This window comes from Actinoplanes sp. NPDC004185 (assembly GCF_053603475.1).
In genome coordinates this window covers 1-57,671 of sequence record NZ_JBSGFR010000040.1, presented here as the reverse complement: position 1 = coordinate 57,671, position 57,671 = coordinate 1, and the positions used below count along the sequence as shown (strand labels likewise).

General features: G+C 68.2%; 48 protein-coding genes and 2 tRNA genes. 30 read left to right on the top strand and 20 right to left on the bottom strand.

The window, feature by feature from the left end:
• Positions 1–110: 110 nt before the first annotated feature.
• Positions 111–353: a hypothetical protein gene (locus ACWEOZ_RS32925; RefSeq protein ID WP_451914572.1), complete on the top strand. Its 243-nt coding sequence runs from the start codon at positions 111–113 to the stop codon at positions 351–353.
• Between the two features lie 6 nt (positions 354–359).
• Here the strand turns inward: ACWEOZ_RS32925 and ACWEOZ_RS32920 are convergent, their stop codons facing one another.
• The 3 genes from ACWEOZ_RS32920 to ACWEOZ_RS32910 all read right to left on the bottom strand — a co-directional run bounded on the left by ACWEOZ_RS32920 (position 360) and on the right by ACWEOZ_RS32910 (position 4,880).
• Complete coding sequence (locus ACWEOZ_RS32920) at positions 360–2,396, bottom strand: ABC transporter permease subunit (RefSeq protein ID WP_451914571.1); 2,037 nt, start codon at positions 2,394–2,396, stop codon at positions 360–362.
• Positions 2,393–3,820 carry an extracellular solute-binding protein gene (locus ACWEOZ_RS32915; protein ID WP_451914570.1) on the bottom strand — a complete coding sequence of 476 codons (1,428 nt, stop codon included), beginning with the start codon at positions 3,818–3,820 and terminating at the stop codon, positions 2,393–2,395. Before ACWEOZ_RS32915 ends, ACWEOZ_RS32920 begins: the two co-directional genes overlap by 4 nt.
• Positions 3,821–4,109: 289 nt before the next feature.
• The gene (locus ACWEOZ_RS32910; protein ID WP_451914569.1) at positions 4,110–4,880 is read right to left on the bottom strand and encodes an IclR family transcriptional regulator; all 771 of its coding nucleotides are present in this window, start codon (positions 4,878–4,880) and stop codon (positions 4,110–4,112) included.
• Positions 4,881–4,967: 87 nt separating this feature from the next.
• On the opposite strand from ACWEOZ_RS32910, the gene ACWEOZ_RS32905 reads away from it, so the two are divergent.
• Both ACWEOZ_RS32905 and ACWEOZ_RS32900 read left to right on the top strand, forming a co-directional pair.
• Positions 4,968–5,855: a fumarylacetoacetate hydrolase family protein gene (locus ACWEOZ_RS32905; RefSeq protein ID WP_451914568.1), complete on the top strand. Its 888-nt coding sequence runs from the start codon at positions 4,968–4,970 to the stop codon at positions 5,853–5,855.
• Positions 5,852–7,222: an aldehyde dehydrogenase family protein gene (locus ACWEOZ_RS32900; protein ID WP_451914567.1), complete on the top strand. Its 1,371-nt coding sequence runs from the start codon at positions 5,852–5,854 to the stop codon at positions 7,220–7,222. Before ACWEOZ_RS32905 ends, ACWEOZ_RS32900 begins: the two co-directional genes overlap by 4 nt.
• Positions 7,223–7,280: 58 nt before the next feature.
• On the opposite strand, the gene ACWEOZ_RS32895 is transcribed toward ACWEOZ_RS32900, so the two are convergent.
• Entirely contained in the window at positions 7,281–12,074 is a 4,794-nt protein-coding gene (locus ACWEOZ_RS32895) for a multicopper oxidase domain-containing protein (protein ID WP_451914566.1), read from the bottom strand.
• A 215-nt stretch (positions 12,075–12,289) separates the two neighbouring features.
• Here ACWEOZ_RS32895 and ACWEOZ_RS32890 point away from each other — a divergent pair, with 215 nt between their 5' ends.
• The 5 genes from ACWEOZ_RS32890 to ACWEOZ_RS32870 all read left to right on the top strand — a co-directional run bounded on the left by ACWEOZ_RS32890 (position 12,290) and on the right by ACWEOZ_RS32870 (position 17,931).
• On the top strand, positions 12,290–14,401 hold the full coding sequence (locus ACWEOZ_RS32890) for a PKD domain-containing protein (RefSeq protein ID WP_451914565.1): 2,112 nt from the start codon (positions 12,290–12,292) through the stop codon (positions 14,399–14,401).
• An 89-nt stretch (positions 14,402–14,490) separates the two neighbouring features.
• On the top strand, positions 14,491–14,895 hold the full coding sequence (locus ACWEOZ_RS32885; protein WP_451914564.1) for a hypothetical protein: 405 nt from the start codon (positions 14,491–14,493) through the stop codon (positions 14,893–14,895).
• Between the two features lie 245 nt (positions 14,896–15,140).
• Positions 15,141–15,626, top strand: coding sequence for a hypothetical protein (locus ACWEOZ_RS32880; RefSeq protein ID WP_451914563.1), 486 nt, complete (start codon positions 15,141–15,143; stop codon positions 15,624–15,626).
• A gap of 77 nt (positions 15,627–15,703) precedes the next feature.
• Complete coding sequence (locus ACWEOZ_RS32875; protein ID WP_451914562.1) at positions 15,704–16,072, top strand: hypothetical protein; 369 nt, start codon at positions 15,704–15,706, stop codon at positions 16,070–16,072.
• Positions 16,073–16,269: 197 nt separating this feature from the next.
• Positions 16,270–17,931: a hypothetical protein gene (locus ACWEOZ_RS32870; RefSeq protein WP_451914561.1), complete on the top strand. Its 1,662-nt coding sequence runs from the start codon at positions 16,270–16,272 to the stop codon at positions 17,929–17,931.
• 38 nt (positions 17,932–17,969) lie between these two features.
• Here ACWEOZ_RS32870 and ACWEOZ_RS32865 read toward each other — a convergent pair whose 3' ends face one another.
• Both ACWEOZ_RS32865 and ACWEOZ_RS32860 read right to left on the bottom strand, forming a co-directional pair.
• On the bottom strand, positions 17,970–18,458 hold the full coding sequence (locus ACWEOZ_RS32865) for a hypothetical protein (protein WP_451914560.1): 489 nt from the start codon (positions 18,456–18,458) through the stop codon (positions 17,970–17,972).
• Positions 18,459–18,474: 16 nt separating this feature from the next.
• The gene (locus ACWEOZ_RS32860) at positions 18,475–19,539 is read right to left on the bottom strand and encodes a hypothetical protein (RefSeq protein WP_451914559.1); all 1,065 of its coding nucleotides are present in this window, start codon (positions 19,537–19,539) and stop codon (positions 18,475–18,477) included.
• 767 nt (positions 19,540–20,306) lie between these two features.
• Here ACWEOZ_RS32860 and ACWEOZ_RS32855 point away from each other — a divergent pair.
• Both ACWEOZ_RS32855 and ACWEOZ_RS32850 read left to right on the top strand, forming a co-directional pair.
• Positions 20,307–20,639 (top strand): hypothetical protein, encoded by a 333-nt coding sequence (locus ACWEOZ_RS32855; RefSeq protein ID WP_451914558.1) that lies wholly within the window; start codon positions 20,307–20,309, stop codon positions 20,637–20,639.
• Positions 20,636–24,514, top strand: coding sequence for a tetratricopeptide repeat protein (locus tag ACWEOZ_RS32850; RefSeq protein ID WP_451914557.1), 3,879 nt, complete (start codon positions 20,636–20,638; stop codon positions 24,512–24,514). Before ACWEOZ_RS32855 ends, ACWEOZ_RS32850 begins: the two co-directional genes overlap by 4 nt.
• 398 nt (positions 24,515–24,912) lie before the next feature.
• On the opposite strand, the gene ACWEOZ_RS32845 is transcribed toward ACWEOZ_RS32850, so the two are convergent.
• Together ACWEOZ_RS32845 and ACWEOZ_RS32840 are read right to left on the bottom strand one after the other, a co-directional pair.
• Positions 24,913–28,401, bottom strand: coding sequence for a tetratricopeptide repeat protein (locus ACWEOZ_RS32845; protein ID WP_451914556.1), 3,489 nt, complete (start codon positions 28,399–28,401; stop codon positions 24,913–24,915).
• Between the two features lie 56 nt (positions 28,402–28,457).
• Positions 28,458–28,889 carry a hypothetical protein gene (locus ACWEOZ_RS32840; RefSeq protein ID WP_451914555.1) on the bottom strand — a complete coding sequence of 144 codons (432 nt, stop codon included), beginning with the start codon at positions 28,887–28,889 and terminating at the stop codon, positions 28,458–28,460.
• Between the two features lie 291 nt (positions 28,890–29,180).
• Here ACWEOZ_RS32840 and ACWEOZ_RS32835 point away from each other — a divergent pair, with 291 nt between their 5' ends.
• The 5 genes from ACWEOZ_RS32835 to ACWEOZ_RS32815 all read left to right on the top strand — a co-directional run bounded on the left by ACWEOZ_RS32835 (position 29,181) and on the right by ACWEOZ_RS32815 (position 32,106).
• Positions 29,181–29,951 (top strand): hypothetical protein, encoded by a 771-nt coding sequence (locus ACWEOZ_RS32835; protein WP_451914554.1) that lies wholly within the window; start codon positions 29,181–29,183, stop codon positions 29,949–29,951.
• A 2-nt stretch (positions 29,952–29,953) separates the two neighbouring features.
• Positions 29,954–30,274 carry a hypothetical protein gene (locus tag ACWEOZ_RS32830; protein ID WP_451914553.1) on the top strand — a complete coding sequence of 107 codons (321 nt, stop codon included), beginning with the start codon at positions 29,954–29,956 and terminating at the stop codon, positions 30,272–30,274.
• 24 nt (positions 30,275–30,298) lie between these two features.
• Complete coding sequence (locus tag ACWEOZ_RS32825; RefSeq protein ID WP_451914552.1) at positions 30,299–31,090, top strand: hypothetical protein; 792 nt, start codon at positions 30,299–30,301, stop codon at positions 31,088–31,090.
• 25 nt (positions 31,091–31,115) lie between these two features.
• Positions 31,116–31,583, top strand: a complete 468-nt coding sequence (locus ACWEOZ_RS32820) for a hypothetical protein (protein WP_451914551.1) — start codon at positions 31,116–31,118, stop codon at positions 31,581–31,583.
• 325 nt (positions 31,584–31,908) lie between these two features.
• Complete coding sequence (locus ACWEOZ_RS32815; protein ID WP_451914550.1) at positions 31,909–32,106, top strand: helix-turn-helix transcriptional regulator; 198 nt, start codon at positions 31,909–31,911, stop codon at positions 32,104–32,106.
• 179 nt (positions 32,107–32,285) lie between these two features.
• Here ACWEOZ_RS32815 and ACWEOZ_RS32810 read toward each other — a convergent pair whose 3' ends face one another.
• Positions 32,286–32,456: a hypothetical protein gene (locus ACWEOZ_RS32810; protein ID WP_451914549.1), complete on the bottom strand. Its 171-nt coding sequence runs from the start codon at positions 32,454–32,456 to the stop codon at positions 32,286–32,288.
• Positions 32,457–32,550: 94 nt separating this feature from the next.
• Between ACWEOZ_RS32810 and ACWEOZ_RS32805 the strand changes: the two genes are divergently transcribed.
• A complete protein-coding gene (locus ACWEOZ_RS32805) occupies positions 32,551–33,219 on the top strand; it encodes a hypothetical protein (RefSeq protein ID WP_451914548.1) in 669 nt (222 codons plus the stop codon).
• Positions 33,220–34,061: 842 nt separating this feature from the next.
• Complete coding sequence (locus ACWEOZ_RS32800; RefSeq protein WP_451914547.1) at positions 34,062–34,886, top strand: hypothetical protein; 825 nt, start codon at positions 34,062–34,064, stop codon at positions 34,884–34,886.
• 111 nt (positions 34,887–34,997) lie between these two features.
• Here the strand turns inward: ACWEOZ_RS32800 and ACWEOZ_RS32795 are convergent, their stop codons facing one another.
• Together ACWEOZ_RS32795 and ACWEOZ_RS32790 are read right to left on the bottom strand one after the other, a co-directional pair.
• A complete protein-coding gene (locus ACWEOZ_RS32795; RefSeq protein WP_451914546.1) occupies positions 34,998–35,609 on the bottom strand; it encodes a hypothetical protein in 612 nt (203 codons plus the stop codon).
• 289 nt (positions 35,610–35,898) lie between these two features.
• Positions 35,899–36,372 carry a PASTA domain-containing protein gene (locus ACWEOZ_RS32790; RefSeq protein WP_451914545.1) on the bottom strand — a complete coding sequence of 158 codons (474 nt, stop codon included), beginning with the start codon at positions 36,370–36,372 and terminating at the stop codon, positions 35,899–35,901.
• Positions 36,373–36,394: 22 nt separating this feature from the next.
• On the opposite strand from ACWEOZ_RS32790, the gene ACWEOZ_RS32785 reads away from it, so the two are divergent.
• On the top strand, positions 36,395–37,456 hold the full coding sequence (locus tag ACWEOZ_RS32785) for a DUF4145 domain-containing protein (RefSeq protein WP_451914544.1): 1,062 nt from the start codon (positions 36,395–36,397) through the stop codon (positions 37,454–37,456).
• A 144-nt stretch (positions 37,457–37,600) separates the two neighbouring features.
• On the opposite strand, the gene ACWEOZ_RS32780 is transcribed toward ACWEOZ_RS32785, so the two are convergent.
• Positions 37,601–38,146, bottom strand: coding sequence for a hypothetical protein (locus tag ACWEOZ_RS32780; RefSeq protein WP_451914543.1), 546 nt, complete (start codon positions 38,144–38,146; stop codon positions 37,601–37,603).
• A gap of 871 nt (positions 38,147–39,017) precedes the next feature.
• Here ACWEOZ_RS32780 and ACWEOZ_RS32775 point away from each other — a divergent pair.
• Positions 39,018–39,929 (top strand): phosphotransferase family protein, encoded by a 912-nt coding sequence (locus ACWEOZ_RS32775; RefSeq protein ID WP_451914542.1) that lies wholly within the window; start codon positions 39,018–39,020, stop codon positions 39,927–39,929.
• On the opposite strand, the gene ACWEOZ_RS32770 is transcribed toward ACWEOZ_RS32775, so the two are convergent.
• Positions 39,926–41,320, bottom strand: a complete 1,395-nt coding sequence (locus ACWEOZ_RS32770; RefSeq protein WP_451914541.1) for a hypothetical protein — start codon at positions 41,318–41,320, stop codon at positions 39,926–39,928. The two genes, ACWEOZ_RS32775 and ACWEOZ_RS32770, sit on opposite strands and share 4 nt — an antisense overlap.
• 752 nt (positions 41,321–42,072) lie before the next feature.
• On the opposite strand from ACWEOZ_RS32770, the gene ACWEOZ_RS32765 reads away from it, so the two are divergent.
• The 9 genes from ACWEOZ_RS32765 (at position 42,073) to ACWEOZ_RS32725 (ending at position 49,597) form a co-directional block, all read left to right on the top strand.
• On the top strand, positions 42,073–42,582 hold the full coding sequence (locus ACWEOZ_RS32765; protein ID WP_451914540.1) for a hypothetical protein: 510 nt from the start codon (positions 42,073–42,075) through the stop codon (positions 42,580–42,582).
• Between the two features lie 217 nt (positions 42,583–42,799).
• A complete protein-coding gene (locus tag ACWEOZ_RS32760; protein WP_451914539.1) occupies positions 42,800–43,528 on the top strand; it encodes a GntR family transcriptional regulator in 729 nt (242 codons plus the stop codon).
• A 97-nt stretch (positions 43,529–43,625) separates the two neighbouring features.
• A complete protein-coding gene (locus ACWEOZ_RS32755; protein WP_451914538.1) occupies positions 43,626–44,060 on the top strand; it encodes a hypothetical protein in 435 nt (144 codons plus the stop codon).
• Positions 44,061–44,154: 94 nt separating this feature from the next.
• Positions 44,155–44,484, top strand: coding sequence for a hypothetical protein (locus tag ACWEOZ_RS32750; RefSeq protein ID WP_451914537.1), 330 nt, complete (start codon positions 44,155–44,157; stop codon positions 44,482–44,484).
• On the top strand, positions 44,475–45,908 hold the full coding sequence (locus ACWEOZ_RS32745) for an FtsK/SpoIIIE domain-containing protein (protein WP_451914536.1): 1,434 nt from the start codon (positions 44,475–44,477) through the stop codon (positions 45,906–45,908). Before ACWEOZ_RS32750 ends, ACWEOZ_RS32745 begins: the two co-directional genes overlap by 10 nt.
• Positions 45,905–46,459: a DUF2637 domain-containing protein gene (locus tag ACWEOZ_RS32740; RefSeq protein ID WP_451914535.1), complete on the top strand. Its 555-nt coding sequence runs from the start codon at positions 45,905–45,907 to the stop codon at positions 46,457–46,459. The genes ACWEOZ_RS32745 and ACWEOZ_RS32740 overlap by 4 nt, the downstream gene beginning before the upstream one ends.
• On the top strand, positions 46,456–48,264 hold the full coding sequence (locus ACWEOZ_RS32735) for a replication initiator (protein ID WP_451914534.1): 1,809 nt from the start codon (positions 46,456–46,458) through the stop codon (positions 48,262–48,264). The genes ACWEOZ_RS32740 and ACWEOZ_RS32735 overlap by 4 nt, the downstream gene beginning before the upstream one ends.
• On the top strand, positions 48,261–48,461 hold the full coding sequence (locus ACWEOZ_RS32730) for a helix-turn-helix transcriptional regulator (protein ID WP_451914533.1): 201 nt from the start codon (positions 48,261–48,263) through the stop codon (positions 48,459–48,461). Before ACWEOZ_RS32735 ends, ACWEOZ_RS32730 begins: the two co-directional genes overlap by 4 nt.
• A gap of 2 nt (positions 48,462–48,463) precedes the next feature.
• Entirely contained in the window at positions 48,464–49,597 is a 1,134-nt protein-coding gene (locus ACWEOZ_RS32725) for a tyrosine-type recombinase/integrase (protein WP_451914532.1), read from the top strand.
• Positions 49,598–49,614: 17 nt separating this feature from the next.
• On the opposite strand, the gene ACWEOZ_RS32720 is transcribed toward ACWEOZ_RS32725, so the two are convergent.
• Positions 49,615–49,688: transfer RNA gene (locus tag ACWEOZ_RS32720), tRNA-Ile, on the bottom strand.
• A 71-nt stretch (positions 49,689–49,759) separates the two neighbouring features.
• Positions 49,760–49,903 carry a hypothetical protein gene (locus tag ACWEOZ_RS32715; RefSeq protein ID WP_451914531.1) on the bottom strand — a complete coding sequence of 48 codons (144 nt, stop codon included), beginning with the start codon at positions 49,901–49,903 and terminating at the stop codon, positions 49,760–49,762.
• Positions 49,904–49,963: 60 nt separating this feature from the next.
• On the opposite strand from ACWEOZ_RS32715, the gene ACWEOZ_RS32710 reads away from it, so the two are divergent.
• Positions 49,964–50,836, top strand: coding sequence for an SMP-30/gluconolactonase/LRE family protein (locus ACWEOZ_RS32710; RefSeq protein WP_451914530.1), 873 nt, complete (start codon positions 49,964–49,966; stop codon positions 50,834–50,836).
• Here ACWEOZ_RS32710 and ACWEOZ_RS32705 read toward each other — a convergent pair.
• From ACWEOZ_RS32705 to ACWEOZ_RS32695, 3 genes are all read right to left on the bottom strand, one after another.
• Positions 50,817–52,088, bottom strand: a complete 1,272-nt coding sequence (locus ACWEOZ_RS32705) for an NAD(P)/FAD-dependent oxidoreductase (RefSeq protein ID WP_451914529.1) — start codon at positions 52,086–52,088, stop codon at positions 50,817–50,819. The genes ACWEOZ_RS32710 and ACWEOZ_RS32705 overlap by 20 nt on opposite strands.
• A gap of 84 nt (positions 52,089–52,172) precedes the next feature.
• A complete protein-coding gene (locus ACWEOZ_RS32700; RefSeq protein ID WP_451914528.1) occupies positions 52,173–54,128 on the bottom strand; it encodes a GTP-binding protein in 1,956 nt (651 codons plus the stop codon).
• A gap of 308 nt (positions 54,129–54,436) precedes the next feature.
• Positions 54,437–54,509: transfer RNA gene (locus tag ACWEOZ_RS32695), tRNA-Asn, on the bottom strand.
• A 207-nt stretch (positions 54,510–54,716) separates the two neighbouring features.
• On the opposite strand from ACWEOZ_RS32695, the gene ACWEOZ_RS32690 reads away from it, so the two are divergent.
• Complete coding sequence (locus ACWEOZ_RS32690; protein ID WP_451914527.1) at positions 54,717–55,037, top strand: hypothetical protein; 321 nt, start codon at positions 54,717–54,719, stop codon at positions 55,035–55,037.
• 72 nt (positions 55,038–55,109) lie between these two features.
• Here the strand turns inward: ACWEOZ_RS32690 and ACWEOZ_RS32685 are convergent, their stop codons facing one another.
• Entirely contained in the window at positions 55,110–56,117 is a 1,008-nt protein-coding gene (locus ACWEOZ_RS32685; RefSeq protein WP_451914526.1) for a sugar phosphate isomerase/epimerase family protein, read from the bottom strand.
• 189 nt (positions 56,118–56,306) lie between these two features.
• Complete coding sequence (locus ACWEOZ_RS32680) at positions 56,307–57,404, bottom strand: TIM barrel protein (RefSeq protein WP_451914525.1); 1,098 nt, start codon at positions 57,402–57,404, stop codon at positions 56,307–56,309.
• Positions 57,405–57,671: the final 267 nt, after the last annotated feature.

Genomic DNA, 57,671 nt, shown 5'->3' with positions numbered 1-57,671 from the left:
TACGTCCTGTCGATCAAGGCCGCTACCAGCTCAAACGAACTACGTCGGCGTAATTCGCCGCTCCGGGCGAAGCGGCTCTGCAGCCCTCGGCGCCGTCCTACGGTGGGACCATGGAGCAGTTCGAGGACGCCTGGAACTCCCTGGGCGAAACCGAGCGGTCCCTGCTGCTGGACGCCCGCGACAGCCGGTCGGTGCCACCGGCGGTCGCGGACGTCCTGGTCCGGGTGGCGCTGGCCGTCGAGCCCCAGCCCGGCCTGTTCCCGGCGCCGGTGCACTGGCCGATCGGCTTCCGCGACTTCCTCGACGACAAAGCCGCGCTGATCGACCTGCCGGACGACCCGGAATGCGAGTGAAGCAGGTCAGCCCTTCACCGCCCCCGCGGTGAGGCCCTCGGTCAGGAAGCGCTGCCCGAACGCGTACATGATCACCACGGGGATGCTGACCAGCAGCGACGCCGCGGCGAGCTGTCCCTGCGGAACGACGTCGCCGGCGATCATCGACTGCATCCCGACCGGGAGGGTCTTGTACTCGTCCTTGGTGATGAACACGAAGGCGAACAGGAACTCGTTCCACGCGTTGGTCAGGGTGAACAGCGCGACCGCCAGCAGTCCCGGCTTGGCCAGCGGCAGCACGACCCGGCCGAACGCCTGCAGGCGGGTGCAGCCGTCGACCAGCGCGGCCTCCTCCAGCTCCACCGGTATCGACGAGAAGTACCCCACCAGCAGCCAGGTGGCGAACGGGAGCGTGAACGTCGGGTACGTGACCACCAGCGACCACAACGAGTCGGTGAGCCGTACGCCGATGAGCATCTGGTAGAGCGGGATGAACAGCAGCGCACCCGGCATCACGTACGTGAGCAGCACCGTGACGGTGAAGCCCTGCGCCCCGCGGAACCGCAGCCGGGCCAGCGCGTAGCCCGCCAGGGCGGCGCAGATCAGGGCGACCGTGGTGGAGGCCGCGGACACCAGCAGCGTGTTGAGATACCAGCGGCCGAACGGCTGGTTGGTGAACAGGGCACCGAACTGGTCCAGGGTCCACGGCGTCGGCCACAGGTCGTGCTCGCGGGTGACGACCTGGCCCTCGGACTTGAACGCCGTGACGGCGATCCAGTACAGCGGTCCGAGCACGAAGGCCAGCAGCCCGGCGATCGCGACAGCGGACCCCGCGCCGGACACCAGTGCCGACGACCGGCTGCCGCCTCGTGAGCGCAGGGTCGTGACCACCCGGCCGACGGCCGCCGCGATCAGCAGGAACAGCCCGAGGATCACCGCCGCCTTCCAGAAGATGTGGGGTGACGCCCAGGCCAGCAGCCCGGTGACGACCGCCGTGACGACCCACGGCAGTGCTTTGCGGGCCGGGCCGGCCCACCGGGCCGCGGCGAGCCACCGCGTCGTGCGGGTACGCGGCGGCAGGGGGCTGCCGCTGTCCTGGCGCAGCAGCCGGACCAGGACGAACACCAGTGCGCCGATGACCGGCAGCATCACCAGCGTGACCGCCGCCCCGGCGCCGTACTGCAACTGCAGGATCGCCTTGGAGTACGCGACGAGCACGTACGGCGCGGTCACGTCCCCCGGCCCGCCCTGGGTCAGCAACCAGATGAGGTCGAAGTTGTTGAAGGTCCAGATCGACGACAGGGTCACTGTCACGGTGATCACGTGGCGCAGCCCGGGCAGCGTCACGTTGACGAACCGCTGCCACGTCGAGGCGCCGTCGATGGTCGCCGCCTCGTACAGCTCCGCCGGGATGGCCTTCAGTCCCGCGAGGAAGCAGACGGTGAAGAACGGCACGCCCTTCCAGACGTTGACCAGGATCACCGACGGCATGGCCAGCGACGGGTCGGACAGCCAGCCGGCGGGCCAGCTGTCGACCAGGTGCAGGTCGGCCAGCAGCGGCCCGATCCCGGAGGACGTCAGCAGGGTGTTGACGCTGCCGAAGATCGGGTCGAGCAGCGCGCGCCAGCTGAACGCCGTCACCACGGTCGGCACCACCCACGGCACCAGGAGCAGCCCGGCCAGCACGGCCCGGCCGCGCCGCCGCTGGTGCAGCAGCAGGGCCGCGGCCAGCCCGAGCACCACCTTGAAGATCTCGGCGTACGCGGTGAAGACGAACGAGTTGACCACGCCGGTGTGGAACTGCTGGTCGCCGATGAGGGCGGAGTAGTTGCCCAGGCCGACGAAGACGCTGTCCTGGCCGTGCCGTTCCGTGGTGCTCGTGATGACCGACCGGGCGATCGGCACGAGCACGAGACCGCCGACGAGCAGGGCCGTGGGCGCCAGGAACAGCGCCGCGAGCCGCCAGTCGCGTCCCAGCCGCCGCTGGATCGTGGTCAGGGAGCCGGGCCCCGGCGGCGAGGGTGCTCGCTTGGCCGGGGCCGGCGCGGAACGGACCGAGCTCACTGCGGCAGCCCCTGCTGGGTGAAGATCTGCACCATCTTCGCGTGCGCGGCCTTCACGGCCTGCGCGGGCGCCGTCCCCTGAACAACCTGCTGCATCATGTCGGTCAGGACGTAGGCCCCGCCGACGGCCTGCTGGCCCGCGCTGGCCTTCTGCGGGAAGGTGAGCCCGTTCTTGGTCTTCAGGGGCAGCGACAGCTCAGTGATCTTGCGGAGCATCGGGAACGCCGGGTCGCCGCTGGTGAAGAACGGGTCGGCGTCCCAGACCTTCTGCCAGGCGGGCATGACCAGGCCGGGCGCTTCCTTGGCCACCCCGGCGAGCGCGGGCGCGCTGACCAGGTACTGCGCCAGCAGCTTGGCCAGCCCGGGGTTCTTGGCGCCCTTGAAGACGACGAAGCCCTGGGACTGGCCGAGCAGCAGCGGCTGGTCGGTCGCCGGCCCGGTGCAGTCGGAGAAGACGTACGTGTTCTCGTGGACGGGGTTCTTCTTGGTCCGGGAGTCGGCGTAGACGCTGAACTGGTTGCGGGTGTAGCCGAGGATCCCGGCCAGCCAGTTCTCGTTGTTGCTGGTGTCGGTCCAGCTGGCCACGCCCGGCGGCAGCATCGGCTTGAACTTGGGATTGGTGTAGATGTCACCCAGGAACGTCACCGCCTGCACCGTCTCCGGGGTGTCGAAGGTGACCTTCCTGCCGTCGTTGGAGGCGATCGCCCCGCCGTACGAGTTGATCAGGGCCTCGATCATGCCGTTGGCGTCGCCGGACCGGTTCACGGTCATGCCCCAGCCGTACCGGCGCTTGGCCGGGTCGGAGATCGCCAGGCACAGGTCCCGCAGTTCCTCCCAGCTGTAGCCCTCCTTGGGAGTGATGCCCTTGTCCTGCATCCAGTCCTTGCGCAGGAACGACCCGATCCCGATGAAGTGGTACGGGATCGCGAACCACTTGCCGTCGAAGACGCAGAAGTTCTTGGCCTCCGCGCAGGGCTCGCCGTACTGGGCCGTCAGCGCCTTGACGACGTCCGTCACGTCCTCCAGGTCGCCCAGCGCCTGGAACTGCGCCACGAACCGCGAGTCGGTCATGAACGCCAGGTCGCGCGCCACGCCGCCCTTGACCTCGGCGTCGATCTTGGCCACCACGTCACCGGCGTCCGCCTGGACCAGGCTGTTCTCGATCTTCGTACCGGTGGCGCTGGCGAACTTGGCGATCGAGCTGTCGAGCGCCTCGTTCGCCGCCGTCGAGTAGAGCTTCTGCGACAGCACCCCCATCGAGGAGCCCTTCATCGACGCCGCGGCGTCGATCAGCCCCTGCGGAACCTCCGGCTGCACCTTGGCGGGTGTGTCGGAGGTGTCCCCGCACGCCGCCAGACCGGCTGCGCCGAGCACCCCCACCCCCATCCCCAGAAAGCCGCGCCGGGACCAGGCCGGTTTGTCCATGGACATTCGCCTCCTCCGTCTCCTCGCACCGCCGCCGCCGAAGGCGTGGCTCCCGCTGTGTCTTGATGCCGGTGGCCGAGGACCTCGCGGACGGCGAGCGGCGACCGGGTCGGGGCGGCGCTGACGTCGAGATCCAGTAAAGTCACGGGCACCGCCGTTCGAGATTTCGAACTCAGTTCGAGATATCGTATCGAGTGGACGCGACGCTAGAGGACCACCGCGAGAGGTGTCAATGTTTCGATGCGATTTCGGAGCGGAACGGGCAAGCCGGTCGGTACCGGCGGGCCGGTCAGTGCGAGCGGGCCCGGTATCCCATCCGGACGGACAGCGTGGCCGCGCCCTCGCGCACCAGCTCGGTCCACTCCACCTGCGTCTGCGGGGTCCAGCGGATGATCGGTGCGGAGATGCTCATCCCGGCGACGACGGCGCCGGAATGGTCGCGGATCGCCGCGCCGACGCAGCGCATGGCACTGTCGGACTCGCCGATGTCGACCGCGATGCCCTCGGCCCGTACGCGTTCGAGATGGGCCCGCAGGCGGTCCGGGTCGGTGATGCTGTCCGGCGTCATGCCGGACAGGGTGCCCTTGGTCAGCACGGCGTCCAGGGCGGCCTGATCGAGGTCGGCCAGCAGGATCTTGCCGACCGCCGTGCAGTGGGCCGGCAACCGCCGCCCGACCGCCGAGACCATCCGGACCGGGTGCGTGCTGTCGACCTTGACCAGATAGATGACATCGGGGCCGTCGAGCACAGCCACGTGGACGGCCTCGTTGCAGGCGGCGCCGACGTCCCGCGCGACGCTCTGCGCCTCGCGGACCAGGTCGAGCCGGCCGGCGAAGGCCGCGCCGAGCTGGAACAAAGGCATGCCGAGCCGGTACTGCACCGGCTGCCCGGGTACGGAGATCAGGTACGAGCGGGCCTCGAGCGTGACGAGCAGCTCGTGAACGGTGGTGCGGGGCAGGTCGAGCCGCTCCATCACCTCGCGCGCCGACAGCTGGGGGCGGTCCAGGAAGAGTTCGAGGATGTCGAGTGCGCGGATGACCGCCGGTACCACACGGGGCATGTCGATAGTCCCTTCGAAATGCCGGACCGGCACCTGCAGAGGGTAACCGCACATTTTTCCCGCATTACTACACACCGAGGATAGCCAATGCCGATCTCCATTCACCACCTGCGCGACGGCGACACCTCGCGCTGGGCGGTGTGCCAGGACGGCGGGTGGGGCGAGCTCGACGGTACGCTCGCCGGCCTGCTCGCCGTACCGCTCGACCAGGCCCGCGCCGTGGTCGAGGCCGCCGCCCGCGACACCCACGGCGTCATGCCCGGGCAGAAAGTGCTGCCCCCCGTCGACGAGCAGGAGGTGTGGGCGGCCGGGGTCACGTACCTGCGCAGCCGCGACGGCCGTAAGGAGGAGTCCGGGCACGGCTCCCTCTACGACCAGGTCTACGACAGCGACCGCCCCGAGCTCTTCCTGAAGTCCAGCCCGTGGCGGGTCGTCGGCGACGGCGACGCCGTCGGGATCCGCGCCGACTCCGGCTGGGACGTCCCCGAGGCCGAGGTCGGCCTGGTCCTCAACGCGGCCGGCGAGGTGTTCGGCTACACCCTGGGCAACGACATGAGCAGCCGGTCGATCGAGGGCGAGAACCCGCTCTACCTCCCGCAGGCGAAGATCTACGACCGCTGCTGCGCGGTGGGCCCGGCGATCGTGCCGAGCTGGGCGGCCGGTCCGGGCCCGTTCCAGATCGGGCTGCGGGTGCTGCGGGACGGCAAGGAGGTCTACACCGGTACGACGTCGACGGCGGAGATGGCCCGCGGCTTCACGGACCTGGCCGGCTGGCTGTTCCGGGCGCTGACCTTCCCGGCGGGTGTGGTGCTGCTGACCGGCACCGGGGTGGTGCCGGACGCCGACTTCACCACGCACCCCGGAGACACGATCGAGATAACGTCGGCGGAACTCGGGACACTGACCAACTCCGTCGTCGCGGTCGGCTCCGTCGTCGCGGCCGGCGAGGCCACCACGGGAAAGGGACAAGCGTGACCACGATCGAGAGCGTCTCCCCGCAAGCGCCGTCGGACGTGGTTGTGCGCGTACCCGACACACAGCCGGACACGGTGGCCGCAGCGGCCGACGTAGCCCGGGACGCGGCGACCGGTTGGGCACGCCAGCCGGCGCACGCCCGGGCGGCCGCTCTGCACGCCTGCGCCGAGGCGGTGGTGGCCGCGACCGCCGAACTGACCGACCTGGTGGTCCGTGAGGTCGGCAAGCCCCGCGGCGAGGCGGGCGCCGAGATCGGCCGCGGCGTGGCCATCCTGCGCTACTTCGCCCAGCAGTCCCTGCACCCCGAGGGCGAGGTGTATCCCCCGGCCGACGGCGTGTCGCTGCTGCACACCCGCCGCCGCCCGCACGGGGTCGTCGGCCTGATCACCCCCTGGAACTTCCCGGTGGCGATCCCCCTCTGGAAGGCCGCACCGGCTCTGGCGTTCGGCAACACGGTGCTCCTCAAGCCCGCCCCGCAGTCCTCCGCAGTGGCGCTGCGCCTGGCCGAGTTGTTCGCCGGAGCGCTCCCGCCCGGCGTGCTGACGGTCCTGACCGGCCTCGGCGGCACGGGCGAGGCGATCGTCGACACGGCGGATGCGGTCTCGTTCACCGGTTCGGTTGCGGCCGGGCAGGCGGTCGCGCGGCGGGCGGTCACCCGCGGCATCCCGGTGCAATGCGAGATGGGCGGCCAGAACGCCGCCATCGTCCTACCGGACGCGGACCAGGAAGCGGCGGCAACGGCGATCGCGGCCGCGGCGATGGGGTACGCCGGACAGAAATGCACCGCGACCAGCCGAGTGATCGTGGTCGGCGATCCCGCGCCGTTCGCGGAGCGACTGGCCGCGGCCGTCGAGGCGCTGACCGTGGGCGACCCGGCGGATCCGTCGACGGTGGTGGGCCCGCTGATCGAGTCCCGGCCCCGCGAGGCCATCCGGACGGCGGTGCAGCGTGCGGAAGCCGGGGGTGCCAAGGTGCTGACGGGTGCCCGGCAGCCTTCCGGCGACGGCTGGTTCCAGGCGCCGACGGTGCTGGCAGATGTGCCGGCCGGCGATGACCTGCTGACCGAGGAGTACTTCGGGCCGGTGTGCGTGGTGCTGTCCGCGGAGTCAGCGGAGGCGGCGGCGCAGACGGCCAACAACGTGCGGCACGGACTGGTCGCGGCTGTGTACACGCAGAATCTGGGGGCGGCGCTGACGCTGACGGACCGGCTGGACGTGGGGATGGTGAAGGTCAACGCGCCGACCACGGGGGTGGACTTCCACGCGCCGTTCGGCGGGGAGAAGGAGTCGAGCTACGGGCCACGCGAGCAGGGCACCGCGGCTCGCGACTTCTACACCCGGACGGTCACGGTGACGCTCACGCCGTAGGTCACAAGCGGGGAGCGCTGCCGTGGCAGCACTCCCCGCTTGCGATATGTGGCGCCGGTCAGCGCAGTGGCAGCAGGTCCGGCTGCGTACTGCTGTGCACCCGCAGCAGACCCCACAACCCGGCGTTGGTCTGGTTCACCTGATTGCCGTCGCGGAACAGGAAGTCCCCCGTCGCGGCCCGCGGACCGCCCGCGCCGCCGACCAGGTCGAGTGACGCCGCCTGGCTGGCCAGCAGCAGCCCTCTCGTGCTGACCACAGTGGACGCCGGATCGGCCGCCTGGTAGTTCCAGCCGTGGCCGCTCAGCATGAAGCTGTGCGCCCGCCCGCGGTCGCTGCCGATCAGCAGCCGCAGCTTGACCGGGTCTCCGGGGTACGCCCGCAGCACCGGAGTGGCCGGGTCGCCGTGGACGGCCGAGCTCAGGACGTTGGACTGGGCCGGGTCCCGGGCCAGCCGGGGTGCGAACCGTTCGGTCCGGTAGTTGACGCCACGGTTGCCCAGCTCGTACGGGTCCTCCGGATCACCGGCGGGCGGGATCGCCGCCCCGGACGGTGTTCGCAGGTTGAGGCCGTCCTGCCAGTGCAGGGCGTACTCCCGGAAGGCCCGGGCCGTGCCGCTCGCGTCGGTCCACTTGATGACCGCCCGGTCACCGGTGACCACGGCCGCGCCGGTGGCCGGGTCGGTCCAGGTGGAGCCCTTGGGCTCGATCAGCAGGCCGCCGAACAGGCCGTGGTGGCGGTGGCCTCGGCGGTCGCCGAAGTCGGCGAGCATGGTGGTGCTGCCGGCCAGTTCCTCGGGGACGTACCAGTATGCGGTGATGCTCTGGCCCGGCCCGACGGTCTGGTCGTAGTTGTACCCGACGGTCGCCCCGTCGGCGCTGGTCGCCAGGTATTCGACCAGGCCGGCGTGCAGGGAGACGCGTTTCCCGGCGGGGAACGGCGCGTCGGCCGGCAGCGGCACGTCTCCGGTGTGGGCCGGCAGGCCCCCGGAGGGCAGCTTGTTGGTCAGTGTCACCTCGAGGCAGTCGCCCGCGTTGGCCCGCAGGTTCAGCGGTTCGGCCGGCCGGGTGCCGGCCCGGACCGCCGCCTCATGCTCGGCCAGCACGTACAGCGCACCGGCGGGGTCGTGGTCGCCCGCGGCCGGGTTGTAGACGATGTCCCGGGTCATGGCCACGACGTCGTACTTGCGGGCAGTCGACTGCGCCGGGCAGGTCTTGACGACCTTGGGCGGGGTGGTGTTGAGCGGATCGCCGGGCTTCAGTGCCGGCCACACCGTGCCGTTGCCGCCGGGGGCCTTCTGGTCGGGCAGCTGCTGCAGGTCGGCGGTCTTGCCGCCGGGCACCCGGAAGATGCCCCACATGCCCAGCCACTGGTCGTCCAGCGGGGTGGAGCCGTAGAGATAGTCGCCGGGAGGTCCGGCGCCGTTGGCCAGGATGCTGGGTGCGCCGTTCGCGGACTCGTTCCTGGCGTGCTTGGCGGTTTCCGGTGTGGACCGCGGCTTCTTCTTCACCGTGGAGCCGCTCACCTCGTAGTTGTAGTACTCGGCCAGCGCCAGGCTCTGGGTGTCGACGATGGTCGAGGAGGCGTTGTCCGGTTCGTTCAGCCACCGGTGGCCGTGGATGTTGAAGGTGTGCACCTCCTCGTGCGCGCCGTCGACGTTGCGCACGATCACCGGATCCTTGGAGTACGCCTGGAACACCGGCGTCGAGGGGTCGCCGTGCACCGCGGAGGAGTACACGTACGCCGGGTCGCCCTTGGCACCGCTCGCGCCGGGAGCGGTCCGGATCTGGAACGGCTCGTTGCGGTAGTTGAGGGCGTACCCGCCCTGGTCGGCGCCGTAGTCGTCGACCTCGGGCGGCGCGTTCACCGGGGCGCCGCTGCCGTTGTTCTTCCACATCGGGATGCGGTCCTGGTGGAACACGCTGATCTCGCGGAAGTCGGGCCCGCTCTCGGACCGGATGTCGGCGACGGTGCCGGTGCCGTCGGTGGCCACGCCGGTCTTGGGGTCGTGCCAGGTCGCGTCCGGCGGCTCCACGTGCATCGCTGCGAAGAGCCCCTTCTGCTGATGCAGGTTGGCGTACTGATGGTCGTGGAAGAAGGCCGTCCGCAGCGGCTGGTCGATGAACCAGCGGTAGCCGTACGTCTGCCCGGGCATCGCGCTGGAGGTGTAGTTCCAGCCGACGCTGGTGCCGTCGGAGGCGAGCTCGTCGAACTTCACCAGGTGCACGTGGGTGGAGACCTCGGAGGTCTCCTCGCCGGTCATGAAGTCGCCGTCGAGGCGGTTGACGTGGTCCAGCGGCACGTTCGGGTCCTCGTCGAGGTGCAGGTCGTTGGTGGTGTAGATCTGCACGCACTCGCCCAGGCGGGCCCGGATGGTGAACGGATCGGGCGGCCTGGTGCCGGCCCGGACCGCCGCGGCCTGGGACTCCTCGGCGTACACCCGGCCCTGCCGGTCCTTCCAGCCGGCGCTGTTGTAGGTGATCGGCACGTCGATCACGTGGGGCCGGTAGGTGCGGGTCGGTGCGCCGGACGGGCACGGGTCGATGTATCCGTTGCCGGGCTTGGCGGCGTTCAGCGCCGGCAGGCCGGCGGCTTCCAGCGTGGTGGGCGTGCGGGGTGCGTCGCCCGGGCGGCGGAGGGCCGCGAAGGTGTCCTTGACCACCGCGTACGGCGCCCGGTAGGCCCGCTGCCCGAAGTCGCCCTTGACGAACAGCGGGTAGCCGGGCTGGGTGGCGGTCGGCGCGGCGGCCTGACCGGTACGGGTGGGCAGTTCGCGCAGCCCGGTGATCGGCGTACCGTCCTGGTAGCGCTGCGAACCGTCCCGGAGCCGGTCGAAGATCCGCAGGTTGCCCCACATGCCCTGGGCGAAGTGCGGGTAGAGGTGGCAGTGGAAGATCGAGTCACCGGCGGTGCGCTGCAGGCCGCCGGCACCGCCCTCGAGCTCCATCCGATAGCCCTCGCCCGGGCCGATGGACTGCACGTCGTTGCGGGGCGAGTCAGGGTTGTTCGGGTCCTTGAACCAGCGCTGGGTGTGCTGATGCCACGGGTGGGTCTCCTTGGCGCCGGGGTGCACGACGTGGAACTGCACCGGGTCACCGACGTACGCCTTGGGGATGAGGTTGTCCGAGTCGACGGTCACCGACCCGTCGGCCTGGGCCCGGGTGAGCTTGCCCTCGTCGCCGAAGACCCAGGACTGCAGGTGTGACTCCTCGCCCAGGCACTTGGCGCCCGGGTCGGCCACCACCTTGCCCAGTTCCGGCACGTAGCCGTCGCAGAAGTGGTCGCCCGGCGCGAACGTCTTGCCGTTGGGCAGCTTGATGGTCTTGCCGGCGCGATGCTCCAGGATGGCCCGCAGCCGGTTGCGCAGCGGCTCGGAGCGGTAGTTGATGCCGAACGTGGAGTCGGCCAGCCCGGTGGACGGGAACGTCGGCGCCCTGCCGTCCCGGTCGAGGACGTCCTCGTTCTCGTCCATCAGCACCATCGCGTACGAGCGCAGCGCCCCCGACGGGGTGGCGATGTCGGCGAACAGCCGGGTCTCCAGCACGCGGCCGGTGGCCGGGTCGAGCAGGTTGGCGCCGGTGGTCGGGTTGGTCCAGGTCGAGCCGCGCGGGTGGACGACGAGCGCGCCGTACAGGCCGTCCTGCGTCGAGGTGTGCGCGGCGTCGGCGGCGTCGATGTTGGCGATGTCGGTGAGCGGGGCCTCGCCCTGCCTGTCGGCGTACCAGGTGTAGGTGGCCGATCCGGTGGGCGCCACGGTGGTGTCCGGGTTGCGGCCGACCCGGGCGCCGTCGGAGGCCTCCGGGTCGAACTGCACCAGGCCGTCGGGGTGCAGGCCGACCCGGTGGTCCAGGTCGTTGCGCATGGTGACCTTGATGCAGTCGCCCACGTTGGCCCGGACCACCAGCGGCTCGCTCAGCGCCGGGTTCGCGGTGAGCTGGGCCTTGCCGACCCGGGCGTCGGCGTTCTTCAGGGCGTACACGGCGCCGTCGGCCAGCTTGTCCCCCCACCCGTTGAGCGGGATGGCCAGCGAGAAGGCGGCAATGTCGTAGGTGATCACCCGCGCGTCGGACGGGCAGACCCCGCCCGCGGACCCGGCCTGGGCCGCACTCGGTGAGACGAACACCGGCGTGGCCGCCACCACGAGGGTGACCGCACCGGCGAGTGCGGCCCGCAGCGGCCGACGTGGACCGCGACCTGCTCGCAGCTCGGCGCGGACCGCGTGGGTGGCCCGGACGGCGCCCGTGAAAGCGAGCGCGGCGGCCACGGTCACCGGCAGGCAGGCCAGCAGCACCTGCAGGCCGTGCTGGTCGGCACCGGCCCATGAGCCGGTGAACAAGGCGCCGTGGCCGGGGGCGGCGACCGCGAGTGCGATGGCGGCGACGGCACCACGGCTGAGCGCCGAGGTGAGGGGCCGCCGTGGCCGTGCCGGTGCCGGCGTCCGCGAGGCGTCCTCCGCTTCGAGCCGCCAGGCGCGGCGCCGGCGGCCGGCCGCGAGCCCGCTCAGCATCTCGGTCACCAGCAGGGTGCCGGCCAGCAGCGGGACCGTCAGCAGAACATCGCGTCCGGAGATTTCGGTGAGCCGGTCAGCGAGGGAGCTCCGGTCCGATGCGCTGCGGTTGGTCGGTACCGACGGGCCGTCCGTCTGTCCGGACTGGATCGCCATCGCGGTGTGGTCGACGTGTCCACCGCTGTCGACCGGGGCGAGCTGGAGGTTGCCGGCGACGGAGCCGGCCCCGGCGTGCTGTTGTCCGCCGGCCGCGTGCTCGTGGGCCGGGGCGGCGGTGTGGTGGGTCCCGGCGTGGCCGGCGGCCGGCCGGTGCAGGGTGTGCAGCACACCGGCGGCGAGAGGGGCCATCAGAAAGCTGAGCCACTGGTCGGTGGAACGGCAGAGCGGTGTGCCGACGTGACCGAGGGTGAGGACCCGGGTACTCGCATAGATTGACCCGCATCAGTGCGAGCCGCCGCGCCCCGAAGCCGGTCGCCGCCCTTCCACCCTGACGCACCCTCGCCGGGCCACCCGGTGGATGTCGTCGTGCGCGCCCGCCGAGCGGCGCAAACCGAGGAGAATCGATGAGAAGAACGGCCATGCGTGTGCTGGTCGCGGTCGGCTCCGCGACCGTCGCCGCCACCACCCTGGCGGTCATGGCCTCGGCGGTGCCGGTCGCCCCGGCCGGCCCCCGGCAGGGCACCCTGACCCAGGTCGGCCCGCTCGCCGAGCACGGCTTCCCGGCCTGGTACGGCGACACCACCGGGCTCCGACTGGAGGCGTGCACGACCCTCGACGATCCGCTGTGCCCGGTCCTGGCCGACGAGGTGCCCAACCCGGACCAGCCGGTGTCCTATCCGGACAACTTCCCCGGCGAGTTCTTCTACCAGCTGGCCGGGGCGTCGCTCACGCTGACCGGCGGAGCCCGGGCGACGGTCGGACTCGACCTGGAGGGGGCGTGGGCCACCGACGCGGTCAAGGAGGGCGACCAGATGGTGTTCGGCCGGGTGCGGATCCGGTTCGCCGCGCCGACCGGTGAGCGGTACCGGATCACCCACCCGTACGGCATCGACGAGCTGGTCTCGGCCAACGGCGCGGTCAACTCCACGGAGGATGTCGGCACCGTCCCGGGCGCCTTCGGCGGTGCCCTGAACAGCCGGATCGGCCCGTTCCTGAAGTGGGACCCGGCGGTGGCCCCGGCCGCCCCGGCCGGGTACACCGGCAACCCGGCGGTCGAGCACCGCGTCGTGGGCAGCCCGTACGGCACGAACTTCGTCAAGATCGAGCGCCTGGACGCGGCCGGCGCGGTGGTCGCCGAGGTGGGCCGCACCGACCTGTTCAGCGTGCAGGGCCGGGTCGCCGGCACCTCGGGCCTGACCGTCTCGCAGGCCACCTACACCGTCGGCGCCGACGGCAAGGGCGTGATCGAGGTGTACGCCACCTCGGACGCGGGCCAGGCGCTCGCCGTCACCGGGGACAGCGCGGCCGGCTTCCGTACCACCCGGATGCGGGGTCAGGACGGCCGGTACTACGCCCGGCTGCCGGCGACCGGCGTGGTTCCGGCCGGTGTCGAGGTCGCCAACCTGAGCGACAGCCCGGCCACCCGCCGTACCCGCACGCTGACCGACGTGGTCACCGTCTCGAAGGCCGCGTACGACGCCACCCTGCACACCTTGACCGTGACCGCCGAGTCCAGCGACCGCGACGCCACCCCCGGCGTCCTGACCGTCACCGGGTTCGGCGCGCCGGGGGCCTCGCCGTTCACCGACCTGATGGCGCCGCCGGCCACCGTCACGGTGACCTCGTCCAAGGGCGGCTCGACCACCGTGCCGGTCACCGGTGCCGGTCCGGCCATGACCGCGGACGCTCCGGTCGCCGTGGCGACCGCGCCGGCCACGGCCACCGCCGGCCAGACCGTGACCCTGGACGGCAGCGGCTCACTCGGCGTGGTCGACTCCTGGGCCTGGAAGCAGACGGCCGGGCCCGCGGTGACCCTGACCGGGGCCACCACCGCCAAGCCCACCTTCGTCGCCGCGACCGCCGGCACGTACACGTTCCAGCTGGTGGCGACCGGTCCGGGTGGCGTCTCGAGCCCGGCGACGGCAACCATCGTGGTGGGCGCCGCGACCGGCACGCAGGCGGCGGCCGGCCCGGACCAGACGGTCCTGCGCGGGCGGACCGTCACCCTGGACGGCTCCGCGTCCCTCGGAGCGAACACCCTGGCCTGGCGGCAGCTCTCCGGGCCAGCCGTCACGCTGACCGGCGCGGGTACGGCCAAGCCGACCTTCACCCTGCCGTTGCTCACCCTGCCCGCCTCACCCGGCCCGAACGCGGCGTACACGGTGAACGCCGCCCCGCTGACCTTCGAACTCACCGCGACCGGCCCCTCCGGCACCAGCACCGACCAGGTCGTCGTCACCGCCCAGGCGGAGACCCTGTCAACGGTGGCCGCCCGCTACCGCACCCGCGGCGAATGGCGGATCAGCGGCACCAGCGACGTGCTGGCCGGCCAGGCGGTGGTGGCGGTGCTCGGCAGCGACCTCAAGGGCGTGGTGGTCGGCCGGGGCACGGTCGACGCGACCGGCGCGTTCGACCTGCGCCCGACCACCCCGGCACCGGGGACCGCGACCACGGTCAGCATCATCACCGCCACCGGCGGCCAGGCAACGGCGGTACCGATCACGATCACCAGCTGATCCGGAGTCCCCGCCGCGCCACCGCGCGGCGGGGGCAGGCTCCGGATTCACACCGCTCCGACCTGACCGTCGACGGCCATGATGGAGGCATGCGAATGCGGGTGCCGACCGGGCTGGCAGTGGTGCTTCTGATACTGGTCGGAGCGGGCACATTCTGGGCCGGCCGGGTGACGGACGGCGGGCCGGGACGGGCGCCCGACCGAGGGTACGACGCCGGGCACGCCGACGGCCTGCGCGAGGGCCGCGCGGAGCAAGCCACAGTGAACCTGCCGGCGACCGACAAGGCGATCTTCGACTCCGGCTACACGGCCGGGGCAACTGACGTCTTCAACGGCTACGACGGTGGCTGGGACTACAACGCCCCGTACGTCATCGTGCTGGCACCGGCCAGCCCGGCTGTCACCTACCGCATCGAATCGCGGACGCGCCTGGAGCCGGGCGTGGACTACTACCTCTGCCCCGACGGCCACGAGCTGTGCCAGCAGCCGCACTGACCCAGACGCCGGCGAGGCCGTGAACAACGCTGATGGTCCGCGCCGCCTGTCGGGGCGCGCCCACCGCACCGCGGGGTGTCCAGAGGTCGCCCCCGGAATCAACGAGCTCTAACAGCGACGCCCCGTTTCGCAGGCTGCCGCTCCTTCGCCGGATTGCTGGGCATCGTCGACAAAGGCGCGATTCGGGTGTGGCGTCTTCGAGTTAGTCTGCGATCCGTGAGCAGGCCGATGCAATGAGCCGGAGAATGTTGCGAGTAGTCGGCCACTGGGACGACCCGTCCGCGCCGGATGGTTGGCCAGATGTCCGTGACTTCATCCGTGACGACTTGCCGGCCGACGAGCGCGACGTGGTGGTCGATTTTCTGCGTTCGGGGACAGTGTTCGTAGCTTCCGCTGGATTTTCGGCTTGCCGCGTGTGCGGCATCCACAACGGCAGCACGGAGCTGACCGACGGGGAGCACTTCACCTGGCCGGAAGGCCTGGACCACTACGTGGAATCTCACGATGTCCGGCTCCCGGACGAGGTTGTGGAAGTCGCTCGCCGAGGCCCCGCTCGGCCCGTCGATCCGTACGCGATCGAGCGGGCACTGTTCGAGACGCGCCAGTTGACGATCGACGAGCAATGGTGGCGAAGTCTGCCAGCGATCATGAGCCGCCGGGACAAGCCGTCGGCCGATGAGCGGCAGCAGCGGCACCCGCAGGCGCGGATCGCGGCAGATCCGTACAGCTGACCATGAATGGTCCTGCGGAACCTTTGAGGCTTGCCGACGGGCGCCAGGCTCTCGGGCTACAGCCCTATCATCCCGTGGTGGCTTCCAAGACCTTGCTGGCACGCGGCGGGCTTACCTATGTCGATCGTCGTGACTTCACCCACGGCGACTCACTGCGCGTCGTCAGGCGGATGCGGTGGCCGTCGGTATGCCTCTGGGTCGAGGACAGCGAGTTGACTCTTTCGTCGCGGGCCGGCACCGACGTGCTGCAACACGCTGAGGTGACCGCATTGCCACACGGACCGATCTTGGCCAGGCATTGGGCCGTTGCACTCGCGGTGTCCTTCGACACCGCGGAACGTGACCAGGTTCTGCTTTTCTGGACTCCTCGTGCACGAGGAGTCCTTCGGGAACTGGCTCGGCGTGGTTGGGATGCCGATCCCCGCGCAGACGACTTCGTAACATAGTCCAAGACCTCCGAGTGCGCAGCTTCCAGCGCATCCTGCACCGCGATGATGGTGGGATGTGCCTCCATCCGGACCGTTCTGTCCGCGCGCCGGGCGATCGACCGCCAGGGGCGGCGACCGGCCCGCGTCGCAGAGCCGACAACAACCACCGGAAGGTGCCATTGTGGACGATCACCGCACGGTGGGAGGGTGCTCCGATGAGGCTTCGCGCACTGGCTGCAGCCGTCCTGGCCGCAGTGCTCGTCGTGGTCGTCCCGGCACCGGCGCGAGCCGACGACGTGCACGTGCTCCCGTTCGATCCGGTCGCCGTCGACGATCCGGAGGCGCTGCTGGAGCTCTACCGGGAGCCCACCGGGGCGCAGCGCGCCCTGCCGGTGCCGCCGCGCTGCGGGGCGGGCGCCGCCGACCCGGTGCCGGACGGGCAGCCGATCCGGGTCAGTCTGCCGCCCGGCCCGACGTTCACCGTCGGCAGCATCCCGGCCTCGTGGTGGCGCCAACCGCCGTCCGCCGACCCGCTGTGGCGGCTGCGCTTCCTGGGGATGATGTGGGTGCGCCCGCTCGCGGTCCGGGCCGCCCGCGATGATCAGCCCAAGTCGCTCGCCGTGCTCGCCGAGCAGATCGCGGCGTTCCACCGGCAGAATCCCGACCCGAAGACCTCGGCGTACGGCTGGGACGAGGGTACGGCGCTGCGCCGGCTGGAGTCGGAGAACTGCCTGTACGCGATGACCCGCTCGGCGTCGCTGAAGCAAGGCATGAACGCCGACGTGGCGGTGCTGCTCAGCTCGCGCTACTACGGCCCGCCGTACCGGCCGGTGCACAACCACGGGCTGATGGCGAACCTGCAGCTGTTCCGGGCCGGGGTGCTGCTCAACAAGACGGCCTGGCAGTCGATCGCCGTGCAGCGGCTGACCAGCGAGGCCCCGCAGGCGTTCTCCCGGCGCGGCACGACCTGGGAGCAGGCGTCGGCGTACCAGGGCACCATCGCGGGCCTGTGGGAGCAGGCAGCGGTGGTCCTCGAGGAGCGGCCGGGCTCGGAGGCGGCCGCGGCGTCGATCCGGCGTACGGTCGCCGCCGCCCGCATCGTCGCCCAGTGGATGACCGAACCGGACGGCAAGGTCGTCCAGGTCGGCGACTCCGACCTGATCGCCGGCACCCCGAGCACGCTCACCGAGCCCGGCGTGTTCCGCGACGACCAGGCCGGCTGGGTGATCGGGCGCTGGTCCTGGAACGACCCGGCCACCAGCCACTACACCATCCGGTACGGCCCGCCGCGGCGCGCGCACGGCCACCACGACCGGGCCGGCGGGGTCACCTGGTCCACCAAGGGCGTCCGGGTGCTGGTCGGCCCGGGCCGGTACACCTCCGATCTCAAGTCCGCCTTCTCCGCCTACCAGCTGGGCCCGCGCGGGCAGAACACGGCGGTCCCCAGCGGCCGCGCGGCCGGTAATGGAGCCGCCGCGGTCACCGCCGCGCGCCTCCGATCCGCCGCGCACAACTGGACGATCGACGACAAGGTTTACGGCATCGCCCATACCCGAGGCGTCTACGTCACCCGCGACGTCCCCAGCCTCACCGTGTCCGACGTCTTCGCCGGCAACCCCCGGTGGCGGCAGTACTGGCACCTGGAACCGGCCTGGACCCACGTGTCGGGCGGCGCGAACGGCAACCGGCTGGTGTTCGCCCACCCCAGCGGGCGGCGGCTCACCATCACCACCACCGGCCTGGTGTCCGGCGTCGTCCGCGGCGTCAAGCAGCCGGTGCAGGGCTACAACTTCCCGGACTACGGCATCCGCTACCCGGCGTACGAGATCTCGATCCGCTCGGACGGACGGGCGAGCACCACCTTCGTGGTGAGCTGAGCGCTCCCCGCCGCGACCGGGACAGCGCCACGAGCCGGCTAGAGACGGTCGGCCAGGGCGACGGTGAAAGCCTTGACCTGGTCCGGCGTGCTCGTCTGGTCGGGCTGGACCGTGATGGTGACCACCAGGTTGCTGACCCGCACATAGAAATCACGATCCCGGACGTACGCGTCGTCGCCGACACCGGCCAACGGGGTCGCGCCCGGCCGGGAGCGGATGTCGCTCATCAGCTGCTTCGCACCGGCGATGTCGCGCACCGGTTCACTGAAGCTGACGGAGATCTTCGGCGCGTCGGCGTACTGCGGGTGGTCCTCCGGCAGCCGGAGGTCACAGGTCCCCAGCTTGCCGGCCGGCCGCAGCTCGTAGGGCACGCCCAGCTCGTCGACCACCGGCCGAATCTTGATGCACGCGCGTGGGGCCGTGTCGTAGCGTCCCTCCTTCTTCGTCACCACGTACCAGACACCGACACCGGCCGCGATCAGCAGGGCGGGCGCGAGGACGAGAACGATGAAAGCACGCAGGCGCATGGCCGCCGATCCTAGGTCAGGTCGCGGTCCTGATCGGTGCCGGCATGGACGGTGAGGAACCGTCCTGCCTGTCCGTGTGGGCCCTCTCGGCTTCGGCGCACAGGATTCGCTGCGCGCCGTCGCTGAGCCAGAAGGTTGTTCCAGCATGGTCGACGATCCGCATCTTGGCTGCACCGCGAGGCAGGACGGGTTCGATGACTTCGCCTGTCCCCAGATCGAACAGGCGCTGTCTGCCTTTCCATTCGCCGGTCGCGAACACAGGTGTGAGCAACACGTAGCGGCCCGAGGAGGTCGCCTTGCCGTTGATGCCGTGCTTACCCGGCAGGCGCTTCCATCCCGATTGTTGATAGAGCGGCTCGGTCACCGTCCCGTCCGTCGTGACACGGGTGATGGTGAAGAAGTCGGCCCCGTGCTTGCGCACGCTCGACGCATCCGACCCCTCTACGCAGACCAGCACGCTGCCGCTGTGGCCGACCGCGTCACCGATGATGCAGCTGCCGACCGATATGTCGGGGCTTTGGTTCAGTTCGTCGTCGCCGAATCGGTCGACCGGAAATCCGTCCGGGCCGAGAGTCCCGATCCGCGTCCAGGATGCGCTCGTCTCGTCGATGCGCAGGAACGCGAGGTATCGCGGGTTGCCCGTCGCGATCGGCGCATCAAGCACGACCACGTGCTCGGCAGCGAACGCGCCTCGGCTCGCGTGGCCGAACACCCGCGGCCGCTGCCCGTGCTCGGCGAAGCGATGCAGCACATCGTCGCCGGCGATCGCCATCTCACGCCGCAACCGCAGATCGGTTCCGTACACCCGCAGCGTGCCGGCATCGGCGATCACACCGAACGCGCCGTCGTCGAGCAAAACCGGCGCCGGAGCGTCATAGGCGTCGAACGGGTCACCCAACTCGTCGAGCAGCAGCGTCTGAACTACCTGATCGGCGATCGACACCAACGCGTACCGGGCACCGCCGTCCCACCACACGACTGCGTAGAACACTCCGACACCGGATACCAGACACGACCCCGCCCGCATCAGACCGCCCACCTCGTCCGGCAGCGTGAACTCGGCCGTCTTGGTCAGTCGCACGGAGCACCCTCTCGATTGTCGGACTGTTCACTCCCGGATCTTGTCGATGATCTACGGTGTCGTCCACCTACCGGTCGCCTCGCCCGAACACGCCGAAGACCCGTGAAGGAGCAGACAGTAGTGACGATCCCGACTGGTTACGGGCGTCCAGCGCCTACCAGGCCGGCGCCACCGACCCCTGGCCGCGATCGCGTCACGCGCCGCGTCACAGGGGACGGCTCATGGGACGGTTCGGCCCTGTGCAGGACCGAGAGTGGGGCGGGCGGGACTCGAACCCGCGACCGAGGGATTATGAGACCAAACGGGACGGTTGATCTACCTGCACTGATTGGTCAGGAGCTGCGGAAACGCTTGTCGTTGCTTGACAGCTTTGCGCTGCTCTTGCGGACCTCTCGCGGACTGGATGGGGACAGATTGACCTTGGTCGTGCGAGCGGGCAGGGCGCGCCGCGTTCGGCAGTCGCGGCGACCGAGGTATTCGGTGGCAAGCCGCGAAGCGGCGCGGCAGCAGTTCGCCGTGGGACTCGCAGTCACGGGCAGGCAAGTCGTGGTGTTCGATTTTCCTCTTTGGGTGGTGTGAAGAATTTGGAATCTGACGGTGTGCGGCGCCCCGCCTCGGCTTCGGTCAGATTGATCTAGCGGTGAGTAGATCACCTTTGTCGGTACGGGTCATTCTTTCGGGCGGATTGGATGGCCGGGTGGGGCGTCTTTTCTGGATCTTGAATGGGTGGTTTGGCGTTGATGAAGGGGTGCTGCCACAGTGGTGCGATGAATCGGATGGTGTTGGCGGTCGACGGTTCGGTCGGGGTGAGTGCGGCGGAGTTCACGGCCGGGTGGGCGCAGGAGCCGGACGCGGCGGCGGCCGGGCCGGCGGTGGTGGAGGAGTCGCCGGCGGGCGCGTTTCTGCCGGGCGTTACGGAGCTGGTGGTACTGCCGCTGGCGGTGAATCTGGCTGCCGCGGTGGTGTATGACGTGGTCCGGCGGGTGGTGTCGCGCGCGGCCCGCCGGCCGCGGGAGGTGTCGGAGATCGAGATTGCGGAGGTCACGACCGCAGGCGGGGATCGGGTGGTCGTGGTCCGGGCAAAGCGGAGCCTGTCGTGATCGACATTGTCGTGCGGGAAACCTCGCCTGCTACGGCCGACGATGCGTTTGCGGCGCGGGTGGAATTCGGGGATCGGGGCGGCGCGGACGTCACCGTGTCAATGCCGATCGACGAGGTCGGCGAGCGGTTGTTGGCGTGGTATTTCGAGGAGCATCTGCGGTACCCGTTCCTGGACAACGATTTGGAACGCGAGGCCGTCGAGCTGGTCGGCGAGTACGGGCAGTCGTTATTTCGGCAGGTATTCGCCGGAGAGGCGGCGTACGGGTATCGGGATGCCCGCCGGGTGGGGTTCGACGGTTATCGGTTGGTGGTGCGCGGTTCGGCGGGGTTTCAGCAGTTGCATTGGGAGGCGCTGCGCGATCCGGACGGCGGTGTGCAGCTGGCGTTGCGGATGCCGGTGTTGCGTCAGGACGCGGCGGCGCCGTTGCGGTATGACCTGCCGGCTCCGGCGCCGACGGTGAACATTCTGGTGGTGACGGCGCGGCCGTTCGGGCGTCGGGATGTGGGGTATCGGACGATTTCGCAGCCGTTGCTGGACGCGATCGGGCAGACGGATGTGCCGGTAACGGTGGACCTGGTCCGGCCGGGCACGTGGGCTGCGTTGCGTGACGCGTTACGGGTGGCTGAGCGCGATCATGGGCAGGGCTGGTATCAGGTGGTGCACTTCGATGTGCACGGCGGGTTCGGCACCCCGGGCAGCATGACCACCGACACCAACGGCGCCGGTGCAGGGGGCGGCGGTGCGACTCGGTATCTGTTCGACCCCGCCCACACCCCGGAGGCGGACGTCAAGCAGGGTTTCTTGTTCTTCGAGACCGGTCAGGCGGGGACGGCGCAGCCGGTGCCGTCGGTGCAGGTGGCCGGGCTGTTGGCGGAGCATCGGGTGGCGGTGGCGGTGTTGAACGCCTGCCAGTCTGCGATGCAGACGGGTGACGAGGCCAGCCTGGCGCATGATCTGGTCGCGGCAGGGGCGCCGGTCGCGGTGGGGATGGCGTACTCGGTGACGGTCAGCGCCGCGATGCGGGCGATGCCGGTGCTGTACGGGCGGCTGGCCGCCGGCGATGACCCGGTTCGGGCGGCGTTCGAGGCCCGGCGAACGTTGCACGACGTGAAGACCCGGCGCGCGTATTTCGAGCACGAGTTGGAGTTGGAGGACTGGATTCTGCCGGTGGTCTACGCCCAGCGCGACTCCCGGCTGGCCGTGCGCCCGATGACCTCCGCCGAAGAAGAGCTGTTCTATCGGCGGCGGGATCAGGTCGCAGTGGCGCCGGTGGTGGAGTACGGGTTCGTGGGCCGCGACCTGGACCTGCATGCGCTGGAACGGCTCCTGCTCACCGACGACCAGCAGACGCAGGTGCTGGTGCGAGGGCTGGCCGGAGCAGGGAAGTCGACGTTGTTAGCGCATGCCGGCTGGTGGTGGCAGCGCACTGGTCTGATCGACCAGGTGTTCACCTTCTCCTACGAGCAGCGGGCATGGAGCGTCGATCAGATCATCCGGCACATCGCCCAGCAGCAGTTGACGCCGGTGGAACTCTCGCAGTGGGACGCGCTCGGTGACGCAGCGAAGGCCGGCCGGATCACCACTCGGCTGCGGGCGGTCCGGCATCTGATCGTGTTGGACAACGCAGAATCGATCACCGCCAGCCCGGCGGCGATCCCGCACGCCCTGTCGGAGGCCGACCGGGAGCGGCTGGCCCGCTGGTTGGGTGGTCTGCGTGGAGGGCGAACGTTGCTGCTGGTAGGTTCGCGCGAGGCCGAAGCGTGGCTGGCCGGGGTCACGTTCACCGACCGCGCGTACGAGCTGCCCGGGTTGGATCCGCAGGCCGCGTCCGACCTGCTCGACCGGATCCTGCGCAGGCACGGCGCCAGCCGGTGGCTGTCGGACAACGTCGACGAGAGTGAACGGCACGCAGTGCAGGAGCTGATGCGTGTCCTGGACGGCTACCCGCTGCCGATGACCGTCGTGCTGCCCAACCTGGCCACCACCGCACCCAGCCAGGTCCTGGCCGAGTTCCACCGTGGCGATACCAACGCCGACCCGACCACGGCCGCGCGGAAGGCCATCGAGTACAGCCACGGTAAACTCGACCCCGCCCTGCAACAGTCGCTGCTGTTGCTCGCCCCCTTCACCACCAGCATCCCCACGCCTGCTCTGGGTGCCTACGCAGAAGCGCTACGCCTCGAGCTGGGACCCGACAGCCTCGACGGCGTCAACCTGGAGGCGGCGGTGGCGGAGTTGCAGCGCGTCGGGCTCGCCACCGACCACCCGGCGTTCCGCGGGTTTGTGCAGGTTGTTCCAGTGTTGCCGTTCTTCCTTCGCAACCGGATTCACGACCAACCCGACCTCGCTCGCGCTACCGGGCAGGCGCACTACCAGCTTTACACCGACCTCGCTTCGATGCTGCACAGCATGCTCCTGAGCCACGAGCCGCAGCAGCGGGCGGCCGGGCAGGCGGGCGTGGCCGCGGAATACGCCAACCTCACCGCCGCGCTCAGCCACGCCCAACGCAACACCCAACCGACAACACCCCTCATCGGTCCACTTGAGGAGTTCCTCGACCAAACCCAGCAACATTACGCCCGACGACAACTGCTCGATGACGCCATCGCCCGCCATCCCGCCACCGACGATCCCGACCAGCAATACGAACTCGCCACGCTGCACAACCTCGCAGGGAATGCGGCTGTGGCGCAGCGGCGTCTCGACGACGCCTATCGCCACCACCAAACCGAACTCGCCATCAGCGAGACCTTGAACAAGCGACAGGGGCAAGGCGTCACCTACCACCAGCTCGGCAGGGTTGCGCAGGAGCAGCGGCGGTTCGAGCAGGCCGAGCAGCACTACCGGCAAGCCCTCGATATCAAGCTGGAGTTCGGCGACCGGCACACCGCCGCCCGCACCTACCACGCGCTCGGCGTGGTTGCGCAGGAGCAGCGGCGGTTCGAGCAGTCCGAGCAGCACTACCGGCAAGCCCTCGACATCTTCCTGGAGTTCGGCGACCGGCACAGCGCCGCCGGCATTTACCACCAGCTCGGCAGGGTTGCGCAGGAGCAGCGGCGGTTCGAGCAGTCCGAGCAGCACTACCGGCAAGCCCTCGACATCTTCCTGGAGTTCGGCGACCGGCACACCGCCGCCCGCACCTACCACCAGCTCGGCGTGGTTGCGCAGGAGCAGCGGCGGCTCGAGCAGTCCGAGCAGCACTACCGGCAAGCCCTCGACATCTTCCTGGAGTTCGGCGACCGGCACAGCGCCGCCGGCATCTACCACCAGCTCGGCATGAGCGCGCAGGAGCAGCGGCGGCTCGAGCAGGCCGAGCAGCACTACCGGCAAGCCCTCGACATCTTCCTGGAGTTCGGCGACCGGCACACCGCCGCCGCCACCTACCACGCGCTCGGCATGAGCGCGCAGGAGCAGCGGCGGCTCAAGCAGTCCGAGCAGCACTACCGGCAAGCCCTCGACATCTTCCTGGAGTTCGGCGACCGGCACAGCGCCGCCCGCACCTACCACCAACTCGGCGTGGTTGCGCAGGAGCAGCGGCGGCTCAAGCAGTCCGAGCAGCACTACCGGCAAGCCCTCGACATCTTCCTGGAGTTCGGCGACCGGCACACCGCCGCCAGCACCTGCCACCGGCTCGGCAGCCTTTATATGGAGCTCGAACGTCACGCCGACACCGCCCCGCTCCTACTTCAAGCTTCGATCTACTGGCACGACAGCTATCGGACCTGGCCTACGGAGACGCTCGTCCTGCTCCGCCAACTGCGCAAGTCCCTACCACCGACGCAGTTCCGGCAGGCCACCAACGAAATCATCCCGGTCGACTTGCGTGAGAGCTTTTACACCGCGCTCGATGCAAACGGCAATCTCAACGGCTGAGTCGCATCGCGGTCAGCTTGGGCGGCACGATAGGTAGAACGTCGCCCGGAACCGGCCGGCGGGCTGGCCGATGCCGGCGCTTGCGCCGCCAGCAGGCCGAGCCCGTCCGGCGCGCCGCGCTTACGCGGCGCCTTGATTCAAAAAAGATCAATTCGGCAGTACCTCGGTGCCCACTCGGTGTCCTCCCCAGGGTGATGTGCGACAGTCGTCCGCCAACTGATCCGCGACGAGTGAAAGAGCTAATCGCGGCGGACATCCGCGCGTCTGTGACGCCTACGACCCTGCATCGCCATGCCCACGCGCCGACAGCATGGGAGACCGTGGTGAGTCCGTCAAGCGGTCAGAATGCCGTGGCGGCGCCACGGATCGCTACGGTGGCGCCTGCCTGAATCCAATGATCATTCATGATCCGGTCCGCCGCCAGCCGCCTCGTCGAGCTGCCGGCGTAACTCAGCGGCCTCCGCAGCACGGCCAAGACCGTCGAGCACGTCCGCTAGGGTCCGGCACGCCGAGAACATCTGCCCGGCAAACATCTGTGGTAGATGACGCACGAGCGGCTCATAGACGCTGATCGCCTCGGTGACCGACTCCAACGCCTCCGCGAGGTTGGCCTTGACGTTCATGCACACATACCCGTAGGCCCACAGCGACATGGCGAGGCCAGGCAGGTAGGCATCCGGGTTGACCTCGGCCAGCCGGCGGCGGATCGTGACGGCTTCCTCAGCCGAGGCCAAGGCCTGCTCGCGGCGGCCCAGCTCGGACAGGCGGTTGCCGAGGTTATTCAACGACATGGCGAGGTCGGGCAGGTAGGCATCCGGATTGGCCTCGGCCAGCCGGCGGTAGATGCCTCTGGCTTCCTCGGCCGAGGCCAGGGCCTGCTCGCGGCGGCCCAGCTCGGACAGGCGGTTGCCGAGGTTATTCAACGACGAGGCGAGGTCGGGCAGGTAGGCATCCGGGTTGACCTCGGCCAGCCGGCGGCGGATCGTGACGGCTTCCTCAGCCGAGGCCAGGGCCTGCTCGCGGCGGCCCAGCTCGGACAGGATGGAGCTGAGGTTGCTCAACGACGTGGCCAAGTTGGGTAGGTAGGCGTCCGGACTGGCCTCGGCCAGCCGGCGGTAGATGCCTCTGGCTTCCTCGGCCGAGGCCAGGGCCTGCTCGCGGCGGCCCAGCTGAGACAGGCGGTTGCCGAGGTTATTCAACGACATGGCGAGGTCGGGCAGGTAGGCATCCGGGTTGCCCTCGGCCAGCCGGCGGCGGATCGTGACGGCTTCCTCAGCCGGGGCCAGGGCCTGCTCGCGGCGGCCCAGCTCGGACAGGCAGCTGCCGAGGTTATTCAACGACATGGCGAGGTCGGGCAGGTAGGCATCCGGGTTGCCCTCGGCCAGCCGACGGTAGATGCTCATGGCTTCCTCAGCGGAGGCCAGGGCCTGCTCGCGGCGGCCCAGCTCGGACAGGCAGCTGCCGAGGTTATTCAACGACGAGGCGAGGTCGGGCAGGTAAGCGTCCGGGTTGACCTCGGCCAGCCGACGGTAGATGCCCATGGCTTCCTCAGCCGAGGCCAAGGCCCGCTCGTGGCGGCCCAGCCGGAACAGGCAGCTGCCGAGGTTGCTCAACGACATGGCGAGGCCGGGCAGGTAAGCGTCCGGATTGGCCTCGGCCAGCCGACGGTAGATGCCCATGGCTTCCTCAGCCGAGGCCAAGGCCCGCTCGCGGCGGCCCAGCTGAGACAGGCAGTTGCCGAGGTTATTCAACGACATGGCGAGGTCGGGCAGGTAGGCATCCGGGTTGACCTCGGCCAGCCGGCGGCGGATCGTGACGGCTTCCTCAGCCGAGGCCAAGGCCTGCTCGCGGCGGCCCAGCTCGGACAGGCAGTTGCCGAGGTTATTCAACGACGAGGCGAGGTCGGGCAGGTAGGCATCCGGGTTGACCTCGGCCAGCCGACGGTAGATGCCCTTGGCCTCCTCAGCCGAGGCCAGGGCCTGCTCGCGGCGGCCCAGCTCGGACAGGCAGTTGCCGAGGTTATTCAACGACGAGGCGAGGTCGGGCAGGTAAGCGTCCGGGTTGACCTCGGCCAGCCGGCGGTAGATGCCCTTGGCTTCCTCGGCCGGGGCCAGGGCCTGCTCGCGGCGGCCCAGCTGAGACAGGCAGTTGCCGAGGTTGCTCAACGACGAGGCGAGGTCGGGCAGGTAAGCGTCCGGGTTGACCTCGGCCAGCCGGCGGTAGATGCCCATGGCTTCCTCGGCCGCGGCCAGGGCCCGCTCGCGGCGGCCGCTGTACGCAAGTCGGATCGCGAGATTGCCGCTGTACCGGGCGCGTTGTTCGGCGCTGCCGTCTGTGTGATCGAGCAGGTGCTGGGCCAGAACAGCGGCGGCGGGGTCGAGGTCCAGGGAATGTGCCGGTAGCAGGCTGTAGATGGTCTCGGCGAGGTCGGGGCTCGTGTATCTGGCGACGGCGGCCAAGGCGACCCCGCCTGCCTGTACGGCCAGTGCCGGGTCGAGGCTCAGCACGGTGTGCAACCAGCTGTGGACGTGCGGGTGCCGGCCGGCCGCGGCGGCCAGGAAGACTAAGATTCGGGCGGCGTGAACCAGAGGTCTATGCCCGCCGTTGCGGGCGGTCAGCGGACCGGGCGTGTAAGTGAGGGTGCCGTCCGCAGTGCGGTGGGCGGTGAGCAGTGTGGTCGCTGTCCAGGAGTCGGTGTGCCCGCTGGCGGTCGCGGGCTCCCCGGTCGGGCCACCGGGCAGGCTCAACGCGATGAAGTCCTCGGCGAGCCGGTCCGGGTACATCGGTTCCAACACGGTGCCGGCACCGGCTGGCGGGTAGCAGCGGTCATGGGCGTCGAGCAGTTTCTGCCCCGCCGTGTCGTCGGCCAGCTTGGTGAGCTTCAGGAGCCGGATCCCGTCGTCGCGGAGCTGAGGCCCGGCCAGGCAGGCCAGCAGCACCGTGCGTGCCGCCGCGATCACGGTGTCCGGAGCGCTGCCGTGTAACCGCGCCCAGTAAGCGCGTTCGCGGTCCAAAAGGTAGCGGGTCACGTCGCCGGCCGAGCCCGGCGGGGCGTTCTGCGAGGTGTAGGCGTCCACGGTGGCCAGCGCCGCCATGTGGATCCCGAGGGTGGTTCCGTACACGCTCTCATTGCCTAGGTCACCGGGCGGCTGCCATCGGCCGGGCCAGCCACCGGCGGGCATGTCGGGCTGGTAGATCTCGGTGAACCGCCGACAGGCTGCCTCGAACAGAGCAAGCCGCCCCGGTACGTCGTCAGCCAGCCCCGGCAGGCATTGCGGCCCGCCGGTGCCGCCCGAGGCAAATCCGAGCCGGGGCAACTCGGCGGCGATCGTGGACCACCAGTCGACCGAGCGGGCCAGCAGCAGTACCCGGACCTTCGGCGCCCGGGTCCGGCAATCGTCCAGCAATCGCACCAGGTCGTGCAGGGGCCACCGGTCCGCGTAGTCGACCAGCACCAGCAACGGCCGACGCCCGGCTGGCAGCCACCGCCACGGCGTACCCAGCGCTCTCGCATCGGCTCCCGCGGGGGCAGCGTCGCGGTGCCGGGCCTCCGCGACCCGCCATCTCCCCGCGACACTCTCGCGGCCCAACTGCTGAGCGAGCCGGGTCTTCCCCTGTCCACCCTGCGCATGCCACACCCACACGCTGCCCACGGCGGGCTCATGCAGCCATCGCCGCAGCGCGGTCAGCTCAGCGGTGCGGCCAGTGAACACGATCGCCTGCCGTCGCGTGGTCAGCAACACGCTGGGCTGCTGCCGCGACCGAATCAACTCGGCCAACCCGGTCGCCGGCGGATCCTCGAACTCGTCCACCGTGAACGGCGGCACACCCGCCTGGTTGATGAACAGGTCCCGGCCGGCCACGAACGCGTCCCGACCGGCAGACACATTCTGACCGAACCCTCCGACGACATCACCGCCACCCGGCGGCCCGGCCCATGCGGTCAACGGAGGTCCCGGCCGTCCTCGACATGCAGGTCTCGGCCGGCCACGAATGCGTCCCGGTGGGCATCCACGTCCTGCTCGACCCGGCCATCATCCGCATGCCCGGTATCCCGCTGGCCTCGGGATTGGCCCATCGTCAGGTCCCGGCCGGCCACCGTTGCGTGACCGCCGGCACGGACCTTCTGCACCCGGCCAACACCGGAGGCCTGCGAGCCCGCCGACTCCGACGAGCGACGGGCCAGGACCACCCCGTACACCGCCAGCGGCACACCACCAACCGCCACCACCGCAGCTACCACACTGGCCACCTGATCGGCGGTACTCAACTGATCCGCCGTCAACCGGGTCACCAGCACCCACACCCCGGCGGCCACCGCCAGCAACCCGGCGACCATCCAGCCCAGCCATCTGAACCCGCCGCTACGCGCCATACCGCCATCATGGACCGCACCATCCACCAGCGAAACTCGCCCAATCGGACCACTGTCTAGGACGACGGTTCCGCAGCAGTCCAACGCACCGCCATTCGAAGCGGGCCGCCCACACCGTGTCGAGTCGTCCTCGAGGCGACCCCATGAAGGAAGATCCGAAATTATCGATGGCTTCTCTCGCTTCTTGGGGCTGCGGTTTTAGTGACCAGTCCGCTACGGTGGGCTCCTTCTTGTCTAATCAAGTTCGGAGCTTTCTTTGTGGCAGAGCCGACTGGTGAGGCACCTCCCGGGTTGTTCTCCGAACTGAGGGACCTGCAACAGGATGCGGCGGTTCTCGCCGGCAGGTTGCAAGCGGCCCAGGCAGCGGTCGTTGAGGCAGCAGGTAGGGACCCGTCCGAACAAGTGCGGGTTGTGCTGGATGCGCTCGGCCGGATTGCATATGTCGACGTCGAGCCGAGTTGGCGGTCTCGGGTCGGCCTGGGCGATCTAACCGCCGCAGCGCTGGCGGCCTATCAGGAGGCCGGTAGACGTCGGCTCGAGACCTGGGCCGCTGAAGTTAACCGACCTGACGCGGGCTCCGAGCTACACAGGTCAACTCCGATGCCGCAGGCCGACAACCAAGTAACCGGATCAACGATACGGCCGGGGTCCGGCCCAGCCGACGAGTTCTCGCATGAGTCGATCCGCAGGTTGTGGTACCTGCTGCAGGACGCCACTGACAGGCTCGATGATGTGGTACGGGAGGCGGCCGCCCGCAGCCAGGCGGTATACACCGGTCGCGACCCGGCTGGGCACGTCACCGCCTCATTGACCGGGACCGGCGATCTGACTGACCTGACTCTCGACGAAGTTTGGGCCGAAAAGGCCGGCAACCATGAGATCGGCACGGCACTCACTGCCGCGATCGCGGACGGGTACGCCGTAGTTGACGAGCGTGTCCGCGAGTCGACGAGCCAGTGGCCGTTCCCCGACTTGGAGCAGCTCAGCGGCAGCCCCACCGCGCTGTTGGCGGCTCTGGGTCTGCCCAGCCTGGCCGCGGAAGACGATCGAGGACAGGAGTAGTCATGCCACCCACTGAGCAGCAGATCCAGGCCGCCATCCAGGCACTGCGCAAGGACGCCGCTACGTGGGCTGCCGGGAAGGACAAGCTGGTCGACGCGGCCGCCGTCGCGGCCCGGCTGGAACTGAGTGCCCTGCACTTCTCGTACCTGGGTGATCAGTTCGGTCTGTCTGAGGTGTATCAGCAGCTCCAGCAGAGGCTGTACACGCTGCTCAATGAAGGCGCGGCCAACTTCCTGGCGCTGTCCGCGGCCTTGAGTGACGCCGCTGACGGCTACGAGCAGGACGAGATCAATGCCGTGCACCGCCTGACGGGCATCTACTGACCGGGGGAAGCAGATATGGGAGTCGTGCTACCGCTTTCGGAGGGCGAGTTCAATGACGTGCTGCGGCGGGTCGAGGAAAGCACGCAGAAGATCACCGACCTGACCAACGGCATCGTTGATGCCTGCAACCGCGTGGGTCAGTGGCTCGGCCCGTTCTGGGATGGCGTGGTCGACCTGCTCAACAGGTTCGTCGACCTGGTCCAAAAACTGCTCTCGGAGATCGGCAAGTTCGTCACCCGACCCGGCGTGCCCTGGACGCTCTGGAACCACGGCACCGAGTGGGTCAAGGAGGTCGGCAAACCCGTCAGCGACCTGATCTCCCAAGCCACCACCGGCCAGACCGACATCGACGAACGGTGGCAGGGACCGGCCGCGACCGCCTATCTGGGCACGCTCCCTGACCAAAGCAAGGCTCTCGCGGCAATCGTGGCCGCGACCGCCGACATCGACGACGCGCTCACCAAGGTCGCCGGCGGCATCATCGCCTTCTGGCTCGGTGTGCTGGCCGCGGTCGTCCCGTACATCATCGAACTCATCGGGTGGGGAGCCGCCGCGTCCACCGTTGCCGGCGCCCCACCCGCGGCCGCTGGGGCCGGCGCCTCCACTCTGAAAGTGCTCGGCATCATCGCCGCCGTCGTCACCGCGGCTATTACCTACCTGACCGCGATCTCCAGCCAGTACAAGGACCTGCTGCAGCGCGTCGAGAACAACGACGGCTTCCCCGCCGGACATTGGCCACGCTCAACGAACGACGTCATCGCCGACGGCAGCCTGAGCGGCGACAACACCACCAACTGGCACCTCCGCACGTCATAGACCTCGGCCGGCGGCAGGAGATGCCATGAGCAACGACCGTGTCCCCGTAGAAGATCCAGCGTTCATGCGACGAGCCACCAGGCGCATGACCATCGCGCTGATCTTCTTGCTGGTCGTGACCACGTTCTTCACCGTCGGAGGTGTCAGCCTGGTCGTGGCCGACGAGCTCTCCGGGCTGCCTTTCGCCGTTGGCGGTGCCGTGCTCCAGATCGGCGCCATCGCTCTCGTGATCGCTACCTGGAACATTCGCCGGACGCTGGATGGCAAGAGCGTCGCTCGGGCCTCCCTATTGACGGCACGCCGGACATCGAGCCGGGTCCGTCGCATCACCCTTGCGACGGTCATCGCGCTCATCGCGTACGGCATCGTCCGGACAGCGCTAGGCGATCCGCTCAGCCTAGTCACAGCCTGCATCATCGGTCTCGGACTTCTTCTTCTCGCGAGAGGCAGCAAGACAATCGGCCACGCCCAGGAGCAGTCACTCAGTCATTGATGGGCAAAGCGGCCGACGCCATGAGGACCTTGGAACAAACCTTCTGAACGGCGATCCCAACCTCCGCGCGCCGTACGCTTACTCGATGGCGTATGAGCAAGAGGGCGACCACCTACTGGCCATCTTGCGTCAACGGTGGGGCGAGGAACCCGACTGGGTTCTCCGACCCAACCGGGGGTACGGCTTCTACCTGCTCTACCGACGGAGGCTGGTTCCCATCGGCGACGTCCGCGGGCTCATCGAGGCAACATTCGGTTTCGCCAACGGGCCGAGCATCATCATCGGCGACCTAGAACAAGACAGTAGTCCCTAGTAAACTAGTCACATGACGGGTTCATTGATGGGGACGGCAGAGATCCGGCAACGACTCGGCGGCATCAGCCGGCAACGGGTGTATCAGCTCACCCAACGCCTCGACTGGCCCTTGCCCTGCGATCACCTTAAGCAAGGCAAGGTGTGGAAGCGCGGCGACATAGAGGCATGGATACAGGCGCATCAGCCCAGCCACGTCGACGACGAGTGATCCTTCCCCAAAAGGAATCACCATGGGCTGCTGACCTGAGATCAACAATGTTCCGGCCTGCGCGGCCAGGCCATCGTCGTCCACGGACGTCCGCACGTGTGGCACCTTGTGTCACTCCGTTCGTCACCCATGTTCATGAGGCAGATTCGTACTCCCGATCGGCCTGGTCTTGGACGTACTCAAGCTGTTTGCCACCGATCCTCACCAGGCGCCACACTCCGGAACGCGATACCCGCGGCCAAGGCGGAGATCACGGCCATGCCGGTGGAACTTTGGGATCCGCCGGCCACGCCCGCTGCCAGGCAAAGTAGGGCTTCCCACCACTTGAGGTTCGTCGTCAGCGTCTGCATGGCGACACCGTAACGGTCTGGCCACGTCGCGGTTGTCACCCAGTTGGTCGCCCAGGGGATTGGCCAGCTCCTCTTTGTTCGCTACTTTTCCTCGATGAGTGAGCGTGTAGATCGGGCAGCCCTCGCTGGAGCTGCGGTCGCCGGGATCATCTCGATTAGTTCAGCCGAGGGGCGATACGAGCCCCTTGATGCCGTTATGGGTGTCGTCCTCGGGATCTTGCTCGTGACCTTCTACCGGCCGGAGCGTCCGGCCCTTCGGCGCGACGCATGGCGTCCGGCGGCATCGGCAGCTGCAGTCCTTGCTCTCGTTCTGTTAATCATCGTTTCGCCATTCATCGATAATCATGCCGAGTCGTTGACAAAGGAGTTAAAAGACCAGCAAGCAGCAGCAAAGCTTAGCGTCGAGGTCAGCCGGCAACTGAGCGAGATATGGCTAGGCGCTTTTGCAGTGACATTTATTATACTATGGGTGACACGGATGAAACCATTTGCGAAGACTCTGTCCGACATTCCGCGCACTCCATATATCGATGGTCAGGCTGAATCGTTGACCAAAGATTCAACAAACCAACAAGCAGCGGCACAAAGAGCCATACCCGGCCAGCATTCAGATGGGCTATGGCTTGGCGCCCTTGCGATGCTTATCGTGCTCTGGATAAGGCGAACGAAGCCAAACGTGACAGAATCGTCCAGCGGTCCTCGCGCTACGACCCCTTGGCCCCCAGGCAACCAACACCATCTGTCGACCACACCTGACGGGTGAACTGGCCTGCGCGACTATTCCACGAGCGTCCGGTGAAGTCCACCGTGATTGCCTGTGGTTGTCACTCATTTAGTCACTCAGTCGGCGCGTGGCCGCCATCTGTCTGGGGTCGGCGTTGAGATCCGCTCGTGCCGCAGCGACGAAGCGTCCACGGCGACCTTGTACTCGGCCTTCCAACCTTCCGCGCTCTAGCTCTCTGCCTGGTTTTCCAGTCGACATGCGTAAGCATCAGCGCGAGACATCGTCCGCTATGCGTTAAGCCGAAGTGTTCCTGGCCGTCGGCCTTGGGCGCGCCAGCTGTAGGCCGGCCAACAAGCCCGCAATCTTGGAGCTTTCGCATGGTGATGGGCGTGCTAAGCCCCAGTCCTTCGTCGCGCTTGTTTAGGTCCGCCGCAGTGAGCGAGGAACTACCGTCGCCGCCGTTGTCGAACGCCGCAGCCAGACAGCGGGCGTCTACTCCCTCGAAGTCCCCATGAGCGCTTCATGGCGTGCGACGGTACCGCTAACTACCTGCGCGCGGAGTCAAGTAAGTCCTTCGTGTCACGTCGACTGCCGCCGGTGTCATCGATCGCCGTACAGCGTCGTTGTACCGCAGCACAGCTGACTGCTTCCGTGTCAAGAAACGATTTTAGCGTGCTGGCCAGGCGCTTCACCACGCTTGAGCGGACGAAACGATCCGCCAGCGTCCGTGACCGTCCATTGCCATAGGATACCGTTGTCACCGTTTAGTCATCCAGGCGAAGCGTCGTAGCTTGTCATCCGATCGTCCAGCGCTGGCTCGCCGTGGGTGCAAGCCGCTCCTGAGTTGACACCTTGCCTAGATATCAGCAAGCCTGCGTCGTATGGAAGAAGATGACTCAGCGGTTGGCACGCGCTTTATCGCGATCCAGGCAAGATCTCTTAGTGCGGCAGTAGACCGCTTGATGTCGCTCGGAGGGAAACTTGATGGCATCAAGGTGACCAGCGGGGAGCATCTAGCGGCAATACTGCTGACAGCATTTCTCGGCATCGCACCATCCGAGATCGACAATAGCGGCGGTGTTGACTTCCTATTTGAGCTAGACCCCGACAAAGAAATTGCAGGGGTCTTTGCACTTGGCTCTCGCGCCGCTTTCGAAGTGAAGTCCCTAAAAGGGGGATATAGGCGCGCCCACGCAGTAATGGAGCGAGATGAACAGCGTGGCATAAGCACGGTAGGTAGAGAAACATCTGTCGTCTTTCAGCTTGCGAAGGACATAATCCTGTCCGGCTTTTCGCAACTGAAGGAGGCTGAGCAACAGCTCAACAAAAAAGCTCCTCGCGACAGCTCGCGCAATGCATTTCTCATTGTCCATCCGTTTGAGTACATCTCGGTGGAGCAGGCAACCAGAGACATAATGGCGCCCCATATGCCGCCGATACCAGCCGAAGTAGGTCTTGACTCGGTTTGGATTCTTTGGTTCCCGGATCACCTGACAGTCTGGTCCCATGCGACGCAAGATTGGTCCGAGTTGTATTTCCGGGCATCCGGCCACGATGATCTAGATGACATTAGCGACCCATCGATTCTTCAGGCGGCCTCGTCAAAACTGTTGTCGCAGATCCGGCCAGGAATCTCGGACCCATACCTTTTCAGCCTGTCAGTCAGCGAAGACGAGAATGCAGATGGCCCGACTAAGGAGAATTAGAGCCGTGACCCCTTGACCCCAGGCAACGACGACGGCCCGATGGCCGTCGCTGCCACCTCAGACGGCTGAAGGTCGGTCGGTGGCGTCTCACTTGCTCGCGGATCCGTATGTCTATCTGGGCGTCAAGATAGACAAGATTGCGAGCGCAGACGTCGCGGCAGCAATCAGCATTTGTACCCATGTGGCGTACCGCATTGTTCTGAGGATCTCGTTGTTGACGTACCATGCGGAAAGTTCACCGATTCGCAGCTCGTTACGAACCTGCTTTGAGGCCCACCCAACTCGAGCAGCTTCCGCGAGCACCTTAGACTCGTCGACTGAAGCACTACGATCCAGCATGAGGACAACAAGCAAAGCTAAAAAGGCAATTCCAAGAGTGATGCAGGAAGCCAAAATCAGAGTCTGATTTCGGTTAACTTGGAGTGCCGTACCCACTAGCGTAGCCGCGATTGCCTCAGCGAAGGTTACCAATAGGAGCGTTGCACTTTTTCTGTTTTCTTGCGATGCGATTCTTCGATCCATGCTGGAATCAAACCAATCCGTTACTGCATTTCCCGATTCGAGCGCATCTGCAACTGGCGGAGGATCGACTTGCTTGTTTGCCCCAGCCGTCTTGGGCTCAGGCTGAGCTTTACCTGTCGTCGTGGATCGGTGTCCCTTCTTGAGAACAAAGAACACGGCGACGGCTAGGCCGGCGATAGCGACCGATCGGGACTTCAGCATGGTGCTCGTGGTCCTTTCTCACGGCGGCCGCGCGAACCTACCCCGAGGGCAAGGCACTCGGAACCACGGCAGTTCGGGTCGTCGCTGTAGCTTACGGCCCAGCCAGCCGCCCTCTGCCGATCCCTCGCTTGTAAGTCCTGGGCGCGCTGTCCGGCCTCGTCCGCCTGCGGCTGCGACCTCGGACGGTTGTCCATCGTCGATTTCCCCTGGTCCTCACTGTCCGGACCGGTTGCTGTCAGCGTTGCTGTCAACCGTGCGGTCCGAGGACCAATCTGCCGCCTCTCCGACATCAGCACCACTTCGTACGGCGGCAGAGGTTGGGTACGTTTACGTCGGGAACGTTCACGCTGCTCCCGCCCTTGGAGTCAACAGGTGCGAACTCGGCGACTGTTACGTAGAGGGTCTGTCCCATTTTCAACATCTCGCCGGGCTTCGGCTCCTGAGCAACGATGGTTCCCGGCTTCTCCTCGCCCTTGGGCTCGCGCCACGTGGCATCGAAGTAGAAGTAGGCGGCTTCCAGATCGCCGGACGCTGCGTCCAACCACCGTGTGCCCACCACCTTCGGCATCGGCTTCGAGAAAAATCTGACCTCAGCCCTCGTCGCCTCAAGGATCTTCACCGTGCTGCCACGGAGGACTTGCGTTCCGCTAGCCGGCGTCGTGCTGAGCACCACGGCGTTGGCCGTCCAGTCACTGACGCCGATCGGAGTCTCCGCATTCGCCACCAAGCCAACGTCTTTAAGCTGCTCATAGACGGTATCCATAGTGCGGCCAACGAGATCAGGGATGGGAACTCTGCCGCTTGAGCCCGCGCTTGAAACTTTCTCACTGTCAGACGGTGCCGAGGCGCACCCCATAGCAATGAGAAGCCCTACGACGGCAGCACAGTCCGTCATCCATGAGCGCTTCATGGCGTGCGACAGTACCGCTAACTACATGCGTGCGGAGTCAAGTCAGTCCTTCGTGTCACGTCGACTGCTGCCGGTGTCATCGATCGCCGTACAGCGCCGTTGTACGGCAGCACAGCTGACTGCTTCCGTGTCAAGGAACGATCACGGACCCTTGACCTGCAGCGGCATCGCACCTGAGCTGCGACAACAGTCCACCGAAGTCCATGGTCGTCCGCGTCAAAACATCACCGTTGTCACCCAGCTAGACACCCATGCTCCCGGAGTCCAAAATGAGCATGTGGACGACTCCGGGACGTCGAGCAACAAGATCAAAACGGTCATGATTTGCCCGCACTGCGATCTTCCGGCCCTACAAGAAATAAACGGTACCGTAACGGTACCTCCGGATGATCACGCGAGCTCGTTGTTTCCCGGCCGTGAATACACCCTGCTGCAGTGCGGCGAGTGCAATGAGGCCTCTCTGCAAATCAGGGAAGTGTACGAATTTTTCGACGAGGCGGGCCCAGGGGTCCCGCAATTCGCGTATCCGGCAGAACGACGGCTCAGTACTCAGGTGCCCGAAGACCTCAAACGTGAGTTTGAAGAAGCCCAAACTTGTTTAAACGCTAAAGCATATACAGCGACTGTAGTTATGGTTCGTCGAACGCTTGAAGGAATTTGTAAAGACAACGGAATTGGAGAGAGAGTCCTTGCAAGAGGGCTGAAAAAGATGGAGGAGCAAGGTCTTATCGATCGAACTCTTGCCGAGTGGGCAGATGGGCTGAGGGTTTTGGGCAACCAGGGAGCCCATTACACGGGAACTCAAGTCTCTCGGCAGGATGCTGTTGACGCTCTTGCGTTCGCAGAGGCTCTTGTCGACCAGATCTATGTCATGCGGCGGCGTTTCGAGGAATTCAAAAAACGGCGAGAGTTAGGAAACGCGAAAGTGGACGGCTGATGTCGCACCGGCTCAGTGGTGCGACCCCTTGCTCCAGGCAACCCATGATCATGAATGACCATGGTCGACATATCGCTGACCCGCCCGTTCCAGTCCGTCGTCGTCCTTGGATGGCCGCGGTGCTCACCCATAATTGTCACTCAGTTAGTCACTCTCGGCATCGTCATTAATTCGGTCCTGGGTAGTCTGGTCTTCATCTAAGACGATGGTTCCACCGGGCAGACCGAATTCCTGCCTCATCGCGTTGAGCATTTCGCTCATGCTCTTGTGATAAGGGTCGAAACTTCTGTTCCCCTGGGCGGCAGTCACAAGCAAACGCCCGGAATCTTGCCGAAGTTGGATAGCGGCAACACAAACTGGCGATGATCCAAAAATTAAGAGTTCACTGAGGGCGTTGGTCAGTTGCTTCCTGGATGCTTTCATTTCATCTAGGTGACGTATTTCGCTGTCATCCGGTAGCGTTTCGCGGTAAACTGCGACCATCGCAGCGCAGTGAAGGAAGTCCTCCGCAGTACGATATGCCTGCATATACGTTCGGCGCTTTTCCGAGTCTTGGGCGGCCTGCTTCTGTTGAACCGCGTTGGCTACGACAAGCTTCTCCTGGGACGTCCGCTGCTTGTTCCCCGACCAGACGGTAGCTCCGACGCCGGCCAATCCAAGTAGCGTGCCGCCGATCCATTCCCATGCCACGTGTGTCATGGTCTCAGACCGGAGCACCTGTAGCCATACGCCTTACGCATGGTTGGCCGTCAAGCGATTCTTGACACTAAGATTCTCGGCCGACGCATGCCCTGACGGCGAGTCGGTGGCGGGGTTGGCGGCGCGCAACCTATCAGGGCAGGCCATCGGCCTGCCCACGACACCTGCCCGAGGGTCGCAGAGGCTCCGAGGTCAAGGGCGGCCGGTTTGTGGCCGTCGCTTGCGACGCGAAGCGCCCTTTAGCTCGGAGGAGCGGCCCGGCACACTTCGCGCCGCCAACCCCGACGCTCGACGGCCGCAACTCGCCCTGCGGCCCGGCGCGGTCCTCCGGCCGCGTCGCCCAGGCCGCCCCCGGTCGGCAGCCGGTCAGATACCCCAAACCTCAACCCATCCATGGACCTGTCGTCGCCGCGGCCCGATCCGCTTCTGCACGCCAGCCGACGGGCTGCCTGCGTGGCCGTCGTGTGCGCCAGCTAAACGACGGACGCGCGCCCAGGCGGCGGCGTGAGCGGCCCGCTTCGGGCCGCTTTAAAGATGTACAGAAAGTTTGAACAGGATGGCAGCGCTCGGGCAGCATATGTTTGATCGTCGCGGCCTGTCCATGGAGTATTGACGCGTGGCCCCCGTCCCTGATCCCGACGCCGAGTGGTGGACGACCTCGGATGTAGCCGCATACTTGGGCGTCCAGGTGCCGACCGTCAGTGGCTACCGCAATCGGGGTCAAATGCCCGAGCCAGACATGAAGTTGGGCCGCACTCAGGCTTGGAAGCCGTCGACGATCATTGAGTGGCATGCTCGGCGTCCTCGGCCTGGCGTCGGTGGTCGTGCGCCGGCGTCGGACGAGTCACCCTAGTATGAGGCCGTGCGCCGATCTTCGGACTCGCCTGTGCCGCCGCTGACGGCGCAGCTTGCAGCCGAGCTGCTCGCCGAAGCCTGCGATGCCGTCGGTCTCGATGCCACAGGTGCTCGCTCGCTACGGCTCGGAGAGAACGCGCTCTACCACCTACCTGCAGCGTCGGCGGTTGTGCGCATCGCTCGGACGATGGCGTACTGGTCGGATGCGACCAACGAGGTCAACGTGTCGCGTTGGCTTGCGGAGAGATACTTCTCAGCGGCAATGGTTCTGGACGTCGAGCAGCCGATCGAGGTCGCCGGTCATCCTGTGACATTTTGGCACTTCATCGATGGAAGGGACGGCGGCCGCGACGACCTCGGCGCCCTGGGTGCAGTCCTCAAGAGGCTGCATGCGCTCCCCCGGCCGACGTCCTTCGAGTTGCCTGAAGAAGACATCTTGGGGAGGGTCGAATCTCGTGTCTCCGCAGCGCCCGTCTCGGATGACGACAAGCGTTTCCTGAGAACGCTTCTTCACGACCTAAGAGGCCGGCTCGACAACTTGTCGTTTCCGTTGGCGCCGACACCGACGCACGGAGATGCTCACTCGGAGAACATTATGATCCGAGATGGCGAGGCCGTACTGATCGACTTCGAGCGGTTCGCCTGGGGCCAGCCTGAGTGGGATCTGGCGATGACAGCGACTGAGTACACATCCGCCGGCTGGTGGAGCGCCGCGGAGTACAGGACGTTCGTTGACGCGTACGGGTTCGACGTCATGTCCTGGACGGACGGCTTCGAGGTTCTCCGCCGAGTGCACGAGCTCAAGATGACGACGTGGCTGATGCAGAACGTGAATGAGTCACCTGAGATTGCCGCAGAGTACGAGTTGCGGATGACCACCATTCGCGATGGAGTCTCGGCCCCGTGGCGGCCGTTTTAGCGGAGTTCTCCAGCGAGTGACGGCGCCTTCTCGGTCAGCCCTTCGATGAAGTCCCTGACGGTGGGGTGAGCGAAGTGCCCGGCGGTACTCAGCGACTCGCAGAAGTCGGCGAGGTAGCGGATCTGGCGGTTGGACTGGAGAGAGCCCGACAGCTCGACGGATCTGGCCGCCAGAAGCACGGCTTCGTCGAGGTTGCCGGCTGCTAACGCTCCTTCGGCATGCACGATGCTGAGGAAGGACTGCGTCCGGGGTGGAGTGAGTTGCACGTCTACGGCCTGGGCAGCGAAGAGCTGCGTGTTCCGGGCATGGCCGAGGTCGCGAAAGCAGTGCGCTGTTTCTCCCGCGAGCTCAAGAGCGTCGAAGTACGAAATCCAGTCGGGGTCATCGCCTTCCCGTCGGTTGGCGAACTCCTGTTCGGCTCGGGCGAGCGCGGCGGCGCATCCGCGCGCATCGCCGGTGCTGGCGAGCGCGCGTGCCTCCATGGCGAACAACATGGCGTTCACCGTCTTGGACGCTTGGCCGAGGACTGCACTCTGCGCGGCACGCGCGAAGTGGATAGCCTCGTTGAATTTGCCCAGGTAGTTCGCCTGATGGCTCAGGTTGGAGAGGATCTGGCCACCCATCAACGCATCGTTGGCGTCTCGCGCCAAGCGGAGTCCCTGGGTGAAGTAGCGTTGCGCCGCTCCATGGTGGCCGGCGTCGTAGGCACTCCAGCCGAGTACTTCCGCGGCGTCGGCCGCTGCCGCGTACACGTGGCGGGCCGATTCGCCGCGGGCGTTCCGCAACGCGGCGATAATCTCGGTGCGCCAGTAAGAGAGCAGCATCTTGCGGGTATGGCCGCCGCCGTACCGGAAGTCGAGCTCTTGCAAGCTGCGCACGGTGGCGCGTATGCGTGCGGCCATGCCGTCTTGACCGCGAAGCATCGCGCCTGAGCCGTCCTCCCAGTTGTGTGCGGAGAAGAGATACCCAGTGATGACGCTGGGCACAGGCGTCGGATCCCATGCGGGGGAAGCAACGGCCGTGTCGTCACGGATGTCGGCTGCGGTCAGGCTGTCGAGCATGTTCGTCGCTCGTGCGGGGTCCGACGGGAAGAGCACTGCGTCCTGGGCTAGGTCGATTGTGGTGCTGTAGTCACCCCCTCCGAACCCGATCTCAGCGAAGGTGACCACTCGGCCGAGCTTGGAGCCGAGAGCTGCAGCAATGCAGCGAATCGTGTCTCTGTGCGGCCTACCTCCGTCGAGCCAACGCTTGACGGAGGTGTGGTCGGGCGAGATGTTCAGCCCGTTGCGGTTGGCCTCGGCGCGCACGCGGGCCGCCAGTCCCTTGTTCGTGACTGCGGCTTCGGCCATCACAGTTTGAAGATGTCGATTCGGAGCCTTGTGCGCGGTCACGTCTGTTCCCTCACCTCCTGCGGTCGGGTAGCCGGCTAACTGTGCACTCGGCGGTGCACACGTGCGCCCCCTCGTGCGCCCTCCCTGCTGCGTCTTAACCGCGGGAGGCTTAACGGGCAAGCAATCGTACTCAAAGTCATCGACAGATGACGCGCTCTGAATACAAAGTCAGCTTGTACTTTACATGCCGGGCGCCGCTCGCGGTGCATCAGCGGAGGGAGTTGACCGACTATGCCACCAAGCGCCTCATCCTCGTCGGGCGACCGCAGCGCCTCACTGCACGACGGTCGACGCTCTGCCGGCGCCTCAAATGCGCAGCCCAGGTGCACGTCGTGCAGCGGACGGGGATGGAAGTTCGCTTCGCAACGACGGACGATTCGAGTCGTCGAAGGCGCCGCGCAACTCATGCGTAGGCGGTGCTCCGACTGCTCGCCTCCGTCTCCTCGTGACCGCCAGTGAGGCGTGGCGGCCGGCCACGGACATCCGCCGAGTTCTAGGAGCAACACGTTGTCGTCACTTCTGCCATTCGACAGGAAAGAACCACCGCGCACGCCTCCAGAAGGCTGCGACGATCCACTGAAGTGGGCAATGGCGTACCTGCTTTTTCAGGACCACCGCCCGGACGCTGACGGCGTTTGCTTCACGTGCGTGCCGACGAAGCTCGCACCCTGCCACGGTCGGGATCTCGCGCTACGCGGCTTCCTGAGCTCGCTAGGACTCGGAGATCTTGTTCTCCCGACGAGGCAGGACTGATGGTGATCCGAATAGAGATCACCGGCCATGCCGAGTCGCCAACCGACGGGACTATCGCCGTCACGCTCTCAGAGGCGCCGATCGAGCCGCACAGCCGAGAGCTCCCCGGCAACGTCGTCACACTTCAGATCATGACGAGTCACGGCTCTGGCGGCTGGGCCGAGCTGTCGAAAGCCGAGGCGGCAACTGTCGCGGTGCTGCTGAACAAGATCGTCGACGACCTCAACGCTTATCGTGAGGCCTCCCCACTTGAGAAGGCCATCATGGATGAGGGTCGAACGATCACCCGCGATGAGCTGGTCCGCGCTCTGCTGCGTCTCCCCAAGAGCACCGAGATCAACGCCAGGATCGCCGGCCAGTACATCGGCATCGTCGGCTTGGAGCGGGCGGGCGACGGCAACGAGACATGGTGGGCGCTGAAATGCAACCCGCGGTGCGTCAGAGACGTCCTGAGCGCCTGGCAGGTACCGCCAAACCACCAGGAAGAGATCTTGCGGGGCGATCTTTGAAGTTCGTTCGTCATCAACGATCTCCCAGCAAGGTCATCGGGCGGCGCGAGGTGTTCCTTCAGCTTGTCGGGGTCGCCGGATCTAGACGGGCTGACGACAGCAGCACTAGACTCCCGCCTAGTTGTCGCGTGTTCGCCCCCGAATTCCCACCACCAGGGCCTTGTTTTACAGTGTCGACAAGTCAAGCAGTTATCTAGCCGAGCGGACGGAGCAATTCGTGGCCATCAACATCCGTCCGCCGAAGTACGCCGTCGTGGTGAACGCCATCCAGCAACGCATCGAAGACGGGACGTATCGCCCGGGCATCGCCATCCCGAGCGAGTCGCAGCTCATGACCGAGTTCGCCACGTCCCGACCGACGGTCGTACGCGCCTTGGGCATTCTCCAGCAGGACGGATGGATCGAGTCGCAGCAGGGCAAGGGGCGGTTCGTCAAAGGCCGGCCCACTCCCCCAGCTCCTCGCTCCGACAGCCGCGCTACCGACTTGCTCAATCACGGGGAGTCAGCGAGCGTCAGTCTGCTCCGCGTAGGCGCGATCATGGCACCCAACCGTGCGGCGTCCGCGTTGGAGCTGCCCCCTGACACGCCGGTCATTGCACGGCGACGGTTGGTCGTTACCGAGATCGGCCCGGTCGAGTTGAGCTCGCTCTACGTTACGGTCGAGTTGGCGGCTGGCACGGACATCGGGAAGTCCGAACCGCTCACTGACGGTGTCCTCCGACTCTTGGCGGACCACAAAGGAGCACGGCTCGACCACGCAACTGAGCGCATTTCTGCCCGGCTTCCTACGGCCGAGGAATCGGAGCTTCTACAAATCGGCGAAGTCGAGGCGGTGCTGACACTGCTGGTCACGGCATACGACGACGCCGGACGGCCACAGCTCGCGGTAGACGCCGTCATGCCAGCCAGCCGGCAGGAGATCGAAGCATCCTTCCCTCTGCGGTAGAAGTACTTCATCGACAGCCTTGACGCTGCGCTCTCCACGGATACACTCGTAACAACTCGACAAGTTAAGTTGTTATCTAGTTATCCGCGGAGGCGAAGTGATTCCCAACTCGATCAAAGTTCCGGTGCCGTGGGAGTACGTCGCGCCGCACGGTGCGCTCTGCCTCGGCGTCGAGCCGGCCACTGACTTCGACAAGCGGGGCCAGGGCGACGACCAACTGCGTGACAAGGAGACCGGCGAACGGATCTGGCTGGTCAAGGTCCTCGACCTGGACCCGGAGGCGGGCAAGTTCGGCGGTACGAAGGAGTTCAAGGTCAAGGTCGTCGCGCCGCAGCAGCCGGTGCCGCCCACGTCGATGGTGCCGGGCTACCCGCCGATGGTGGAGTTCATCGGCGTCACGTTGACGCCGTACGTGGACTCGCAGAAGTGCAAGGGCAACGGCTCGAAGTGCCGTGCGCGGCAGGCGTGGTCCATCCGCGCGAGTGAGATGACCGCACCGCAGTCCGCCGCGAAGCCGGCCAAGGCTGCCTGACCCTTCTCTGACGCGTCGGGGGCGGGGCCAACAACCGCCAAGAAGTTCTCCCCGCCCCGGCGCTCAACCCACCTGCCTGTGAAGGGAAGGGGCTGTGATGCCCACAGTAAATGATGCTGCCCGGATCACGACGCGAGATGGCGCTGTCTGGCGCACCTGCGGTGGCTGCGGCCTGCTCGCCGCGCTGCTGCCGAACACCGACAAGTGCCCCGGCTGCGACCGGCGCACCGGGACGGACGCGCAGCCTGCGCCGGACGTTTGGGAGATCGCTCATCGGTACGCCGAGACCGTGGGTCGGATTCAGGCATGGGTCGACATGGCCCACCGGAGCGACGCCGAGCGTCTCGACAACATTCGCCAGTTCCTCGCTGACCTCGACCGCTTCCACGCCGCGCGCCGGAAGGGGGCCGGGAGATGCCGCTGATCAATGTGATTCAAGGCGAGGCAATCCCCACCGCGCCGTTCACCGTTCGCACGCCGGTGCTGCGGCTTCCCATCTGGCTTCTCGTGATGTGGCAGGCGGTCAAAGCAGTGGCGTGGCTGGTCGTGACCTACGTCCGGTACTGGTGGGCGACCGGTCCCGCCACCGGCCTGCTGTGGCTCTACGCGGAGTACGGCTGGGTAGGCCCGGCCTCGACGGTCGGCGGGATCGCTGCTGTGGCGACCGGCTGGGGCTTCGGGCATCGCTCGTCGTTCCTGCGCTTCGGTTGGTACCCGGTCCTCGCCGGGTTCCGGCGCTGGACCTATCGGCGGCGCTGGCAGGCTGCGATGGTCACCGCGAAACTCGCCGTGTCGTTCGACCGGCGTACGGTGCTGCCGATCCTCAAGCGGGTCCGGTGCCGTCCCGGCGCTGACGTCGTGCTCGTGCGGATGGTCACCGGGCAGATCCCGGACGACTTTGGCAAGGTCGCCGAACGCCTCGCACAGACCTTCGGCGTCCGGCAGGTCAAGGCCACGCCCGGCCCGTCGTTCGGCACGGTGGTGCTGGTCCTGCTCCGCGGCGACCCGCTGACCAAGACCGTCGCGCCGTTCCCAACCACCGCCGTACCGGACTTCACTGCACTGCCGGTGGCCCGGCAGGAAGACGGCGATGTATACGACCTGCGCCTGTTCGGCACTCAGGTCCTCGTCGTCGGAGCAACGGGATCCGGCAAGGGCTCGGTGATCTGGTCGATCGTGCGGTCCCTGGCCGGCGGCGTCGGTACCGGACTGGTCAAGCTCTGGGGCCTCGACCCCAAGGGCGGCATGGAACTCGGCATCGGCCTGCCGCTGTTCGACCGCTTCGCCAGCGAAGACTTCGCCGCGCTGGCCGCTTTGCTGGAAGACGCAGCACGAGAGACACAGAGCCGAGCAGCTCGCCTCATGGGCCGTACTCGTCAACACGTACCGACGGTGGATGAACCCCTCATCGTCCTAGTCATCGATGAGCTGGCGAACCTCACCGCGTACCTGACCGACCGACACCTCAAGGACCGCATCAAGGCGGCGCTCGGCATCGTCCTCACGCAGGGTCGCGCAGTCTGCGTACACGTGATCGCCGCTCTTCAAGACCCGCGCAAAGAAGTGATGCCAGCACGCGGGCTGTTCCCGACTCGGATCGCGCTGCGGCTGTCCGAATCGAATGAGGTTGATCTGGTCTTGAACGACGGCATGAGAGACCGGGGCGCGCTCTGCGATCGCATCTCGGAGACCACACCGGGCGTCGGCTACGTCGTCCTCGACGGCGACCCCACCCCGATGCGGGTCCGCTTCTCCTTCCTCACCGACAACCAGATCCGCGACATGGCCACCACCTACAGCCGGCTCCAGGTCATCGATGGCGAAACCGTCGAAGGCGGTGCGGCATGACCGGCACCGCGCGCAGCGAACGGATCGAGTCGGCGCTGTTGGTGCTGATCCTCGCGGTCGTCGCCATCGCGGCCGGGTGGGCGTCCTTCACCCACGTGCACGACTGGACCATGCGGCACGTCCCGGCCGGTACGCCGAGCGCGTTCGGCTGGGTCAACGCGGTCATCTCCGAACTCGTGCCGGTCGCGGCGTTCCTCACCATCCGACGGCGTCAACGAACCGGAGCGCCGATCGGTTACCCAGTGGTGCTGCTGCTTGCCTCTGCGGCGCTGTCCCTCGCAGCGCAACTCGCGGTCGCCTCACCCAGCCCGTCCGGCTGGCTGCTGTCCGCCGTCCCGGCGCTGGCGTTCATGGCCCTGGTCAAGCTCGTCTTCGCCACCCCGGCCGACAACGCGCCGGCGGTTGACGAGCCAACTGCCCTACTGGTCGACACCGAACCGCCAGCCGAACCGGAACCGCCGGCGCCCCGGGCGCGGACCGTCGCGGCCGTCGTGCCCGTTCCGGCCGGCGCCTTCACCCGCTTGCAGACCTCGGAGGTGAACCACCGTTGACCGCTCCTACCCTGCCCATCCTGGTCGAGGACAACGCGCCTCGGCCGGGGTCACGGGCCGCTCGGATGGCACTGCCCAGGGCCGTCGACGCGCTCAAGAATCTCGCCATCGACCACGGGGTCTGCATCCGGCCCGTCTCGCTACGCCGTACCGATCTGACCACCGGCGCCACCGAACTGATCGACCTGCCCTGCGGCGCGACCCTGGACGTGAAGTGCCCGCCCTGCGCCAAGCGGGCACGGCACTACCGGCAGGTACAGATCCGGGAGGGCTGGCACCGTACCGATGAACCGCTGCCTCCGCCAGCCGCCGCCACCGACGACCAGATCGCGCTGATCTCGCTGCGGGCACACTTCGAGTTCTACCGCGCGCAGGCCGAACAGGCCGCCGAGTGGGACGAAGTCGCGGAGCTGAATGACGCCATCTCCGAGGTGGAAGCGGCCATCGCGGCTGAGGGACTGCGCGGGCGCATCGCACCACCGCACGACACCGGCGACGATGACGACCAGGGCGACGCCGACCGAACGCGTCGGGTCCGGTCCACCCGGCGCCGCCAGGACGTACCCGATCTGCCCCGGCAGAAGGTCGAACCGCGCACCGTCGGACGCACCTACATCGGCCGCGACGGCAGCACGCACCAACCGTCGATGTGGCTGACCCTGACCCTCGACACCTACGGCCCGGTCCACTCTGTCCCACAGGGCCGGCCGTGCCCGTGCCGACGGCGGCACACCGACGACGACCCGGTGCTCGGCACGCCGGTCAACCCGAACACCTACGACTACCGACGCGCAGCATGGGACGCCGTGCACTTCCCTCGGCTGCTTGACCGCATGTGGCAGAACCTGCGCCGGGCGGTGGGCTGGAACGTCCAGTACGCCGGCTGCGTCGAGCCGCAACGCAGACTCGCACCGCACGCGCACTTCGCCATTCGAGGCACCATCTCCCGCGCCCTGCTCGAACAGGTCTCCACCGCCACCTACCACCAGGTGTGGTGGCCGGCGGCCGACCAGTTGAGGTACTCGCCTGACCGGCCCCCGGCCTTCGACCCGGACGCTGAGACGTGGGTCGACCCGGACACCGGGACTGCGCTGCCCGGCTGGACGGAGGCGCTCGATGCCATCGATGACGACCCGGACGCCGAGCCGGCGCATGTTGTGCGGTTCGGGCCGCAGGTCAAGGCGAAAGGTGTCGACCCCGGCAGCAAGGATGTCGAACGGACCATCGGCTACATCACCAAGTACGTCACCAAAGCCGCCGCGGATTGCCACGACCACACCAGCGACCCACAACGCGACCACGCCGACCGGCTCTGGCGCGAACTACGCGTCACACCGTGCTCCGACCGGTGCGCGAACTGGCTGCTCTACGGAGTCCAGCCGAAGAACGCCGCCGGCAAACTCAGGCCCGGCCACTGCAAAGGCCGCGTCCACCAGAAGAACACCCTCGGCATCGGCGGACGCCGCGTGCTCGTCTCCCGCAACTGGTCCGGCAAGACCCTGCGCGACCACCGCGCCGACGCACACGCATGGGTCAAGGCCCTACTCGGCGTCACGGCGACCGCCGACGACGCGCTCACGGCGGACCACCAACAGGCCATGCCATCGCCGTTCGCGTGGGAGATGGCCCGGCCGGGCGATCCGGACCTGGCGCCACTGGGGCACCGGCTTCTGCGCGCCATCTCCCAACGCATCCAACGCCGTGCTCAGCTATCCGCTGCGCGACAACGCGTCGGGGGCGATCCACCCACTGATCGCCCGCCAACCGGTTCGTCCCCGACCGTTCGAGAGGAGATTCGTCTGTGAACAAGACAGTCGTTCGGCAACTCCCGGTCGCGTCGCGGCTATGGTCGGTCACCGACGTCTCGGAGTTCCTGGGCATCCCCATCGGCACTCTCTACCAGTGGCGTCATCGCAGCCAGGGACCGCGCGCTCGCAAGGTTGGACGTCATCTCCGCTATGACCCGGCGGACGTTCAGGCGTGGCTGGACGAGGCGGCCTGACGATGAGTGTGAAGAAGCGTGCCGACGGCAAATGGCGTGCTCGCTATCGCGACGCGGCGGGCAAGGAGCACGCCCGCCACTTCGACAGGAAGGTGGACGGCGAACGGTGGCTCGCCTCCGTCAAGACGGCTCTCGCCCGCGGTGAGTGGGTCGATCCGGCGTTATCCCGGGTCACAGTCGGCGACTGGGCCGCACGGTGGTTGGACAGTCAGGTTCAACTCAAGCCATCAACTCGCCATCGGTACGCCAGTCTGCTGCGCGCGCAAATCTTGCCGGTTTGGGAACGGGTGCCGCTCTCGGCGGTCACGCACACGGACGTCGGCGAATGGGTGCGCCGCATGGCGGACGTGGGCCTCGCACCCTCGACAATTCGGCAAGCCCACCGGGTTCTGTCGCTCATGCTGGCGCTCGCGGTTCGGGATAGCCGGCTGACTCGCAACGTCGCGGTCGGTGTGAGGCTCCCGCGGGTGGTCCGGTCAGAGAAGGTGTTCCTGACCCACGCGCAGGTCAGCGAGCTTGCCTCAGCCGCTGAGCCATACGGCCTGATCATCCGTGTCCTCTCGTACACCGGACTTCGCTGGGGGGAGCTCGCCGCGCTGCGGGTCCGGAACGTCAATCTGGTCCGGCGTCGGCTCGTCATTGCGGAGTCGGTGACTGAGGTCAACGGTCGCGCGGTGTTCGGCACACCGAAGACGCACCAGCGTCGGTCCGTACCGCTCCCCCGATTCGTCGTCGAACCGATGGCCGCTCAGATAGCCGGCCGGGCTCCCGATGAACTGGTCTTCACTTCGCCCGGCGGTGAGGTGCTCCGCAACAACAACTTCCGGCGCCGGGTCTTCGACCGAGCCGCGGAGTCGGTGGGGCTCAAGGGCCTGACTCCCCACGAGCTCCGGCACACCGCCGCCAGCCTCGCCGTCGCTGAAGGAGCAAACGTGAAAGCGGTCCAGCGGATGCTCGGACACGCCTCGGCGGCGATGACACTGGACGTGTACGCGGACCTCTTTGAGGACGACTTGGACGAGGTCGCGGAGCGCCTCGACCGGGCAGCCGCTCGGGCCGATGCGGACTATTTGCGGACTGAAGGTGTCGTACCAGCCCTGGACGCGGTTCGTCCTAGCCGCAGACAGAAGGCCTGACCAGCAGGGTCACGGAGTGGGGCGGGCGGGACTCGAACCCGCGACCGAGGGATTATGAGTCCCCTGCTCTAACCCACTGAGCTACCGCCCCGTACCGGCGGCGATCCTATCCCGGCTGCTCAACTCCGAGCTACCGATCTTCGCCGCCGGCCCGGTGAGCGGCTACTTTTCGTCGTCCTGCGGTTTCGCGTGGCCGGTGTCGTCGACCAGGTCCGGGGCCATGCTTCCGCCGTGGGCCTCCTGCGGCGGGTGTTCCTGCTCCGGGTCCTGCGGGCCCTGAGTGGCGGGTTCCTTGTCGTTGTCCATGGCCGGTGTCTACCCGTCCCCGCCTGTTTCAGGCCCGGCGCCTCAGGGGATGTGCCGGGGATGACCGATGTGCGCGCACTCTCGGAAGATCGGTTCGAGCTCGGCGAGGGCAGCCGCTGGGTCGGTGATCAGGTCGTGCTGGTCGACATTCCGGCCGGGCGGCTTTTCGGTACGCCCACACCCACCGGCCCCGGGCCACAGACCCTGACCCTGCTGGCCGAGCTGGACGTCCCACTTGCGGCCGTGGCCCCCGTACGGGATGCGCCCGGAAGCTGGCTCGCCGCGGCCGGGACCGGGTTCTGGCTGCTGGAGCCCACCGGGGCCCGGCAGCTGGCCGGCGCTGAGCCGGTCACCGGCAAGCAGTGGCGGATGAACGACGCCACCGTCGACCCGGCCGGCCGGTTCTGGGCCGGCAGCATGGCCTGCGACCAGTCGCCCAAGGGCGGCGCTCTGTACCGCTTCGACCCGGACGGCAAGGTGCACACCGTCCTCACCGGGCTGACCATCGCCAACGGGCCCGCGATCACCGCCGACGGGCGGACGATGTTCCTCTCCGACACCCCGCTCGGGCTGGTGCAGCGTTTCGACGTCGACCCGGCCACCGGAGAGCTCAGCGGGCGGCAGGTCTTTGTTCAGCTCGGCGAAGGCGAGGGCTCCCCCGACGGGCTCACCCTCGACGCGGACGGGTTTCTGTGGGTGGCCTGTTTCGGTGGGGGCGCCGTGCGGCGGTACCGGCCGGACGGGCAGCTGGATTGCGTCGTACCCGTCCCGGCCCGGCAGCCGACCAGCGTGTGTCTCGCCGGTTCGCAGCTGGTTGTGACGAGCGGGCGGGGCGGTCTCGATCAGCCCGGGCCGGACGACGGCGCGGTCATGGTCACCGACGCGCCCGCCCGGGGGCTGCCCGCGCCGGCGGTCAGGCCGCCGGCGAGCTGACCGTCGCGCCCAGCACGGACAGGACCTCGCCGGCCGTACGCCAGCCGCTGGCCAGCGCCCCCTGGATCGACGGGCTGTCGCGGTGGTCGCCCGCCACGAAGAGGCCGTCGCCCAGCGCCACCGGTTTGCGGAGGCGGGCCTGCGGGACGTTCGCCGCGGGCAGGGCCTGCGGCAGGGTCACCACGCTCAGCAGCTCCCAGTCGTCGGTCGGTACGCCGTACATGCGGGCCAGCTCGACCCGGATCACCGCCTCCGACGCGCCGGACGGGGCCGATACGCCCACCGACGAGGCGGCGATCAGGGATTTGCCCGCGGGGGCGTACTCGGGGGCCGCGTTCGACATCACAACCGTGTTGGCCACGATCTCGCGGCGGTCGCCGTCCAGCAGCAGGGTCGGCTCGTCGATCGGGGCCTGGTCCGCACCGAAGTAGTACGTCGTCAGGCCGCGCATGTCGGGCACCGGCAGCCGGGGCAGCAGGGTCGCCGCCGTTGCCGGGTCGGTCGCCACGATGACCGCGCGGCAGCGCAGCTCGCCGCCGTCCGTCACGACCTGGCCCGGGCTGACCGACAGGGTCCGGGCGCCGACCAGCAGCTGCGGGTACGGCAGCGGCCCCGCCACCGCCGCCGGCAGGGCGGCCATCCCGCTCGCCGGCACCCCGATCCGGCCCCGCGCGAACGAGCGCAGCACCATCGCCAGCACATGGCTGGACGTGTCCAGGGAGCGGTCGGCGAAGACGCCGGACAGGAACGGCCGCAGCACCTCTTCGATCATCCGGTGCGACAGCCCCGCACGCCGCAGCGCTTCCTGGGTCGTCATCTCCGGGGCGTCGAGGAGCCGGGCCGGCGGGAACGTCGCGTAGCGGGTGGCCAGCGCGGCGAACTTGAGGCGGTCGGCGAGCGAACCCACCCCGGAGGTCAGCGTGCGGGGCGCCGAGCGGGGCTCACGCAGCGGATTCTCCAGCCGGTGCAGGCCCGGGCCGCGGCGCACGAGCACACCGGAGGTGAAGTAGCGCATGTCGAGGGCGTCGACGTCGACCAGCGCGGGGACCCGCGGGTACGCCGTGTTGAGCACCTGGAAGCCGCGGTCGAGCCGCCAGCCGTCCACCACGTCGGTGGCCACCCGGCCGCCGATCCGGTCGGCCGCCTCCACCAGCAGCCAGTTCACCCCGGCGCGGTCCAGGCGCCGGGCAGCGGCGAGTCCGGCGAGACCGCCGCCGACGATGACGACGTCCACCGATACGGGCTGCGACACGGGCACACCTCACTGGAGGACAAACAACGCAGACCTCAGCCTAACGGCGGTACCGGTCCCCGGCAGGGAGAAAGTAAGAAGCGCCTATCTGGGTACGGCCCGGAACCAGGCCTCCCGGTCCCCCGGATCGGGTCCGCGCCGGGGCAGCACCGGCGGCTCCTCGCCCGTGACCGCCGCGTAATGATCGAAGCGCGTGGTCAGCACGGCCTCGCCGCCGGTCAGGTCAGGCAGTGCGGCCACGACCTGCGGTATCCGGGCCGACGGCAGGTCACCGCTCACCTCCAGGTACCCACCGGCGGGCGCCGTGTCGCGGACGACCGCGCCCAACCGGCCGAGCAGGGCCAGCACCGGGTCCACCGCGTGGGGCGGCAGGTTGATCTCGAACCGCTCGATCGGCTGGCACACCCGGCTTCCGGCGCGGCGCAGTGCCGCGGTCACCACCACCGCGGCCAGGTTGCGGAAGTCCGCCGCCACCGACGAGATCGCCTTGTCGAACTTCTGATGCGGCCTGCTCTGTCGCGGCCAGTACTGCGAGGACGTCATGGTGACCGTGCAGTCGGTCACCGGCCAGCCCCGCAGGCCCTGCCTCAGTGCCGCCCGCACTCCCTGCTCCGTGGCCGCGACGAACGCCGCCGTCAGCCGGCCGGGTTCGATCCCGGGACTGAACTCGATGCCGTGCCCGACCGGGGCGGCGTCGAGACGCAGTCCGACACCCGCCAGGTACGGGTTGCCCCGCTCGTGGATCCGCTCCTCGGCCGTACCGGTGCCGGCGACCCGCTCGATGCACGCCGTCAGGGTGCCGGAGAACCGCACCCGGACGCCGTACCGGTCCTGCAGCAGAGCGGCGAGCACCTCCTTCTGGACCTCGCCGTGCAGCCGGACCACCGCCTGTTCCTGCTGCTCGTCGAGCCGCAGGTCGACCAGCGGATCCTCGTCGGCCAGCTCGGCCAGGCCGGCGAACATGGCCAGGCGCTGCGCCGGTTCGACCGGCTCGACGAGGGCCTGCCGGGTCGGCGGCGGGAACCGGTAGGCGTGGCGGCGCGGCGGCTCCCCCACGAGCTGACCCACCCGGGCCGACAGGCCGCGTACCGCCGCGATCTGCCCGGCCGACACCGCCGGCCGCACGACCACCCCGGCGGGCTCGGCGACGGCGATCTCGGTCACCGTCTGGGGCCGGGCGCCGGGAAGAAGCACCCGATCCCGTACGCGGAGCTGCCCGGACCACAACCGCAGCCAGACGCGCCGGCCGTGGCTGTCGCGGTCGACGGCGAAGACCGTACCGGCGGGCGGGCCGTCACGGTGCTCGCCGCGGGGCAGCAACTCGGCCAGGACCTGGCACAGCTCGCGTACGCCGGCGCCGGTGATCGCCGAGCCGCACGCCACCGGGGTGAGCTCGGTACGCCGTACCGCGTGCCGGATCGCCCGTCGGACGTCCCGGGCGCGTACCGGCCGGTTCATCAGCCACCGGGCCGCCACCGCGTCGTCGACCTCGGCCACGGCCGCCACCACCGGTTCGGTGTCGAGACCGGCCGGGTGCACCCGGGCGTCGGGCCCGCCCTGCCCGGTGACCGTGGTGAGCATGACCGGCTGCGCGGCGAGCCGGCGCCGGAGCTGGGTCAGGACGGCACCGACGTCGGCGCCGCCGCGGTCGACCTTGTTCACGAACACCACCGTGGGCACGCCGATGCGGCGCAGCGCCCGCCAGATGGCCACGGTCTGGGGCTGGACGCCCTCCACGGCGGAGACCACGAGCACGGCGGCGTCGAGCACGGCCAGCGACCGTTCGACCTCGGCGATGAAATCGGGGTGGCCCGGGGTGTCCAGCAGGTTGATCATGAGATCACCGACGGCGATGGACGTGACGGCGGCGCGGATGGTGATGCCGCGCCGGCGCTCCAGCTCCATCGAGTCGGTACGGGTGGTGCCGGCGTCGACGCTGCCCGGCCGGGACACGGCCCCGGCCTCGTACAGCAGGCGCTCGGTCAGGCTGGTTTTGCCGGCATCAACATGGGCGACGATCCCGAGGTTCAACAAGGGCAAGACAGATCTCCACGGTAGGACGGTCAAAAGTCCGGAGCGTGGAAGCTGCTCGCATTGTCACTCCTCGTAGCGGTCGGGCACGCGGCAGGCAGCCGCGGCGTCGTCATGCAGGTATACCGCGCCCGCCGCAACGCCCGCGACCGATTTACGGCGCACGGGGATCGGACACGGGAAAGGGGCCACCGAGTCACCACTGACGTGCGCAAGCCAACCGCACCGTGGGGTTTCAGGGGGCTCGGCTCCCTGAGCAGACATGCGAGAAGGCCCCGGCTTGCGCTATCCGCAAGCAGAGGCCTCCGCCGACTCGGCTCCCCCGATTGGACTCGAACCAATAACCTGCCGGTTAACAGCCGGCTGCTCTGCCAATTGAGCTACAGGGGATCGAACTGTCACCTCCGCTCCCGCTTCCGCGGTAGTGGTGGCGACCGGAACGACAATACATGACCGCCCGCCCCCGGCGAAAACGGGTGACCCGGCGCGCCGGGGCGCGCGCAACAGGGATGAAACACGGACCGGGGGCATGACTGCGGTGCAGGATGGGTAAGCACCTCTTCGACGCACGAGCGTCACCGAACGGAAGGAGCCGCCATGCGCGGAAAGCTCATGTTCATCACGGGTCTCGCGGCGGGCTTCGTCCTGGGCAGCCGTGCCGGCCGGGAGAAGTACGAAGAGATCACCGCCAACGCCAAGAAGGTGTGGGAGCACCCGACGGTCCAGGAGGCCGCCGGAGTCGCCCAGGCGCAGGCCAACAAGCTCTACACCGAGGGCAAGGACAAGCTCAACGAGTCCAAGCTCGGTGAGAAGCTCAAGTCCGCCAGCACCAGCTCCGGCACGGGCTCCGAGACCAGCACGCTGTCCACCAGCGGGTCCGGGATGACCTCCTCGAACGGCACCGGCACCACGTACTGACAAGTACCGCTTCTCAAGGCCCGGCCCACCGACGGTGGACCGGGCCTTTGGCGTCTCAGGACGACGAGCGTGTCAGGAGGACGACGAGAAGGCCGCGTCGAAGGCCGCGCTGGGCGCGTCGAAGGCCAGCCGGCGCACGAACTGCAGCGCCTCCGGAGCGCCGACCAGGCGGTCCATGCCGGCGTCCTCCCACTCGACGGACAGCGGGCCGGTGTAGCCGATCGCGTTCAGGGCGCGGAAGCAGTCCTCCCACGGCACGTCGCCGTGGCCGGTGGAGACGAAGTCCCAGCCCCGGCGCAGGTCGGCCCACGGCAGGTGGGAGGCCATCCGGCCGCGGCGGCCGTCACCGGTACGGACCTTCGCGTCCTTGCAGTCGACGTGGTAGATCTTGTCGGCGAACTCGAGGATGAAGTTCACCGGGTCGAGGTCCTGCCAGACGAAGTGTGACGGGTCCCAGTTGAGCCCGAACGCCGGCCGGTTGCCGATCGCCTCCAGGGTGCGCCGGGTGGTCCAGTAGTCGTACGCGATCTCGCTGGGGTGCACCTCGTGGGCGAACCGCACGCCCTCGGCGTCGAAGACGTCCAGGATCGGGTTCCACCGGTCGGCGAAGTCCTGGTAGCCGCGCTCGATCATGGCCGGCGGCACCGGCGGGAACATGGCCACGGTGTGCCAGATCGAGGAGCCGGTGAAGCCCACGACGACGTCCACGCCGAGCTTGGCGGCGGCCCGGGCGGTGTCCTTCATCCGCTCGGCGGCCCGCTGCCGTACCCCCTCGGCGTCGCCGTCGCCCCAGATCGCCGCGGGCAGGATGTCCTGGTGCCGCTCGTCGATCGGGTGGTCGCAGACCGCCTGGCCGACCAGGTGGTTGGAGATCGCGAAGACCTTCAGGTTGTGCTTCGCGAGCTGCTCGCGCTTGCGGTCGACATAGTCGTCCTCGGCCAGCGCCCGGTCGACCTCGAAGTGGTCACCCCAGCAGGCGATCTCCAGACCGTCGTAGCCCCACTCGGCGGCCAGCCGGCAGACCTCCTCGAACGGCAGGTCGGCCCACTGGCCGGTGAAGAGCGTGATGGGTCGCGCCATTGTCAAAACTCCCTGTTCGCCGGTGCACGAAAAGGGTTCCGGTGGCCCGCGCGAGGGCGGCGGGCCGGCGGCATCCCCGGTCGGGACGTCGCGGCCGGGCCGGGTTTGCGCCTCCCGGTCCGGCCCGCCCGTCGCGGCGGTGCCTGCACCGACTCTAGAGCCGCGGCCGCGGCCGCGAAAGCCCCGCGATCAGTGTGCCGCGCAGGCCTCGGCGGGCGGCGACAGCCCGAGCTCACCCAGAGCACTTTTCAGGTACGCGAGCTGGGCGCCCGTGCCTCCAGCGGGGGACTCGACGGCCAGATATTCGGTGCCGGGGTGCTCACCCCCGAGCAGGTGCCGCAGCGCCGCCTGCCAGACCTCCGTGGTGGCAGTCAGCGGCGGCGCGGGCGGGGTGTGCAGGGGCACGTGGCACCGCACCCGCCACGGGCCGGGCGGGAAGTCGGCGAGGGCCTGGGTCAGGTCGGCGACCTTCGCGCCGGCGGGGTTGGTCACCGGGTGCGGGTGGCCGGCCTCCACCCACCCGCGCAGGGCCTCCGCGGCCGCGACCGGATCGGTGGCCTCGAGCGCCGCGGCGATCTCGACCCGGATGACCGCGATGCCGGCCGCGGCCAGCCGGTCCAGGGCCGCGACCGGGCTCTCCCAGCTGCAGGCCAGGTCGGCCAGGTCGAGGCAGACGCCGAGGCGGTCGCGGTCGAGCCGGCCGAACGCCTCGACGATCGAGTCGGTGTCGTCGAGGACGAAGCCGGGCTCGGGCTGGAAGCCGACGCGGACCGCCCGGCCGGTGTGCCAGGCGACCTCGGCCAGGCCGGCGGAGAGCCGGGAGAGGAGCCGGGCGGCGGCCTTCTGCTTGGCGGCGTCCCAGCCCTCGCGCGGGCCGAGGCCGGTGGTCAGCACCGCGCCGCGGACGGCGTCCTCGGGCAGCAGGTCGGTGAGGATGCGGGCCAGGTCGAGGGTGTATTCCAGCCGGGCCGGGTGGCTCCAGTCCGGCACCGCGGGGTCCTCGTCGCCGCCCTCGGCGTAGGGCGCTCCGCTCAGCGTGACGATCTCGAGCCCGCGGGCTTCGAGCTCGGCACGCAGCCGGGTGCGGGAGCGCCCGTCGATCGCGAGGGCGGCGGCGAGGGTGGGCGGGAGCCAGAGGCTCACCCCCAGGGTCTCCACGGCCAGCCGGTCACGGACGGCGGCGTACGCGTCGAGGTGCTCGACGACGGCCGGGAGATCCCGGGCAGGCCGCTCGTGAGTGCCGTGGCTCAGGTGGACGACCCGGCCCGAGTGGTGGCGCAAACGCATCAGAATCCCTCCTGGAGCGGGGCGTCACCGGTGCATTCGCACGTGCATCGGTTCGTGCAGCGTCCAGTATGGATCATCTGGACGCGATTTTCCGATGCGGTCGTGGCGGACCGACGGGGTGCCATGACGCCTCCATCCGTGGGTTGTCTGCCCCCGGATACGAGCCTCGACCGCCTGCCGGATCAGCGGCGTACCGGCCGTGCGACGCGCTGACCGGCGCAGACATGATCCACAAAGGGCGGTGGCATCGGCCCGTGCCGATGCCAC

Coding starts and splice junctions, on each gene's coding strand:
- ACWEOZ_RS32865 (WP_451914560.1), bottom strand. CDS start 18,458: ATGCGCCTGCGTGCTTTCATCGTTCTCGTCCTCGCGCCCGCCCTGCTG.
- ACWEOZ_RS32840 (WP_451914555.1), bottom strand. CDS start 28,889: ATGGCGCGTAGCGGCGGGTTCAGATGGCTGGGCTGGATGGTCGCCGGG.
- ACWEOZ_RS32765 (WP_451914540.1), top strand. CDS start 42,073: ATGGTGATCCGAATAGAGATCACCGGCCATGCCGAGTCGCCAACCGAC.
- ACWEOZ_RS32680 (WP_451914525.1), bottom strand. CDS start 57,404: ATGCGTTTGCGCCACCACTCGGGCCGGGTCGTCCACCTGAGCCACGGC.
- ACWEOZ_RS32785 (WP_451914544.1), top strand. CDS start 36,395: ATGGGAACTCTGCCGCTTGAGCCCGCGCTTGAAACTTTCTCACTGTCA.
- ACWEOZ_RS32855 (WP_451914558.1), top strand. CDS start 20,307: ATGAATCGGATGGTGTTGGCGGTCGACGGTTCGGTCGGGGTGAGTGCG.
- ACWEOZ_RS32815 (WP_451914550.1), top strand. CDS start 31,909: ATGACGGGTTCATTGATGGGGACGGCAGAGATCCGGCAACGACTCGGC.
- ACWEOZ_RS32805 (WP_451914548.1), top strand. CDS start 32,551: ATGAGTGAGCGTGTAGATCGGGCAGCCCTCGCTGGAGCTGCGGTCGCC.
- ACWEOZ_RS32790 (WP_451914545.1), bottom strand. CDS start 36,372: ATGGATACCGTCTATGAGCAGCTTAAAGACGTTGGCTTGGTGGCGAAT.
- ACWEOZ_RS32800 (WP_451914547.1), top strand. CDS start 34,062: ATGGAAGAAGATGACTCAGCGGTTGGCACGCGCTTTATCGCGATCCAG.
- ACWEOZ_RS32710 (WP_451914530.1), top strand. CDS start 49,964: ATGACCGATGTGCGCGCACTCTCGGAAGATCGGTTCGAGCTCGGCGAG.
- ACWEOZ_RS32890 (WP_451914565.1), top strand. CDS start 12,290: ATGAGAAGAACGGCCATGCGTGTGCTGGTCGCGGTCGGCTCCGCGACC.
- ACWEOZ_RS32715 (WP_451914531.1), bottom strand. CDS start 49,903: ATGGACAACGACAAGGAACCCGCCACTCAGGGCCCGCAGGACCCGGAG.
- ACWEOZ_RS32820 (WP_451914551.1), top strand. CDS start 31,116: ATGAGCAACGACCGTGTCCCCGTAGAAGATCCAGCGTTCATGCGACGA.
- ACWEOZ_RS32905 (WP_451914568.1), top strand. CDS start 4,968: ATGCCGATCTCCATTCACCACCTGCGCGACGGCGACACCTCGCGCTGG.
- ACWEOZ_RS32745 (WP_451914536.1), top strand. CDS start 44,475: ATGCCGCTGATCAATGTGATTCAAGGCGAGGCAATCCCCACCGCGCCG.
- ACWEOZ_RS32895 (WP_451914566.1), bottom strand. CDS start 12,074: ATGGCCCCTCTCGCCGCCGGTGTGCTGCACACCCTGCACCGGCCGGCC.
- ACWEOZ_RS32690 (WP_451914527.1), top strand. CDS start 54,717: ATGCGCGGAAAGCTCATGTTCATCACGGGTCTCGCGGCGGGCTTCGTC.
- ACWEOZ_RS32870 (WP_451914561.1), top strand. CDS start 16,270: ATGAGGCTTCGCGCACTGGCTGCAGCCGTCCTGGCCGCAGTGCTCGTC.
- ACWEOZ_RS32925 (WP_451914572.1), top strand. CDS start 111: ATGGAGCAGTTCGAGGACGCCTGGAACTCCCTGGGCGAAACCGAGCGG.
- ACWEOZ_RS32880 (WP_451914563.1), top strand. CDS start 15,141: ATGTTGCGAGTAGTCGGCCACTGGGACGACCCGTCCGCGCCGGATGGT.
- ACWEOZ_RS32740 (WP_451914535.1), top strand. CDS start 45,905: ATGACCGGCACCGCGCGCAGCGAACGGATCGAGTCGGCGCTGTTGGTG.
- ACWEOZ_RS32915 (WP_451914570.1), bottom strand. CDS start 3,820: ATGGACAAACCGGCCTGGTCCCGGCGCGGCTTTCTGGGGATGGGGGTG.
- ACWEOZ_RS32910 (WP_451914569.1), bottom strand. CDS start 4,880: ATGCCCCGTGTGGTACCGGCGGTCATCCGCGCACTCGACATCCTCGAA.
- ACWEOZ_RS32685 (WP_451914526.1), bottom strand. CDS start 56,117: ATGGCGCGACCCATCACGCTCTTCACCGGCCAGTGGGCCGACCTGCCG.
- ACWEOZ_RS32725 (WP_451914532.1), top strand. CDS start 48,464: ATGAGTGTGAAGAAGCGTGCCGACGGCAAATGGCGTGCTCGCTATCGC.
- ACWEOZ_RS32830 (WP_451914553.1), top strand. CDS start 29,954: ATGCCACCCACTGAGCAGCAGATCCAGGCCGCCATCCAGGCACTGCGC.
- ACWEOZ_RS32810 (WP_451914549.1), bottom strand. CDS start 32,456: ATGCAGACGCTGACGACGAACCTCAAGTGGTGGGAAGCCCTACTTTGC.
- ACWEOZ_RS32795 (WP_451914546.1), bottom strand. CDS start 35,609: ATGCTGAAGTCCCGATCGGTCGCTATCGCCGGCCTAGCCGTCGCCGTG.
- ACWEOZ_RS32885 (WP_451914564.1), top strand. CDS start 14,491: ATGCGAATGCGGGTGCCGACCGGGCTGGCAGTGGTGCTTCTGATACTG.